This window comes from Terrabacter aerolatus (genome assembly GCF_007991735.1).
GTDB classification, from domain to species: Bacteria; Actinomycetota; Actinomycetes; order Actinomycetales; family Dermatophilaceae; genus Terrabacter; species Terrabacter aerolatus.
Map to the genome: position 1 here is coordinate 113,292 of NZ_BJYX01000008.1, position 42,287 is coordinate 155,578.

General features: G+C 73.0%; 42 protein-coding genes. 24 read left to right on the forward strand and 18 right to left on the reverse strand.

Features of this window, described 5'->3' with window-relative positions; all coding sequences use genetic code 11:
• The first annotated feature begins 54 nt into the window (after window positions 1–54).
• The 5 genes from TAE01_RS09670 (at window position 55) to TAE01_RS09690 (ending at window position 3,093) form a co-directional block, all read left to right on the forward strand.
• Complete coding sequence (locus TAE01_RS09670) at window positions 55–597, forward strand: putative universal stress family protein (RefSeq protein ID WP_186815132.1); 543 nt, start codon at window positions 55–57, stop codon at window positions 595–597.
• Window positions 588–1,124, forward strand: coding sequence for a CrcB family protein (locus tag TAE01_RS09675; protein ID WP_246111245.1), 537 nt, complete (start codon window positions 588–590; stop codon window positions 1,122–1,124). The genes TAE01_RS09670 and TAE01_RS09675 overlap by 10 nt, the downstream gene beginning before the upstream one ends.
• A complete protein-coding gene (locus TAE01_RS09680) occupies window positions 1,121–1,501 on the forward strand; it encodes a fluoride efflux transporter FluC (protein WP_147065857.1) in 381 nt (126 codons plus the stop codon). Before TAE01_RS09675 ends, TAE01_RS09680 begins: the two co-directional genes overlap by 4 nt.
• A gap of 96 nt (window positions 1,502–1,597) precedes the next feature.
• Window positions 1,598–2,611, forward strand: coding sequence for an LLM class flavin-dependent oxidoreductase (locus TAE01_RS09685; protein WP_246111246.1), 1,014 nt, complete (start codon window positions 1,598–1,600; stop codon window positions 2,609–2,611).
• 53 nt (window positions 2,612–2,664) lie between these two features.
• Complete coding sequence (locus TAE01_RS09690) at window positions 2,665–3,093, forward strand: OsmC family protein (protein ID WP_147065859.1); 429 nt, start codon at window positions 2,665–2,667, stop codon at window positions 3,091–3,093.
• Between the two features lie 102 nt (window positions 3,094–3,195).
• Here TAE01_RS09690 and TAE01_RS09695 read toward each other — a convergent pair whose 3' ends face one another.
• The 4 genes from TAE01_RS09695 to TAE01_RS09710 form a co-directional block, all read right to left on the reverse strand.
• Window positions 3,196–4,587, reverse strand: coding sequence for a L,D-transpeptidase family protein (locus tag TAE01_RS09695; RefSeq protein ID WP_147065861.1), 1,392 nt, complete (start codon window positions 4,585–4,587; stop codon window positions 3,196–3,198).
• Window positions 4,588–4,767: 180 nt separating this feature from the next.
• Window positions 4,768–5,592 (reverse strand): thioesterase family protein, encoded by an 825-nt coding sequence (locus TAE01_RS09700; RefSeq protein ID WP_147065863.1) that lies wholly within the window; start codon window positions 5,590–5,592, stop codon window positions 4,768–4,770.
• Window positions 5,593–5,621: 29 nt separating this feature from the next.
• Window positions 5,622–6,446 carry a TetR/AcrR family transcriptional regulator gene (locus TAE01_RS09705; protein ID WP_246111247.1) on the reverse strand — a complete coding sequence of 275 codons (825 nt, stop codon included), beginning with the start codon at window positions 6,444–6,446 and terminating at the stop codon, window positions 5,622–5,624.
• Window positions 6,447–6,511: 65 nt separating this feature from the next.
• Window positions 6,512–7,495: an L-lactate dehydrogenase gene (locus TAE01_RS09710; protein ID WP_147065865.1), complete on the reverse strand. Its 984-nt coding sequence runs from the start codon at window positions 7,493–7,495 to the stop codon at window positions 6,512–6,514.
• A gap of 107 nt (window positions 7,496–7,602) precedes the next feature.
• On the opposite strand from TAE01_RS09710, the gene TAE01_RS09715 reads away from it, so the two are divergent.
• Window positions 7,603–8,349 (forward strand): YqjF family protein, encoded by a 747-nt coding sequence (locus TAE01_RS09715; RefSeq protein ID WP_246111248.1) that lies wholly within the window; start codon window positions 7,603–7,605, stop codon window positions 8,347–8,349.
• Here the strand turns inward: TAE01_RS09715 and TAE01_RS09720 are convergent.
• Entirely contained in the window at window positions 8,302–8,607 is a 306-nt protein-coding gene (locus TAE01_RS09720; protein ID WP_147065870.1) for a hypothetical protein, read from the reverse strand. The genes TAE01_RS09715 and TAE01_RS09720 overlap by 48 nt on opposite strands.
• A 105-nt stretch (window positions 8,608–8,712) precedes the next feature.
• Here TAE01_RS09720 and TAE01_RS09725 point away from each other — a divergent pair, with 105 nt between their 5' ends.
• A complete protein-coding gene (locus TAE01_RS09725; RefSeq protein ID WP_147065872.1) occupies window positions 8,713–9,342 on the forward strand; it encodes a TetR/AcrR family transcriptional regulator in 630 nt (209 codons plus the stop codon).
• Window positions 9,343–9,373: 31 nt separating this feature from the next.
• Here the strand turns inward: TAE01_RS09725 and TAE01_RS09730 are convergent, their stop codons facing one another.
• Entirely contained in the window at window positions 9,374–10,735 is a 1,362-nt protein-coding gene (locus tag TAE01_RS09730; RefSeq protein ID WP_147065874.1) for an aspartate aminotransferase family protein, read from the reverse strand.
• Between the two features lie 152 nt (window positions 10,736–10,887).
• On the opposite strand from TAE01_RS09730, the gene TAE01_RS09735 reads away from it, so the two are divergent.
• Window positions 10,888–12,270 carry an NAD(P)/FAD-dependent oxidoreductase gene (locus TAE01_RS09735; protein WP_246111249.1) on the forward strand — a complete coding sequence of 461 codons (1,383 nt, stop codon included), beginning with the start codon at window positions 10,888–10,890 and terminating at the stop codon, window positions 12,268–12,270.
• A gap of 190 nt (window positions 12,271–12,460) precedes the next feature.
• The gene (locus tag TAE01_RS09740) at window positions 12,461–12,910 is read left to right on the forward strand and encodes an NUDIX hydrolase (RefSeq protein WP_147065880.1); all 450 of its coding nucleotides are present in this window, start codon (window positions 12,461–12,463) and stop codon (window positions 12,908–12,910) included.
• Here TAE01_RS09740 and TAE01_RS09745 read toward each other — a convergent pair.
• The 5 genes from TAE01_RS09745 to TAE01_RS09765 all read right to left on the reverse strand — a co-directional run bounded on the left by TAE01_RS09745 (window position 12,892) and on the right by TAE01_RS09765 (window position 16,639).
• On the reverse strand, window positions 12,892–13,719 hold the full coding sequence (locus TAE01_RS09745; protein WP_147065882.1) for a 2-phosphosulfolactate phosphatase: 828 nt from the start codon (window positions 13,717–13,719) through the stop codon (window positions 12,892–12,894). The genes TAE01_RS09740 and TAE01_RS09745 overlap by 19 nt on opposite strands.
• Window positions 13,720–13,740: 21 nt before the next feature.
• The gene (locus tag TAE01_RS09750; protein WP_147065884.1) at window positions 13,741–14,466 is read right to left on the reverse strand and encodes a CAP domain-containing protein; all 726 of its coding nucleotides are present in this window, start codon (window positions 14,464–14,466) and stop codon (window positions 13,741–13,743) included.
• Window positions 14,467–14,569: 103 nt separating this feature from the next.
• The gene (locus tag TAE01_RS09755) at window positions 14,570–14,977 is read right to left on the reverse strand and encodes an MmcQ/YjbR family DNA-binding protein (protein WP_147065886.1); all 408 of its coding nucleotides are present in this window, start codon (window positions 14,975–14,977) and stop codon (window positions 14,570–14,572) included.
• 20 nt (window positions 14,978–14,997) lie between these two features.
• Entirely contained in the window at window positions 14,998–15,714 is a 717-nt protein-coding gene (locus tag TAE01_RS09760; RefSeq protein WP_147065888.1) for a DsbA family oxidoreductase, read from the reverse strand.
• An 85-nt stretch (window positions 15,715–15,799) separates the two neighbouring features.
• Window positions 15,800–16,639: an alpha/beta fold hydrolase gene (locus TAE01_RS09765; RefSeq protein WP_147065890.1), complete on the reverse strand. Its 840-nt coding sequence runs from the start codon at window positions 16,637–16,639 to the stop codon at window positions 15,800–15,802.
• A 141-nt stretch (window positions 16,640–16,780) separates the two neighbouring features.
• Between TAE01_RS09765 and TAE01_RS09775 the strand changes: the two genes are divergently transcribed.
• Together TAE01_RS09775 and TAE01_RS09780 are read left to right on the forward strand one after the other, a co-directional pair.
• Complete coding sequence (locus TAE01_RS09775; protein WP_147065893.1) at window positions 16,781–18,481, forward strand: alpha/beta hydrolase; 1,701 nt, start codon at window positions 16,781–16,783, stop codon at window positions 18,479–18,481.
• Between the two features lie 53 nt (window positions 18,482–18,534).
• Complete coding sequence (locus tag TAE01_RS09780; protein WP_147065895.1) at window positions 18,535–19,167, forward strand: hypothetical protein; 633 nt, start codon at window positions 18,535–18,537, stop codon at window positions 19,165–19,167.
• Here the strand turns inward: TAE01_RS09780 and TAE01_RS09785 are convergent.
• Window positions 19,115–20,032: a DUF3626 domain-containing protein gene (locus TAE01_RS09785; protein ID WP_147065896.1), complete on the reverse strand. Its 918-nt coding sequence runs from the start codon at window positions 20,030–20,032 to the stop codon at window positions 19,115–19,117. The two genes, TAE01_RS09780 and TAE01_RS09785, sit on opposite strands and share 53 nt — an antisense overlap.
• A gap of 52 nt (window positions 20,033–20,084) precedes the next feature.
• Between TAE01_RS09785 and TAE01_RS09790 the strand changes: the two genes are divergently transcribed.
• Window positions 20,085–20,825 carry a dienelactone hydrolase family protein gene (locus tag TAE01_RS09790; protein WP_147065898.1) on the forward strand — a complete coding sequence of 247 codons (741 nt, stop codon included), beginning with the start codon at window positions 20,085–20,087 and terminating at the stop codon, window positions 20,823–20,825.
• A gap of 13 nt (window positions 20,826–20,838) precedes the next feature.
• On the forward strand, window positions 20,839–22,572 hold the full coding sequence (locus TAE01_RS09795) for an alkaline phosphatase D family protein (protein WP_246111250.1): 1,734 nt from the start codon (window positions 20,839–20,841) through the stop codon (window positions 22,570–22,572).
• A 54-nt stretch (window positions 22,573–22,626) separates the two neighbouring features.
• Here the strand turns inward: TAE01_RS09795 and TAE01_RS09800 are convergent, their stop codons facing one another.
• The 3 genes from TAE01_RS09800 to TAE01_RS09810 are packed head-to-tail and all read right to left on the reverse strand — an operon-like array spanning window position 22,627 to window position 25,108.
• Entirely contained in the window at window positions 22,627–23,199 is a 573-nt protein-coding gene (locus TAE01_RS09800; protein WP_147065900.1) for an isochorismatase family protein, read from the reverse strand.
• On the reverse strand, window positions 23,196–24,635 hold the full coding sequence (locus tag TAE01_RS09805) for an MFS transporter (RefSeq protein ID WP_186815134.1): 1,440 nt from the start codon (window positions 24,633–24,635) through the stop codon (window positions 23,196–23,198). Before TAE01_RS09805 ends, TAE01_RS09800 begins: the two co-directional genes overlap by 4 nt.
• Entirely contained in the window at window positions 24,632–25,108 is a 477-nt protein-coding gene (locus tag TAE01_RS09810) for a MarR family winged helix-turn-helix transcriptional regulator (RefSeq protein WP_147065904.1), read from the reverse strand. The genes TAE01_RS09805 and TAE01_RS09810 overlap by 4 nt, the downstream gene beginning before the upstream one ends.
• Before the next feature lie 216 nt (window positions 25,109–25,324).
• On the opposite strand from TAE01_RS09810, the gene dnaK reads away from it, so the two are divergent.
• From dnaK to clpB, 8 genes are all read left to right on the forward strand, one after another.
• Window positions 25,325–27,238, forward strand: a complete 1,914-nt coding sequence (gene dnaK, locus TAE01_RS09815) for a molecular chaperone DnaK (protein ID WP_147065906.1) — start codon at window positions 25,325–25,327, stop codon at window positions 27,236–27,238.
• Window positions 27,235–27,957 (forward strand): nucleotide exchange factor GrpE, encoded by a 723-nt coding sequence (locus TAE01_RS09820; protein ID WP_147065908.1) that lies wholly within the window; start codon window positions 27,235–27,237, stop codon window positions 27,955–27,957. Before dnaK ends, TAE01_RS09820 begins: the two co-directional genes overlap by 4 nt.
• Window positions 27,958–28,043: 86 nt before the next feature.
• Complete coding sequence (locus tag TAE01_RS09825) at window positions 28,044–29,063, forward strand: DnaJ C-terminal domain-containing protein (protein WP_147065910.1); 1,020 nt, start codon at window positions 28,044–28,046, stop codon at window positions 29,061–29,063.
• Between the two features lie 41 nt (window positions 29,064–29,104).
• Window positions 29,105–29,557 carry a heat shock protein transcriptional repressor HspR gene (locus TAE01_RS09830; RefSeq protein ID WP_147065959.1) on the forward strand — a complete coding sequence of 151 codons (453 nt, stop codon included), beginning with the start codon at window positions 29,105–29,107 and terminating at the stop codon, window positions 29,555–29,557.
• 204 nt (window positions 29,558–29,761) lie between these two features.
• On the forward strand, window positions 29,762–32,821 hold the full coding sequence (locus tag TAE01_RS09835; protein WP_186815135.1) for an ATP-binding protein: 3,060 nt from the start codon (window positions 29,762–29,764) through the stop codon (window positions 32,819–32,821).
• A 194-nt stretch (window positions 32,822–33,015) separates the two neighbouring features.
• On the forward strand, window positions 33,016–33,747 hold the full coding sequence (locus tag TAE01_RS20875; RefSeq protein WP_246111251.1) for an ANTAR domain-containing protein: 732 nt from the start codon (window positions 33,016–33,018) through the stop codon (window positions 33,745–33,747).
• 18 nt (window positions 33,748–33,765) lie between these two features.
• Window positions 33,766–34,029: a uroporphyrinogen-III synthase gene (locus TAE01_RS09845; protein ID WP_147065915.1), complete on the forward strand. Its 264-nt coding sequence runs from the start codon at window positions 33,766–33,768 to the stop codon at window positions 34,027–34,029.
• 366 nt (window positions 34,030–34,395) lie between these two features.
• Window positions 34,396–36,957, forward strand: a complete 2,562-nt coding sequence (gene clpB / locus TAE01_RS09850; RefSeq protein WP_147065917.1) for an ATP-dependent chaperone ClpB — start codon at window positions 34,396–34,398, stop codon at window positions 36,955–36,957.
• On the opposite strand, the gene TAE01_RS09855 is transcribed toward clpB, so the two are convergent.
• Together TAE01_RS09855 and TAE01_RS09860 are read right to left on the reverse strand one after the other, a co-directional pair.
• Window positions 36,944–37,543: an HAD family hydrolase gene (locus tag TAE01_RS09855; protein WP_147065919.1), complete on the reverse strand. Its 600-nt coding sequence runs from the start codon at window positions 37,541–37,543 to the stop codon at window positions 36,944–36,946. The two genes, clpB and TAE01_RS09855, sit on opposite strands and share 14 nt — an antisense overlap.
• The gene (locus TAE01_RS09860) at window positions 37,540–38,265 is read right to left on the reverse strand and encodes a hypothetical protein (protein WP_147065922.1); all 726 of its coding nucleotides are present in this window, start codon (window positions 38,263–38,265) and stop codon (window positions 37,540–37,542) included. Before TAE01_RS09860 ends, TAE01_RS09855 begins: the two co-directional genes overlap by 4 nt.
• Window positions 38,266–38,398: 133 nt before the next feature.
• Here TAE01_RS09860 and TAE01_RS09865 point away from each other — a divergent pair, with 133 nt between their 5' ends.
• Both TAE01_RS09865 and TAE01_RS09870 read left to right on the forward strand, forming a co-directional pair.
• On the forward strand, window positions 38,399–39,106 hold the full coding sequence (locus tag TAE01_RS09865; RefSeq protein ID WP_147065923.1) for an LppX_LprAFG lipoprotein: 708 nt from the start codon (window positions 38,399–38,401) through the stop codon (window positions 39,104–39,106).
• 7 nt (window positions 39,107–39,113) lie between these two features.
• Window positions 39,114–40,874: an MFS transporter gene (locus TAE01_RS09870; RefSeq protein WP_186815136.1), complete on the forward strand. Its 1,761-nt coding sequence runs from the start codon at window positions 39,114–39,116 to the stop codon at window positions 40,872–40,874.
• A gap of 102 nt (window positions 40,875–40,976) precedes the next feature.
• Here TAE01_RS09870 and TAE01_RS09875 read toward each other — a convergent pair whose 3' ends face one another.
• A complete protein-coding gene (locus tag TAE01_RS09875; protein WP_147065925.1) occupies window positions 40,977–41,768 on the reverse strand; it encodes an exodeoxyribonuclease III in 792 nt (263 codons plus the stop codon).
• 52 nt (window positions 41,769–41,820) lie between these two features.
• Between TAE01_RS09875 and TAE01_RS09880 the strand changes: the two genes are divergently transcribed.
• The coding region (locus tag TAE01_RS09880; protein WP_147065927.1) for an SDR family NAD(P)-dependent oxidoreductase at window positions 41,821–42,287 on the forward strand (467 nt) is incomplete at its 3' end.

Consider the following 42,287-nt stretch of genomic DNA (forward strand, 5'->3'; position numbering starts at 1 on the left):
GGCCGCCGCGATGGGCAGGCGTGCCGGCCCGTCGACGAGTTCCAGGAGTCACCGATGGGTGAGAAGGCCCCGCCCCAGCCGCACCCGTCCCGCATCACCGACTTCGCGGGCCACCCGCTCGTGGTCGCCGTGCTCCCGGAGCAGCCGGCCGTCGTCGCGCTGACCGCGGCGAACCTGGCCCGGGCCACCGGCGCGTCGGCGCTCTACTTCGCCTACGTCGACCCCTCGCGCTACGCGGACGAGGAGCATGCCGACGGCACCGTCCGCCACGTCTCCATCGACCCGGACATCGCCGACGACACCTGGCCGCGACGGGAGGAGGAGCTGACCCGCCTCGTGGCCGGCTGGATGGAGGGCCAGGACGTCCCGTGGCACTTCCGCTACCTCGCCGGTCGCGTCGACCGTGCCCTGACCCACCTGGCCCGGGCCGTCGACGCAGCCGGGTTCGTCGTCGGCAGCCACGTGGGTCGTCACCGTCGCCTCAGGGACCTCGTCGACGCCTCGACGGGCCTGCACCTCTCGCACCACCAGCACCGGCCGGTGCTCGTCGTGCCGGTCGAGGTCGTCGACTGGGAGGACCAGGTCCCGTGGGAGTGACCGACGACCCCGAGCTCGACCCCGAGCTCGACCCTGAGCTCGCCCCCCGGCTCGAGTCCGACTCTGCCGCAACGCCGCCCGCGCGACGGGTCGGGGGCGTCCTGCGGCGCTCGCCGCTGCTCGCGGTCGTCATCTTCGTCGGGGGTGCCTGCGGCACGCTCGTGCGGGCGGCGCTCGAGACCGCCGCGCCGGCCGCGCCGGCCGGGGTGCCGTGGACGACCCTGGTCATCAACGTCGTCGGCTCGCTGCTGCTGGGGCTGCTCCTCGAGTCGCTGACCCGCACCGGACCGGACGAGGGCTGGCGGCGCACGGCCCGCCTCGGGCTCGGCACCGGCGTGCTCGGCGGCTTCACCACCTACAGCACCTTCGCCGTCGAGACCGTGGGGCGCCTCACCCCGCAGACCATGGCCGTGGGCCTGTCGTACGCCGTCGGCAGCGTCGTGCTCGGGGTCGCCGCAGCCGCGGTCGGCTACCGTCTCGCGCGCCGCGTGCTCGGCCGTGCGCCCGTGAGTGGGCAGGCTGGATGACCACCGTCCTCATCGCCCTCGCGGGCGGCGCCGGGGCTCTCACGCGCTTCGTCACCGACGGCGCCATCGCGCGCCGCAACCGCCTGCGTATGCCGGTCGGCACCGTCGTCATCAACGTGACCGGCTCGTTGCTGCTCGGTCTGCTCACCGGACTCTTCGCGCTGTCCGGAGGCGACTCGTCCGGGGCCGCGCTCAAGGCCGTCATCGGCACCGGCTTCTGCGGGGGCTTCACGACCTTCAGCACGGCGTCGGTCGAGTCCATGCGGCTCTGGGCCGCCGAGGGGCGTACCGCCGGGATCGGGTACGCCGCCGCCACCCTCGTCCTGAGCGTCGCAGCAGCAGCAGCCGGCCTGGGGATCGGCCACCTGCTGGCCTGAGAGGGACGACGAGACGGAGGTCACACGACGCGGGGCACCGGGCACGCGGCATACGTCCTCGGAATACTCCGCCCCGCGAGGCCCGTTGGCACCCACGTGAGTCCTGCCCCGAAAGCCCAGCTGAACATCCTCGACCTCGTGCCCGTCCTCGACGGGGGCACCGCCGGTGAGGCGATCGCCTCGACCGTCGACATCGCCCGCCACGCGGAGAAGTGGGGCTACCAGCGCTACTGGATGGCCGAGCACCACAACATGCGCGGCGTCGCGTCGAGCTCGACGGCGGTGCTCATCGGGCACGTCGCCGACCAGACCGAGACGATCCGCGTCGGCGCCGGCGGGATCATGCTGCCCAACCACGCGCCCTACGTCGTGGCCGAGCAGTTCGGCACGCTCGCGACGATCCACCCGGGCCGCATCGACCTCGGCCTCGGGCGCGCCCCCGGCACCGACCCGTTCACGACGCGTGCCCTGCGCCGCAACGAGGCCGCCGCGATGAACTTCGCCGGCGAGGTCGAGGAGCTCATCGGCTACCTCGGCGACCCGGACCCCGACGCCAAGGTGCGCGCCATCCCCGGCGAGGGCACCCACGTGCCGATCTGGATCCTCGGCTCGAGCCACGGCGGCGCCCAGGTGGCGGCCGCCCTCGGGCTGCCCTACTCCTTCGCGTCGCACTTCGCCCCCGCCGCCCTCATGAGCGCCCTCGAGGTCTACCGCTCGCGCTTCACCCCGTCGACCGAGCCCGGGGGTCTCGACGCCCCGCGCTCGATGGCCGGTGTCAACGTCATGGTCGCCGACACGACCGCCGAGGCCGAGCGTCTCTTCACGAGCGTGCTCCAGCGCTTCCACGGGATCGTCACGGGCCGCCGGACCGGGCTGCCCGAGCCGCAGGGCGACATCGCGAGCCTCATGGGGCAGTGGTCGCCGGCGGAGCGCCAGGCAGTGAGCGAGATGACCCGCGTGTCGCTCGTCGGCACGCCGGACGAGGTCCGAGACGGTCTCGCCGGCTTCGTCGAGGCGACGGGCGTCGACGAGGTCATCGTGACCTGCGGCGCCCACGACCACGAGGACCGGCTGCGCAGCTACGAGCTGCTCGCCGACGCGTGGAGCTGAGCCCGCCCGGACCCGACGCGCCCGACACCCCGACCTCTGAGAGGCTGCAACCCATGACCGAGAGAGACCCCCACGACCTGCGCCGCGTCACCCTGACCCGCGACAGCGTCGGACGCTACACGGCCCGCAACGACCGCGGCGGCTCGATCACCCTCAGCTCCGGCACCGACGAGCTCTCACCCGTCGAGCTGCTCCTGGCCGGGATCGCCGGGTGCACCGCCGTCGACGTCGACACGGTCACGACACGGCGCGCCGAGCCCGAGCAGTTCGAGATCGAGGTGACCGCCGACAAGGTCAAGGACGAGCACGGCAACCACCTGCAGGACATCGAGGTCCGCTTCCGCGTGCGCTTCCCCGACGGTGACGCCGGCGACGCCGCCCGCGAGATGCTGCCCAAGCTCGTCAAGCGCTCGCACGACGAGTGGTGCACGGTGAGCCGCACCGTCGAGCTCGGGCAGAAGGTCACGACCACGGTCGAGTGAACCGCCCCCGTGGGGCGGTGTGACCGGCTCGGGTCCGGCGATCTGCGTCCGGTCAGGTGACAGGTCGCCCGACCGGGCGCGGAGCCATCGTGCCTGGCCGGGTCAGGGGTAGACGACGACCTTGTCGCCGACGCGCACCGTGAAGTAGAGCGCCTTGACCTGGTCGTGGTCGGCGATGTTGACGCAGCCGTGGCTCGAGCTCGCGTAGCCGAGCCGCGCGAAGTTCGATGAGTAGTGCACGGCCTGGCCGCCGGAGAAGAACATCGAGTACGGCATCGGCGTGAAGTAGAGGTTCGAGATGACGTACTCGTACTTGCGCAGGACGCTGAAGGTCCCCTCGCGCGTCTCGCGGCCCGGCCCGCCGAAGCGGGCCCACATGACCATGAGCGGCCTGCCGTTGACGACCCACGTCAGGGTGCGGGTGCCCTTGTCGACGCACATGACCCGCCCGGTGAGGCAACGCCGGTCGAGCGAGGAGGCCGCGGGCATGAGGGGCTGGAGGGCGGCGCTGAAACGGTAGGTGTCGAAGGTGCCGGGCCGGTAGGTGTCCGACACGAGGCGCGACCACGTGCGCTGGTCGAGCACGCCGGACTGCGGGAGGCTGCGGGACTGCTGGAAGCCCAGCACCGCGCGGTCGAGGGCCGACCAGTAGACGCCGCTCACGGCATACGGCCAGCGGCCGACGGCCCGCAGGCGCAGCTGCACCTCGCGGAGCTGGGCACTCGACGCGGTGCGGCTGACGGCGACCGGGCTGGCGGTGAGCCCGCGCAGGCGGTCCCACGTGCGCTGGTCGACGACACCGCTCTGCGGGAGGTTCTGGGCCTGCTGGAACGCCAGCACCGAGCGGTCGACGGCCGACCAGTAGACGCCGGTGACGGCGTAGGAGAAGCGGCCGACGAGCTTGAGCCGGGCCTGGAGGTCCTTGACCGTGGTGGCCGAGGCGTTGCGGGGGATCACTGTCGGGCTGCCGGTGAGGGCGCGGAGCCGGTCCCAGGTGCGCTGGTCGACCACTCCCGTCGTCGGAAGTGCCTGTGCCTGCTGGAAACCGAGCACCGACTGGTCGACGGCCGACCAGTAGACGCCGGTGATGGCGTAGCCGAAGCGGCCCACGAGCTTGAGCCTGACCTGGAGGTCCTTGACCACGGTCGAGGGCGAGGTGCGGCTGATGACGGCCGGGCTTGACGGCGTCGACGCGGTGGTGGTGGTGGTGGTGGTGGTGGTCGCGGACGTCGTGGTGGACGTCGTCGTCGTCGACGACGTCGAGGTGCCGGTGGCGCTCGTGGTCGTCGACGTGCCGGTGGAGGCCTCGGTCGAGGTCGTGGCGGCCGTCGTGCTGCCGGAGGAGGTGGCCGTGCTCGACGAGCCGGCCGGCGTCGGCGTGCCCGTCAGGTCGTCGGCGCGGGCGGCCGGTGCGGTGGCGGTGAGCGCGACGACAGCAAGGGCGGCGGCGACGGAGCCCGCGACGCGCTTGCTGTCCATGCGGATGGTCCTCATGGTGTTCCCCTGTGTCCGGACCGCGAGGCGGCGGGTGTGGTTCGGCGCGGTCGCGCCCCTCATTGTGGCAGTCGGCGCCCGGTTTGGCGCGGTTTGCCATCACCCTCTCGACGCGCCGGCCCGCGGAAAGGTTGTTCGCCGCCGAGGCGGGTTGCCATCGACGGGGCCGGGGGCTGTGGGTCAGGCTCGCGGCAGGGGGCGGACGGTGAGGATCTGCTCGGCCCGGCCGACGGGTCCGAGCTCGTCGTGGAGCGTCGTCGAGGTGAGCCCGAGGCCCGTCGGACCCATCGTGACGCGCGTGTCGAACCCGACCCAGCCACGCGCCGGCTCCCGGAAGAGGTGCACGCTGAGGTCGACGTTGGGGAACATCCACTCGCGGGGGGAGACGCGCACGGCGATGCCGTTCGCCGTGTCTGCCAGACGCACGAGATCGGCTGTCGGAGAGCACGTCTCGCCGTCGACGAGCGGGTTGAGCGCGCGGATCCAGGCACGGGTGCGCCCCGGGCGGCGCTCCGCGTCGACGCGGAACTCGAGGCCCTCGATGTAGCCGCCCTCCCACGTGTCCGAGCCGGTCCACGGCGCCATGGCGTCGGGCGTCGGGATCGGCTCGAGCTCCACGCCGGCCACCGGCTCGGAGTCGTGCGCCGCGAGCCGCCACGCGTGCGCGCGCACGACGGCCCGGTCGTCGACGAGCATCGTGGCCTCGACGAGCTCGATGGTGCGACCGGGGCGGGTCGTGCGCACCTCGACGCGGCTCGGCCGCGCGGGGATCATGCCGAGGATGTCGAAGGAGATGCGGGCGAGCTGCATGCCCTCGCGCGGCTCGTGCAGGTCGATCTCGTGGGCGAGGATGCCGCTGACCGGGGCCATGTGCTGCTCGTCGTCCCGCCAGGCGCCCTGGACGTGGACGGTCGGGGCGTAGCGGCCGGGGCCGAGCCGGCGGTAGAAGGCCGGCGTCTCGCGGTCGAGCTCGAAGGCGGCGCTGTCACGGGTCTCGCTGGTCACGCGCTCACCCTAGGTGCGCGTCCCGGTCGTCAGGTGAGGGGCCCGACGCCGGACCCGTCCGACAGGCCGAGGCCCAGGTCGACCATCCGGACGAGGCGCGGGGCGAGCTCGTCGACGGCTCCGCGGGGCAGGTCGCGCAGCGGGCCCTCGAGGGCGAGCATCGCCATGCCGTGCACGGCCGACCAGGCGAGCAGCTCGGCGCCGGGCCGCTCGTCGTCGGACATGGCGCCGGCCTCGACCATCGCGTCGAGGGACTCCGAGAGCAGCTGGAAGGGGGTGCGCCCCGACCCGCCGGCGGCATCGGACGACGCCGCCCGGCTGAGGTCGACCGGCACGGCGAAGGCCGTGCGGAACAGCCCCGGCTCGTCCATGGCGAAGCGGAGGTAGCCGACCCCGACGGCCCGGAAGCGCGCCCGGGCCCGCGGTGCCTCGTCGAGGCCGTCGGGCACGGCGTCCATCGTCGCGCTGATGACGTCCGCGGCGCGGGCCTGCGCCCGCGAGACGACCTCACCGAGGAGGGCGTCACGGTCGGCGAAGTGGCGGTAGGCCGCGTTGGCCGACACCCCCACGCGACGGGTCGCCTCGCGCAGCACGACCTTGTCGGGACCGCCCTCGCGGGCGAGGTCGGTGCCGGCCTCGAGCAGCGCCCGGCGAAGGTCGCCGTGGTGGTACGTCGTGCGCGCGACCGGGACGCCGGCCGTGCCACCGGCTGGGATGCCGGCCGGGCCGCCAACCGGGCCGCCGACCGGGCCGCCGACCGGGCCGCCGGCCGGGCCGCGCGCCGGTTCGGGGCCGGGCTGCTCGGGGGCAGCGCTCGCCAGGGGGTCGGCGTCGAAGGCGGCGGACGGGCTCACGGCCCCATCATGCTCCGGCTCGTCCCGGCCCGGCGTCACCCTCCACGGGTAGGGCCGAGGGCGGGTCAGAACCCGAAGCGCCTGGCCGTCCGGCGCACGGCCTCGGCGGAGGCCCGGAGCCCTGCCAGCTCCGCGTCGGTCATCGGCACCTCGACGCGGTCGCCGACGCCGCCCGCGTGCAGGATCGCCGGCACCGACAGGCAGACGTCGCTGATGCCGTAGTAGTCCTCGAGCAGCGAGGACACCGGGAGGATCCGTCGCTCGTCGTAGAGCACGGCCTCGATGATGCGGGTCGCGGCGAGACCGATCGCGTAGTTCGTGGCGCCCTTGCCCTCGATGACGCGGTAGGCCGACTGCACGACGTCGGTCGCGATGCGGGTGCGGGCCTCCTCGTCGAGCGCGAGGCGGCCGTCGGAGGTGCGCCAGCGGAGCACGGGAACCGAGCCGATCGAGGCCGACGACCACAGCGGCAGCTCCGAGTCGCCGTGCTCGCCGATGACGTAGGCGTGCACGCTCTGCGCGGCGACGCCGGTGTGCTCGGCGAGCAGGAAGCGCAGGCGCGACGAGTCGAGCACCGTGCCCGAGCCGAAGAGCCGGGCGGGCGGCAGCCCCGACACCTGGAGCGCAGCATGGGTGACGACGTCGACCGGGTTGGTGACCATGACGTGCACCGCGTCCGGCGCGACCTCGACGAGGCGCGGCAGGATCGCGCGCATGATCCCGATCGTCGACTCCGCCAGGTCGAGCCTCGACTGGCCGGGCTTCTGCTTGGCGCCGGCGGTGAAGACGACGACGTCGGAGTCGGCGAGGACCTCGACGTCGTCCGAGCCCTCGACGTGGGCCATCGGCACGAACTGGATGCCGTGGCTGAGGTCGAGCGCCTCGGCGTGCACCTTGGCGGCGTTGACGTCGAAGAGCGCGACGTTCTGGGCGACGCCACGCATCAACGCGGCATACGCCAGCGTGGCGCCGACGGCGCCCGCCCCGACGATGCCCAGCTTGGTGGTGCGGCGGCGGAGCGCACCGTCCCCGGGGGCCTGCACGGTCATGGTCGGTGCTCCTCGGCTCGGCGGCTGCTGGCACCACGCTAGCGGCGGCGGGGCGTGTCGAAGGTTGGTCCGTGACAACGTGTGACGATGGACCGGTGGACCGGTCCGTGGATGCCAGCGAAGCGCTGCGCGCCTACCCGGTGACGCCGCCACCGTTGCGACCGCCGGTCGTCTTCGACCAGGTGTGGCGGGACCTGACCTTCGTCCACTGGCCGGTCGAGCCCGACTCGGTGCGCCACCTCTTCCCCGCGGGCACCGGCCCGGACGTCTTCGCGGACGGCCTGACCTACGTCGCGCTCGTCCCCTTCGTCATGGACGGCATCCGGCTCGGTCGGGCGCCCTCGCCCCGCCTGCCGTGGGTGGGCAGCTTCCTCGAGACGAACATCCGCCTCTACTCCGTCGACGACGCCGGCCGCCACGGCGTGCTCTTCCGCTCGCTCGAGACGGAGCGCGCCCTCGTCGTGGCGGGCGCGCGGGTGGGCCTCGGCATCCCCTACACGTGGGCGCGGATGCGGCTGAGCCGCGACGGCGACCTCGTCACCTACGCGAGCCGGCGTCGGGCGCCGGAGCGCGGCCTGCGCAGCCTGCTCACCGTGCGGGTCGGCGATCCGATCGAGCCGACGCCGCTCGAGACCTGGCTGACGGCTCGCTGGGGCGCCCACACCCGCGTGGCCGGGCGCACGCTCTGGGTCCCCAACGAGCACGCGCCGTGGCCGTTGTATGCCGCCGACGTCGTCGAGCTGGCCGACGACCTCCTCGGGGCGAGCGGTGTCATCCCCGCCGGCCCGCGGTTGCGTGCCCTCTGGTCACCCGGCGTGGCCACGCGGTTCGGCCGCCCGTCCCGCGTCGCCTGACCCCGGGGTCGGGACCTCGACGACCGGCGTCAGCTCGAACCGGGTCAGGCCGTGCGCCGCGATGGGCAGGGCCACGACCGTCGCGCGCGCGGTCTCGAGGTCGGGGACCTCGAGGAGCAGCGCCGCCCCGGACCAGTCGGCCTTGACGAGGACCTGCAGGGCGATGCCCCGCCGCACCAGGTCGTCCACCTCGGCGGCCTCGTCGGCGAGCAGCGCGCTCGTGTCACCGATGTTGCTCGAAATCGCGAGGACCTTCATGGGTGCCACCCTTCGTCGCTGCGAGCCCCCTCCGCGCTCGTCTCCCAAAAGGCTACGCCTCGTAGCCTTAGCCTTTCAAGGGTCGGCGTGATTATCGTGGGCTCCGTGACGACGGCCGGCAGCAGGTCTCCGCGACGCACCCCTCGGCGGGAGAGCACCCTCGAGGCGATCCTCGACCGGGCGGTCGAGATCATGGCCGACGTCGGCGTCGCCGGACTGACCATGACCCGGCTGGCCCGCGCCCTCTCCATCCAGCCGCCCTCGCTCTACAAGTGGTTCCCCTCCGTGCTCGCCGTCCACGACGCGGTGTTCGCCCGCGGGCAGCGGGCCAACCTCGCGGCGTGGCGGGCCGGGCTCGAGGGCCGGCCGGCGGGGCTCGAGGCCGTCGTGGCGGGCATGACCGCGACGGCGCAGTGGGCCGTCACCCACCCGGTCGAGGCCCAGCTGCTCTTCTGGCGCCCGGTGCCCGGCTTCCGCCCGAGCGCCGCCGCCATGGCGCCCGCCGACGAGCTCGTGGCCGAGCTGCGCGAGCACCTCGGCACGGCCGTGTCCCGGGGGCAGCTCGCCCCCGGTGCCGACTCCGCCGACGGTCTCGTCGTGCTCGCCAGCCTCCACTTCGGCGTCGTGAGCCAGCACCTGGCCAACGAACCGGAGGCCGCGTGGGCCGACGGGGCCTACACCCGGTCCTACGGTCGGGTGACCGAGCTCTTCGTCGCCGCCTACCCTCCCGCCTGAGGCGCCACGCGCAGCGCTGCGGCAGGCGTGGTCACCCGGTCGCGAAGAGCTCGCGCAGGCACTCGCCGAACATCGTCGTGTGCGCCTCGACGTCCGCGGCCGTCGTGGCCGGGCTCATCAGCGCCATGTTGTGGAACGGCGTCAGGAGGATGCCGCGGTTGAGGGCGTAGAGGTGGAGGTACTGCTGCAGCTCGAAGTCGTCGGCGTCGTGGGCCTCCTGGCCGTCGTGCGACGGTCGGCCGGAGAAGTTGTACTCCGCCCGCGCACCGAGGCGCGTCACGTGCCAGTCGGCTCCGACCGCGTCGATGCCGGCCTGCACGCCGTCGGCCCACGCGTCGGCGAGGGGCACCATGTGCTCGAAGGCGTCGGCCGTCATGACCTGCTCGAGGGTGGCTTTCATCGCCGCCATGGACAGGCCGTTGCCGGCGAGCGTGCCGCCGATACCGCCCACGTCGATGTCCTCCAGCTCGATGGAGCGGGCGATGCGGTCTGCGATCTCCTGGCTGAACCCGAAGGTGCCGCAAGGGATTCCGCCGCCGATCGACTTGCCGATGACGAGCATGTCGGGCTCCAGGCCGTGCGCGGCGGTGTAGCCGCCGGGGCCGGCGCAGATGGTGTGCGTCTCGTCGTTGACGAGCAGCGCGCCGTAGCGGGTGGCGAGCTCGCGCACACCCTCGTTGTAGCCGGGGTCGGGCAGCACGATGCCGATGTTGGTCAGGGCCGGCTCGACGAGGATCGCGGCGACGTCACCGTGGGCGAGGGCGCGCTCGAGCGCATCGAGGTCGTTGAACTCCACGACGCGCGTCGTCTCAGCGGTGTCGACCGGGGCGCCGATGTTGCTGCGCCGGTCGACCGTCGTGCCGTCGGGACCCAGCGTGGCGAAGGCCTCGTCGACCGAGCCGTGGTAGCACCAGTTGTGCACGACGACCTTGGTGCGGCCGGTCAGGTGGCGGGCGTAGCGGATCGCGTGCCGGTTGGCGTCGGTGGCGGTCAGCGTGAACTGCCAGAAGGGGAGCCCGAAGCGCTCGGCCAGACCGCGTGAGACGGCGATGGCGTCCTCGGTCGGCAGCATGGTCGTGATCCCGCGCGAGAGCTGGCGGGTCACCGCGTCGACGGTGGGCGCGGGCGAGTGGCCCATCATGGCGCCGGTGTCACCGAGGCAGAGGTCGACGTGGTCGATGCCGTCGACGCACGTGAAGTGAGCGCCCTCGGCGTGCTCGACGAAGACCGGGAAGGCGCCCGGCCACTTGACCATCCAGCTCATCGGCACCCCGCCGGGCATGTGCGCGGCGGCCTGCTCGGCCAGGGCCCGCGACCTCGGGCGGGCGTCGGAGAAGGCGGCGCGCTCCCGGGCGTGCAGGTCGGCGAGGCGGGCGCGGTCGAGGGTGCTCATGCCCGCATCATGCCGTGCCGCGGTCGACGGCGGAAGGCATGGTCCGAGAGGCGTCGGACCACGGATTCCGAAGGTGTTGGACTCTGATTCAAACGAAAAAGCACAGGTTCGGTGTCCGTTTCGACGGCCCGGGAGGTGGCATGATCCCGGCCATGCCCTCCACCGGTTACCGCGGCCTCAGCCTGTGGCACGACACGATCGACGACATCGAGCCACGCCCCTCCCTCGACCGTGATCTCGAGGTCGACGTCGCGATCGTGGGGGCCGGGTACACGGGGCTGTGGACGGCATACCACCTCGTCACGGCCGACCCGTCGATCCGCGTGGCCGTCATCGAGAAGGAGGTGGCCGGCTACGGCGCCTCGGGCCGCAACGGCGGCTGGTGCTCGGCGCTCTTCCCCGCCTCGCTCCGGCGGATGGCGGCCGAGCGCGGGCGCGACGCAGCGGTGCGGATGCAGCACCTCCTCCACGACACGGTCGCCGACGTCGGCCGGATCGCGACCGCGGAGGGCATCGACTGCCACTTCGACCAGGGCGGCTACCTCTCCGTCGCGCGCAACCCCGCACAGCTCGAGCGGGTGCGCGAGGAGGTCGCCGAGCACCGGGAGTGGGGCTTCGGCGAGGCGGACCACCGCCTGCTCGACGCCCACGAGGTCACCGCGTTCGCCGGTGTCAGCGACGCGCTCGGTGGCTCCTTCACGCCGCACTGCGCGGCGATCCACCCGGCCCGGCTCGTGCGCGGGCTCGCGGACGCCGTCGAGCGGCGGGGGGTCGTCATCCACGAGCGGACCATGGCCGCCGACGTGCGCAGCCATCGCGTGGTCACGCCGCACGGCACCGTGCGCGCCGACCACGTCGTGCTCGCCACCGAGGGCTACACGCCCACCGTCGCCGGGCGCCGCCGGGCCATCGCGCCCATCTACTCGCTCATGACGGCGACCGAGCCGCTCCCGGAGCACCTGTGGGCGCAGATCGGCCTCGACAAGCGCACGACGTTCGCCGACAACCGGCACCTGACGATCTACGGCCAGCGCACCCGCGACGGACGGATCGCCTTCGGAGGCAGAGGCGCTCCCTACCACTACGCCTCGAAGGTGTCACCGCTCTACGACCGTGACGAGCGCGTCCACGCCGCGCTGCGCCGGATCCTCGTCGAGCTCTTCCCCGTCCTCGACGGGGTCACCTTCACCCACGCCTGGGGTGGCAACCTCGGCGTCCCGCGCGACTGGTTCCCCTCGGTGCGGCACGACCGGCACACCGGCCTGGCCTTCGCCGGCGGCTACGTCGGCGACGGGGTCGCCACCTCCGCGCTCGCGGGCCGCACCCTCGCGGCGATGATCCGCGACGACGACCCCGACGACCTCGCCTCGCTGCCCTGGGCGGGACGCACGTCCCGGGACTGGGAACCGGAGCCGCTGCGCTGGCTGGGGGTCAACGCCGTCACGGCCCTGATGACCTCGGCCGACTGGTCCGAGCGCCGCACGGGCCGTCCCTCACGGGCGGCGTCGGCCTTCTGGGCGGCGCTGGGACAGTAGCCGCCGGGGCCACTGCCCGGGGTTGCCGGACGGCCGCCACCCGATGAGGTGCCCGGTGCGACCGAGTCGACCCCTGCCCTCGTCCGCCGCGTCTTCTGGGTCGTCCCGGAGTTCGACCGGCGCAACCGAACCGGGAGCCCGGTGGGAGAGGCCGCGACGCGCCGTCCGCTGGCACCTCTAGGGTGCGGGCATGGTCGACCGCATCCCCATCGCCGTCGCGGCCCTGGTGCGCGACGGTCACGTGCTCCTCGTCCACCGCCACCCGTCACGCCGGTGGTATCCCGACTGCTGGGACCTCGTCGGCGGTCACGTCGACGCCGGCGAGTCGCCCCAGCAGGCCGTCGAGCGGGAGTGTCTCGAGGAGCTCGGTGTCCGCGTGCTCGACCCGGTGCCCTTCGACCTGACGACCAGCGACCCGACGCTCGACGTCCACGCGTTCGTCGTCACGCGCTGGGAGGGGGATCCCGTCAACGTCGCCGTCGAGGAGCACGACGACCTTCGCTGGTTCGCGCCCGGTCACCTCTCGGCGCTGGACCTGGCCCACCCGACCGGACTGCCGGACATCGTGGGCGCCGTGCAGGTGGCGGGAACGGCCCGCTCCGCCCGCGCGGTCGGTGACCCTCAGTCTCGCGCGCTGTAGGCGCCGTCCGTCAGCACCGGCACCACCCGCGACGCGTCCAGCTCCGCCGCGATCGACACGTCGTCGGGCCACCCCCGCTCCACGAGCTCGCGCCCGCTCGCGCAGGCCCGCAGCGCCTCGTCGACCCGGTCCTCCACCGCGAGCCAGGCGGCGCCGGCCGCCTCGGCCTCCGGGCTCAGCAGCAGCGGTCCACCGCGGTGCTCGAGCCTCTGGGCCAGGGCCGCGACGACGGAGCCGGCCCCCCAGAGGTCCTCGACCGCCGGGCGCAGCGACCCGTCGGGCCAGCGCTCACCGGCCGGGACCACGACGACGGCGGGCTGCGTCCGTGAGCCGGCCTGCGCCTCGAGCCAGTCGACGATCCGGGCCGCGACCGCCGTCCGGTTGCGCAGCGACGCCGCCAGGACCTCCGCACCGGCGTCGGCGAGGAGGGCGCTGATCGTGGAGCCGTTGGGGGAGGGCAGCACGAGGTCGTCGAGCCCACCGGCCGCGGCCGCCCGACGGATCGAGGTCGGCGACAGGCTGACCCCGCCGTCCGTCCGCGTCGCCGAGCGGGGGCGCGCGAGCAGGGCGCCGCGCTCGTCGGCGAAGGCCCGCGCCGACTCGTCCCCCCACCGGTAGGGGTGGACCCTGATACCGGCGTCGACGGCGACCGAGACGCACGTCGTGAAGCTGAGGACGTCGACGACGACTGCACACACCGGGGAACCGGCGGCGACGGCATACGACGTCAGGGCCCGCGCCGCGGTCGGTCCCCAGTCGAGGCGGACGACGTGACGGCCCTGGGAGTGCACCGCTGCCGCTTGGTCCATGGTCACCAACCTACGGCCGGCTCAGCCGCCGAACGTCTGGGTCCAGTACGAGCCGTAGGTCCCGCCGCTCGCATGGCCGACACCGATGTCGCGATAGGCGCAGTTGAGGATGTTGGCCCGGTGCCCGGGGCTGGCCATCCATGCGTTCATGACGGACTCCGCGCTCGGCTGGCCGGCCGCGATGTTCTCGGCGATCGCCCCGCCGAGGTAGCCCGCAGACCTGATGCGCCCCGCGAAGGTCGAGCCGTCGGGGCTCGTGTGGGAGAAGTAGTCACGCGCGGCCATGTCGTCGCTGTGCCCCTGGGCCGCGCTCCGGAGCGCCGGGTTCACGGACACCGGCGCGCAGCCCGCGCGCGACCGCGCGGCGTTGACGAGGTCGACGACCTGCCCGGCCGCCTCCGCCGGTGGCGGGGCGGACGTCGTGGCCGTCCGCAGCGGGGCCGGCGGCCGGGTGGTGAGCGAGGGGCTGGGCGACGACGCGGTGCCGGACGCGGCCGTCGAAGCGGCGGTGGACGGGCTGGTCGACCCGCCCGGCGTCCCGACCGGGCCGGGCTCCTGGACGCCGTCCACCCGACCCGTCGGCGCCACGGGGGTCGAGCCCGTCGGCGAGGGCGGCGGCACGAGGCGCAGGTCGCGGGCGGCGTCGAGGATGGCGAAGCCGCCGATCACGAGCAGGGCCGACAGCACGAGCGTCACGACCGCGGCCCGTCGGGACCCGATGATCGCGGGATCGGTGTGCCGTCCCATGTGCGCCTTTCGTCGACCCAGCGAGCGGTACCTTACGCGCCCCGCGCCCGGGTGGGGCCGATGGCGCGTCCGCGCGTCGACGACCCGGCGCCGGGGTGTCGGGTCACCCGGCGTCGAGCTCGAGCACGAGCCTGCGCGGGGCGGTGAGGCGGTACGACGCGTCGACGAGCTCGGCGACCTCCTGCCAGTCGAGCCCCTCCGGGGGGCCGCAGGCGCGCAGGTCCAGACCCACCCACCCGGCAGGCCCGAGGTAGGCCGGGTCGTAGAACCGGTCGTCACCGAGCAGCGCGGGCCGTTCGGCGGCGTCGGTGAGCACGAGCAGGGAGTGGCGGTAGGGCTCCGGGTCGTGGTCACCCTTGACGGTGCCGCCGTAGGTGGCGAAGACCTTCGTCGTGAAGAACGTCGGCCGCCCGTGCGAGACCTTCTCGTCGGCGCCGGGCAGGGCGAGGCAGATCTCGCGGACCCTCCGCAGGTAGGCGTCGCCGGGGTCGAACATCAGCGGGTGGGCCATGTCCCCACCGTAGGCGCGCGTCAGGCGCCGCAGGCCCCTCCGCAGCCACCGGCCCCGCAGCCACCCCCGCAGCCGCCGGCGGCGACCGGCTCGAGCACCTCGTGCCGGTGCTCCCACGCCGTCTCGAGCGCCTGGGTGAAGACCTCGACCGGCTGCGCCCCGGAGACGCCGTACTTGCGGTCGAGCACGAAGAAGGGCACCGACTCGATGCCGAGCATCTTGGCCGTCGCCTCGTCGCTGCGGACGTGGTTGCCGTAGTCGTCGGACTCGAGCATCTCGCGCACGGTGCCCTCGTCGAGGCCGATCTCGCCGGCGAGCCGGACGAGCACGTCGCGGTCGCCGACCGCGAGCCCGTCGGTGAAGTAGGCCTGCATGAGCCGCTCGTGGGCGGCGTCGGCGAGGCCCTGCTCGGCAGCGAGGTGCACGACGCGGTGCGCGTCGAACGTGTTGCCGTAGCGGGCCTGCTCCCAGTTGAACGTGAGCCCCAGCTCGTCCGCGGCCGCGGCCATCGACCGGTGCTGCGCGACGGCCTGCTCGCGCGTCGTGCCGTACTTGGCCGCGACGAGGTCGACGAGCGGGCGGTCCGACACGGCCGAGGCACCGCGGTCCAGCTCGAAGCTGTGCCACTGCACCTCGATCTCGTCGGCGTGCCCGAACTGCGCGAGGGCAGCCTCGAGACGACGCTTGCCGAGGTAGCAGAACGGGCACACGATGTCGGACCAGATGTCGATCTTCACGGTCGTGAAACCTACCCGGGACTGCGGGTGTTCCCCGCATCGAGCGAGGCGCTCGTCACCCTCCGGGTGAGAGGGCGTATGCCGTTCAGCCGGCTCGTGCGACCCGGTGCAGGATCGCCGCCGCTGACTCCGCGTCGCGGGTCTCGGGCAGCCAGTGCCCCGCGTCGAGCTCGACGAGCTCGTAGTCGGCGCCCACGTGCTCGCGGGTCAGCTCGGCGGCGGTGCGGCCGAGGAACGGGTCGCGCGAGCCCCACACGTAGGTCGTGGGCACCTCGACCCGGTGCGCCCCGACCCCGGAGTGCCGGGCCGCCCGGTACCAGTTGACCGGCCCGGTGAGCGCGTCCGCGCGGGCGAGGCGTGCGGCATACCTCGTCCGGTCCTCGACGGGCAGGCCGGAGCGCGCCATGAGCGAGTGGAACCCCGCCGCCAGGGCGTGCTCGGGCAGCCACGGCACCTGGAAGGCGGCCATGTACCAGGAGCGGCGCTTCTGGTCGATGCCGGTGCGCCAGGCGCGCGACATGGCCGCGGGGTGCGGGGTCGACAGGACGGTCAGGGTCGTGACGCGCGACGGGTGGTTGGCCGCGACGAGCCAGGCGAGGGCGCCGCCCCAGTCGTGGCCGACGAGGTGGACCCGCTCGCGCCCGGACGTGTCGACGAGGGCGAGGACGTCGGCGACGAGCTCGTCGAGGCGGTAGGCGTCCTCGTCGGTCGGCCGGGCGCCGGGGGAGTAGCCGCGCTGGTCGGGGGCGAGCGTGCGCAGCCCCGCCTCGTTTAGACGGGCGGCGACACGGTCCCAGCTCGTCCGGTCCGTCGGGAAGCCGTGGAGCAGCACGACGACGTCGCCGTCCAGCGGCCCCTCGTCGGTCACGTCGAAGCGCAGCCCGTCGCGGCTGAAGGTCGTGATCCGTGCGTCGGGGGGTGCCATGGCCCCATCCTGCCCCGTCGGGCCGGTGGGGGCGGTGGGGCCGGTCGGGCCGGTCGTGCCGGTCGTGCCGGTCGGGTCAGGGACCTCCCGTAGGGGGTCGCCCCGAAGCGCGGGCCCACGCGCCCGACCTACTGTGGAGCCATGCCCGACGCGTCCGACCGGCCGAGCCGCCCCGGCAGCGCCCGGCCGTGGTGGCACCTCTCGCGCACCGGCCTGTTCTTCGGCGCCGCCTACTTCCTCACGTCGATGGCGCCGAGCCTGCTGCCCCGCACGTGGTACTACCAGGGGCTCATCAGCGGGCTGTGCGCCGTCGCCGGCTACGCGCTCGGCGTCCTCGTCGCCTGGGTGGTGCGCCGGGTCGCCCGACTCATCGACCTGCACGTGACGGTGAGCGGGGAGGCCCGCCACTGGCTGCTCGCCGCCGCGCCCGTCTTCGGGGCGGTGGCCGTCCTCGGCCTGACCGTCGCCAACGTGCGAGCCCAGGCGCGCACCGCGGCCGTGGTCCGGCTGGAGCCGCTCGATCCCCTCGACTGGGCGCTGGCGCTCGCGCTCGCGGCCGTCATCGCGGTCCTCTTCCTCGCGGTCGCCCGGGGGCTGCGTGGGGCGACCCACCAGCTGGCGCTCGCGGCGGGCCACGTGCTGCCCAAGACGATCGCGACCGTCATCGCCGTCCTCGTCGTGGCGCTGACGACGGCCTGGGTCACCGACAGCGTGCTCTTCCACCGCGGCATGCAGGCGTTCGCCGGGGTGGCCGCCCAGGTCAACACGGCCCCGACCGGTCGGTCGGCGCCGACGTCGCCGCTGCGCTCGGGCGGTCCGGGGTCGCTCGAGGCCTGGGACAGCCTCGGCTACCAGGGCCAGATGTTCGTCACGAGCGCTCCGACGCCGGCGCAGATCGCGGCCGCGACCGGCCGCGGCGCCATCGAGCCGATCCGGGTCTACGCCGGTCGCACGTCGGACCGCACGGTCGACGACGTCGCCGACGCCGTGGTCGCCGAGCTCAGGCGCACCGACGCCTTCCACCGACGCGTCCTCGCCGTCTTCACGACGACGGGCACCGGCTGGGTCGACGACTGGTCGGCGCAGTCGGTCGAGTACCTGACGGACGGCGACAGCGCCATCGCGGCCATGCAGTACTCCTACCTGCCGAGCGCGATGTCGATGATGACCGACCGCGACACCCCGCGCGAGGCCGGCAAGGCGCTCTTCGACAAGGTGTATGCCGTGTGGCGCACGCTGCCGGCCGACCACCGTCCGCAGCTTGTCGTCGGGGGTGAGTCGCTCGGCTCCTACGGCGGGCAGGCCGCCTTCGCGAGCGCCGACGACATGATCGCCCGCGCCCAGGGCGGGGTGTGGGTCGGCACCCCGAGCTTCACGGACATCTGGAGGTCCCTGACCGCGCGGCGCAACGAGGGATCGCCCGAGATCGTGCCGGTCGTCGACGCCGGCCTGCACATCCGGTTCGCGGCGAGCGGGGACCAGCTGACCCACGACTACTACGGCCGCGACTACGGCACCTGGGACTTCCCGCGCTTCGTCTACGCCCAGCACGCGTCGGACCCCGTCGTGTGGTGGAACCCGGCCCTGCTCGGTGCCGAGCCCGACTGGCTGCGTGAGCCCCGAGGGCACGACGTCAACCCGGACGTGACGTGGATCCCGTTCGTCACCTTCTGGCAGCTCACCACCGACATGGCCGTGGGGCATGACCCGCCCGACGGCTACGGACACCGCTACGGTCCCGAGCTCGTCCCCGCGTGGGGGTCGGTGCTCGGCGGGTCGCCGACCGACGACTACAGCAAGGTCGTCGCCGGCATCGAGAAGACGGTCAACCGCGTGGCCTGACCCGGACCGACCCGTGCCGATCCGCGCCGCCGCGGCTCACCTACGCTCGGAGCGTGCCAGCACAGCGTTTCCACGGACAGATCGCCGGCGTCGGGTCGGCCTCCGGCGTCCGGATCGTCGTGGGCTCGTGGGAGCGCACGCCGCTCGGGTCGTTCGGCGACGCCATGGTCGAGACGGCGGACGGGCACCGGGTGCTCCTCGCGCCGACGCCCGAGGTCGCGGCCTTCATCGAGGCGACCTACGTCTTCGACGAGGTGCGACTCGAGCCGGTCACGGTGTCGTCGGGACGCTACCGGTGGCACGTCGAGTCGCCGTCGCTGGTGCTCGACCTCACGGTCGGAGCGCGTATGCCGCTCGGCCGGCTCCTGCGCACCGTTCCCGCGCGCGTCGCGTCGAGTCCCGCGTGGGCGACCGTGGTCGACCCGGTGGCGCGAGTCGCCCTGCGGGGCGTGCGAACTCGGGGGACGGCGTCGGCCGGCCGGAAGGAGTACTACGGCGCCACCGACCTGCACTCGGTGACGTCGCTGGACGGGGTCTTCGACGGCGCACCGCTCGGTGCGCTGGCGCCGGTCGACCCACCGTGCCGGTTCGGGTTCTCCTCGACCCCTACGCGGCCCTCCGTCACCACGGTCGTCACGACGGTGGTCCTGGCCGAAGACCCCGACCGGGGCGGGGCTGGGCGCTGAGGGCCCCGAAACGGGCGACGTAGTGCCACACACGTTTGAGCGCCTGCTCGTCGTGACGTCCGCTGCGAGCGGCTGCGCCGAGGACCTGCGGGGTCACGACACCGTCGATGGCGAGGGACTCGGCCAGGGCGACGAGCTCGGGCCCGCGGTAGTCCGGGTGCTCCCGCAGCGTCGCGACGTCGAGGCGATAGCCAGGGTGCCACTCGACGGGCACCCCCAGCCGTAGCGCGTCGCCCTCGACCTCGGTGCCCCGGTAGCCGGGGTCGAGCACCAGGGCCTCGACGTCGTCGACGAGGTGGAGCTCGCCGTGGACGTGGGCCTCGACGTAGTCGTCCAGCCGGTCGTGCCCCGAGGCCTCGGCCACCTCTGCGAGTGCGAAAGCCGTTGCGGTGCCGAAGTGCTCGGGCTCGAAGACGCTGTCGGGAAAGCAGAACGTCGTGCGCTCCAGGGCGTGGGCCGCGAGCCGCACGTGCGCCGACCCGAAACGTGGCGCCGCACCGTAGGGGCTCCGCCGTAGGTCGAGACCGCCGTACTTCGGCCGCAGCGGCGGCTCCGCGTCGTCGTAGGCGCACCCGAAGATCCGGCTCTCCCAGCGCCACCGGTCCCCGCCCGGGTGCGCGGTCAGCCCCCCGTTGCCGGTGCCGGTCTCGAACTGGGACCGGTAGCGACCGTCCCGCGCCATGGCCGCGAGGATCGGCTCGCCCCGCACGAGCCGGTCGGGGTGGAAGTTCAGCGTCACGCGCAGCGACGGGTCCAGCGGCGGCCCGGACGAGAGCGCGCGCACGTGCGCGAGAGCCCGGCGGACGGCATACGGCAGCCCGTGGGCACCGCGACCGGGGTCGGCTGGTGGCGGTCGGCGGCTCATGGGCACATCCTCACACCGTCGCGCAGGCGGGAGGAGGGGGTAGTAATGGGTCATGGGCACGATGATCGACTTCCCCGAGCACGACCTCACCGCATACCGCGCCGACCCGACCGGAGAGCCGCGCGGCGCGGTCGTCGTCATCCAGGAGATCTGGGGCCTGGCCGACCACATCAAGGACGTGACCGACCGCGTCGCGGCCCAGGGGTACGTCGCCGTCGCGCCCGACCTGCTCGGTCACGTCGGGCTGACGCCCGAGATCGGGGCTCGCATCTTCGAGCTGATGTTCAGCGCGTCGGAGGAGGACCGCCTCGCCGCGCAGCCGCAGATGCGGGAGGCCACCACCCCGGCCCGCCAGCCGGAGTTCGCCGCGTGGGCCGTCCCGGCCCTGCGGGCCGTCGTCGACGCGCTCGTCGACGAGCCGGGCGTCGACGGGCGGGTGGGCGTCGTCGGTTTCTGCTTCGGGGGGACCTACACCTTCGCCCTCGCCGCCGCCGACGAGCGGGTGCGCGCCGCCGTGCCCTTCTACGGCAGCTTCCCGGAGAGCGCGGACCCCGCGTCCATCGCCTGTCCGGTCCTCGCCTTCTACGGCGAGGAGGACCACGGCATCACCGACGGGGTTCCCGAGCTCGAGTCGCGCATGGAGCAGGGCGGCGTCGACTTCTCGGCCCGGGTCTACCACGGGGTCGGGCACGCCTTCTTCAACGACACCTCCCCGTCGAAGTACAACGCCGAGGTCGCGGCCGACGCCTGGGACCGCACGCTGGCGTTCTTCGACGAGCACCTGACCCGCTGATGGACACCCGCTGATGGACCCGGCCCCGGACCCCGGGCAGGACTCCCCGCCCGACGCCGTCACCCCGCTCGTCCTGGGCCCCATGCTGCGCTACGTCGGGGAGACCGAGGCGACGGTGTGGGTCGAGACGTCGGTGGGGGCCGCCGTGACCGTCCACGCCGACGCGCGCGACTGGACCGCTCCGACCTTCGTCGTCAAGGGTCACCACTACGCGCTCGTCGTCGTCGACGGGCTCGAGCCCGGCGGCGCCTGGGACTATGCCGTGAGCATCGACGGCGTGCAGGTGTGGCCCGAGCCGGACACCGCGTTCCCGCCGCCACGCATCCGCACCATCGACCGCGACCGGCCCACCAGGCTGCTCTTCGGCTCGTGCCGCACCTCGGTGCCGCACGACCGGGAGGGCCACGAGACCAACGGGGTCGACGCGCTGCGCACGCTGGCTCTGGCCCTCGCGCGTGGCGAGGAGGAGTGGCCCGACCTCGTGGCCTTCATCGGGGACCAGGTCTACGCCGACGAGACGTCCGAGGCGATGCGTGAGTTCATCGCCGCACGGCGGAGTCTCGACGAGCCACCGGGTGAGGAGATCAAGGACTACGAGGAGTACGCCCACCTCTACCAGCTCGCGTGGGGCGACGAGGCCAACCGCTGGCTGCTGTCGACCGTGCCGAGCTGCATGATCTTCGACGACCACGACATCCGTGACGACTGGAACACCTCGTGGACCTGGCACGAGGAGATCAACCGCACTCCGTGGTGGCACGAGCGGCTCATGGGAGGCCTGGCGTCGTACTGGGTCTACCAGCACATCGGCAACCTCTCGCCGGCCCAGCTCGCGGACGACGAGATCTACGCCGGGGTCCTGGCTCAGGCGCGTCCCGGGGACGGGGCCGGGCCCGTCGCGGCCGAGCTCGACCTCACCGAGGCGGTCTTCGACCTCGTGCGCCGGGCCGACCGGCATCCCGAGGTCTACCGCTGGAGCTACCGGCGCGACCTCGGCGACAGCCGGCTCGTCGTCGTCGACTCACGTGCCGCGCGCGTCCTGGAGCCGCAGCACCGCTCGATGCTCGACCCCGACGAGATGAGCTGGCTCGACGAGCAGCTGACCGGCGACGTCGAGCACCTGCTCATCGGTACGTCGCTGCCGTTCCTGCTGCCCCCGGGGCTGCACGACCTCGAGGCCATTGACGAGACCTTCGCGATGGGCACCCACGGGCGGCTCGCGTCCAGAGGGGCCGAAAAGGTGCGCCAGTCCATCGACCTCGAGCACTGGGCGGCGTTCAACGACGGCTTCGTCGAGGTCTTCGAGATGGTCATGGACGTGGCCCGCGGCCGCCGTGGGCGGGCCCCGGCGAGCGTCGTCTTCCTCTCCGGCGACGTCCACAACTCCTACGTCGCCGAGGTCGTCGACGCCCGGACGCGGCACGGGGCGAGCTCGCGCATCATCCAGGCCGTGTGCTCCCCGATCCGCAACCCGATGCCGCGGATGGTCCGCGTCATGATGTCGGCGTTCGCCCGCGGCCTGGTGCGGCCCATGCGGTTCGTCGCCCAGCACTCCAGGGACGTGCCCGACCCGCGCTACCCCTGGGTCGTCACCGACGGTCCGTGGTTCGACAACTGCCTGGCCCAGCTGACCGTCCAGGGGCGCGACCTGTCGATCGTGTGGCGCGGCGGCGAGATCCGTGACGGCGACGACGCCCACCCGGTGCTCACGACGGTGGCCAGCGTGCGGATCCCCGCGGCGACCTGACGGATTGTCGCGGGGCTTGGCGGATGGTCGCAGGGCCGCGGACTCGCGCACGGCTCACCGCAGGAGGGCGAGCACCTCGTCCGTCGTCGCCGTCTCGCCGAGACGGGGGAAGATCCGTGCCACGGACCCCTCGTGGGCCGCCGCGTCGAGGTCGGTCATCGCGTCGGTCACGAGTGTCACGTGGTAGCCGTGCTCGTGGGCGGCCCGGGCCGTCGACTCGACGCCGAGGCTCGTGGCGATCCCCGTGAGCACGATCTGGGTGACGCCGCGGCGACGCAGCTGCACGTCGAGGTCGGTGCCGTGGAAGGCGCCCCAGTTGCGCTTCGTCACGACGATGTCGCCGTCGTGCCCGGAGAGCTCGTCGACGATGACGTCCCAGTCCGACGGGCGCGGGCTCGTCGGACGCGGCTGCTCGGTGCGGCCGGGCACCGCGTCCGCGCCGTCGGCGGCGGTGGTGACCCGGACGAGCACGACCGGCAGGTCGCGATCGCGGAAGGCGTCGGCGAGGACCGCGCTGCGCCTCACGACGTCGGCGGCGGCATACGGGGCCGTCGGGCGTCCTGTGACCCCGCGCTGGAGGTCGATGACGACGAGGGCGGTCCGGGGGTCGAGGATCGTGGCGGTCATGGATGGGTGGCCTCTCGGGTCGGGGTCGGGGTCGGTGCGGACGGGGAGGTGTCGGTCCGGGCGGCAGCGGTGGGGCGCCGGCGGCCCAGCGAGCGGTCGAGCGCCGACAGGGCGACGAGCAGCACGGCGGCGACCGTGAGCCCGACGGCGAGGTCGTGCAGCCCGGTCGTGTCGGCGCGCTGGGGGAAGGCGGCTGCGTTGGCGGCCGACGCGACCATGGCGCCGAGGTACATGAAGGTGCGGAGCAGTCCCGCCGACGAGCCGAGGCGGTCGGGCTCGGCCTGCCGGTAGAGGGCGTTCTGGTTGGCCAGGCCGATGAGGCCCTGCGGGACCCCGACCACGACGACGACCGCGACGACGAGCCACAGCGGCGAGTCGTCGTGCAGCAGGAGCAGTCCGAGGCAGGCCACGACCTGCAGGGCGCCGCCGACGAGGAGCTTGCCGCGCACCTGCTCGCGCCGGCCGAACACCGTCGTCACGGTGATGGCGACGACGAACATCGGCAGCAGCGCGAGCCCGGCCCCGCTCGCGGACAGTCCCCGGGCCTGCTCGAGCCACTGGGTGAAGCCGTAGAGGAAGGCGTAGCTCACCGTGAAGGCGAGCAGCTGCCGGACGTACGTCGCGAGCAGGGGACCGTTGCCGGCGAGGACGCGCACGTCGATGAAGGGGTCGTCGACGCTCCGCTCGCGCGCCACGAGGCCCGCCCCGGCGAGGGCGACGACGAGGAGCAGGGGCCAGTGGGCCGCGGCGGGCTCCATGATGAAGAGCAGCACCGCCGTCAGGGTCACGGCGAAGAGGGCCATGCCCACGACGTCGAGGCCGTGCGGCCTCGTCGCGTCGGCGTCGCGGTGCAGCTGCTCGTCGCGGGGCAGACGCAGCGACCCGAGCACGAGGCAGGCGATCGCGAGGGGCACGTTGACGGTGAAGATGGTGCGCCAGCCGCCGAGCCCGATGAGCAGCCCGCCCAGGGTGGGGCCGACGACGGCGACCGTCTGGTTGGACACGGAGAGTGCGGCGAGCACACCGGCCGGCGAGTCCGTGCCGGTGCGCACCGACTCGCTGCGGATGAGCACCATCGAGGCGGGGTAGGCCGCGCACGTGCCGATCCCGAGGAGCACCCGGGCCAGCACGAGCACCCCGAGCGACGGCGCGAGCGCCCCGACGATGCCGGCGAGCCCGACGAGCGCCGTCCCCGCGAGGTAGAGGCGTCGGGGACCGTGCAGGTCGACGAGCCGCCCGACGACCGGCTGGCCCACCGCGGTCGCGAGGTAGAGCGCCGAGACGAGCCAGATCGTCTCGGACGGCGCCGCGCCGAGCGCCAGACCGATGGGGACGAGCGCCACGGCGAGCATCGAGGAGTTGACCGGGTTGAGCACCGACCCCAGCACCATGGGCGCGACGAGGCGCCGGTCGAAGCGTCCGGCGGTCTGCGTCATCGGCGCGAGAGACGGTCGAGGAGCACCATGGCCTCGACGACGGTCCGGCGCTCGGCCTCGGTGAAGTCGTCGGTGAGGGCGCGGGAGAGCCACTCCTCGCGAGCGGCCCGGCTCACGTCGATGCGGCTGTGGCCCGAGCTCGTGAGCGAGACGAGCTGGCGCCGGCCGTCGGTGGGGTCGGGCCGCCTCTCGACGAGCCCGCGCTCCTCGAGGACCGCGAGGGTCGCCGCCATCGACTGCGGGCGCACCTGCTCGGCGGAGGCGAGGGCGCTGGCCGTGGCGTCCCCGTCGCCGAGGAGCCGGCTGAGGACCGCGGTCTGGGAGGGGGTGAGGCCGTCGAGCTCCGCCACGTCGCGCAGCCGGCGTCGCAGCCGGCTGAACGTGACCCGCACGTCGTGGGCCGCACGCGCCGCCGTCGGCTCGATGGGCGTCGGGTCGGCCGCGGCGAGGCTGGCGGGGGTGCGTGACGGCATACGACGACCGTAGAACTCGACAGTCGAGACTGTCCAGTCGCAACTGATGGTCAGCCTGGGGAACAATCCGGCCCGCCCCAGAGTTGAGTCGGGTGAACGCAAGATTTGCGAGTCTGGTTTTGACAATCACGCCGGAGCCGGAGCAGATTGAGCGAGGACCTGTTTCACCAGACCATCAGCAACACGATCTCCACCTAGATCACCAAGGAGTCACCCATGGCACGTGCGGTCGGAATTGACCTCGGTACCACCAACTCGGCCGTCTCCGTCCTCGAGGGCGGCGAGCCGAGCATCATCGCGAACGCCGAGGGAGGGCGCACCACGCCGTCCGTCGTCGCGTTCTCCAAGAACGGCGAGGTGCTCGTCGGTGAGGTCGCCAAGCGCCAGGCCGTCACCAACGTCGACCGGACGATCCGCTCGGTCAAGCGCCACATGGGCACCGACTGGAAGTCGCCCGAGATCGACGGCAAGACCTACACGGCGCAGGAGATCAGCGCGCGCATCCTCCAGAAGCTGAAGCGCGACGCCGAGTCCTACCTCGGCGAGTCGGTGACCGACGCGGTCATCACCGTCCCCGCCTACTTCGACGACGCCGAGCGCCAGGCCACCAAGGAGGCCGGTGAGATCGCTGGCCTCAACGTCCTGCGCATCGTCAACGAGCCCACCGCCGCGGCGCTCGCCTACGGCCTCGACAAGGGCAAGGAGGACGAGCTCATCCTCGTCTTCGACCTCGGTGGCGGCACGTTCGACGTGTCCCTCCTCGAGGTCGGCAAGGACGCCGAGGACGGCTTCGCCACGATCCAGGTGCGCGCCACCAACGGCGACAACCACCTCGGTGGCGACGACTGGGACGACGTCGTCGTCCAGCACCTCATCACCCAGGTGAAGAACAAGACGGGCCAGGACCTCTCCAAGGACAAGATCGCGATGCAGCGCCTCCGTGACGAGGCCGAGCGCGCCAAGAAGGAGCTCTCCACCGCGACGAGCACCAACATCTCGGCGCAGTACATCTCGATGACGCCCGAGGGCCCGATCCACCTCGACGAGACCCTGACGCGTGCCCAGTTCGAGCAGATGACCAAGTCGCTCCTCGACCGCACCAAGGCTCCGTTCCACAAGGTCATCGAGGACGCCGGCATCAAGGTCGCCGACATCGACCACGTCGTGCTCGTCGGTGGCTCCACGCGCATGCCGGCCGTCACCGCGCTCGTCACCGAGCTCACCGGTGGCAAGGCGCCCAACAAGGGCGTCAACCCCGACGAGGTCGTCGCCATGGGCGCGAGCCTGCAGGCGGGTGTCCTCAAGGGCGAGCGCAAGGACGTCCTCCTCATCGACGTCACGCCGCTCTCGCTCGGCATCGAGACCAAGGGCGGGCTGTTCACCAAGCTCATCGAGCGCAACACCGCCATCCCGACGAAGCGCTCCGAGATCTTCAGCACCGCCGACGACAACCAGCCGTCGGTCCTCATCCAGGTCTTCCAGGGTGAGCGCGAGATCGCGCAGCACAACAAGTCGCTCGGCACCTTCGAGCTGACCGGCATCGCTCCCGCCCCGCGTGGCGTGCCGAAGATCGAGGTCACCTTCGACATCGACGCCAACGGCATCGTCAACGTCAGTGCCAAGGACCAGGGCACCGGCAAGGAGCAGAAGATGACGATCACCGGCGGCTCGGCCCTGTCGAAGGAGGAGATCGACAAGATGGTCAAGGACGCCGAGGCGCACGCCGACGAGGACCGGAAGCGTCGCGAGGAGGCCGAGGTCCGCAACCAGGCCGAGCAGCTCGTCTTCTCGACCGAGTCCTTCCTCAAGGAGTCGGGCGACAAGGTCCCCGCCGACGTCAAGACGCCGGTCGAGGAGTCGCTCGCCGACCTCAAGGCCGCCATCGCCGAGGGCTCCGAGGCCGGCGCCGACGACATCAAGGCCAAGGTCGAGGACCTCAACACGAAGTCCCAGGCCATGGGTCAGGCCGTCTACGCCTCCGAGCAGGCCTCGGCCAACGCCGCCGGTGCTGCCGGTGAGCAGGGCGGTGCGGAGTCCGGGCAGGGTGCCTCCGGTACCTCCCAGGGCGCCGAGGACGACGTCGTCGACGCCGAGGTCGTCGACGACGACGAGGCCAAGGACGCCAAGTGACCGAGTCCCCGAACCACGGCACGTCCGGCGAGCAGCCCGACGTGACCGCGACGGGCGCGACGGGTGCCGGCGGCGACGCCGCCGGCACCCCGCCCCGTGGCGGCTCGGGCGGCTCCGCCCACGGCGAGCGTCACCACACGTACTACGAGGGCGGCGCCGGCGCGTCGTCCGAGCCCGGCGGTGAGGACGAGTTCGACCACACCGCAAGCGATTCCGGTGAGGCAGTGAAGGCCGGAGAGGCCGGCGGCGCCGACGAGTCCTCGGAGACCGAGGGCACGGCCCTCGCCGAGGAGGACACCATGGCCGCGACGCTGCTCGCCGACCTGCAGCGACTGCAGGCCGAGTACGTCAACTACAAGAAGCGCGTCGACCGCGACCGCGAGGTCATCCGCCACACGGCGGTCGGCAGCGTCGTCGAGTCGCTGCTCCCGGTCCTCGACGACATCCACATGGCCCGCCAGGCCGGCGACCTCGCCGGCGGCCCCTTCGCCGCGATCGCCGACAAGCTCGAGGCGACCCTCGGCCGCTTCGGCGTCGAGCGGGTCGGCGAGGCCGGGCAGGAGTTCGACCCCAACGTGCACGAGGCCCTCATGCACGTCGAGGCCGACCTGCCCGAAGGGGCGACGGGCACGACCGTCGTCCAGGTGCTGCAGCCCGGCTACCGCATCGGTGACCGGCTCGTCCGCGCCGCGCGGGTCTCGGTTGCCGACCCCGCATGAGACGTCCGCCGCCGGGCTGCGCACGCAGCCCGGCGGCATACCCGATGATGGGAGCGAGACAGTTCCCGTGAAGGAGGAGGTGCGCCATGGCTAGTCAGGACTGGTTCGAGAAGGACTTCTACGCGATCCTCGGCGTGCCCCAGGACGCCGACGCGGCGACGATCAAGAAGACGTACCGCAAGGTCGCCCGCACCATGCACCCCGACCACAACGTCGGTGACGCCAAGGCCGAGGAGCGCTTCAAGGAGGTCGGTGAGGCGTATGCCGTCCTGTCCGACCCCGAGAAGCGACGTGAGTACGACGCCATCCGGGCCATGTCGCATGGCGGCGCCCGCTTCACCGCAGGCGGCGCCGGCGGACAGGGCGCCGGCTTCGAGGACATCTTCTCCGCGTTCGGTGGCGCCGGCGGAGCCGGCGGGCCGGGCGGGCAGCGCGTCCGCTTCAACACCGGTGGCGCCGGTGGCCAGCCGAACCTCGAGGACATCCTCGGGCAGATGTTCGGCGGTGGTGCGCCGGGCGCCGGCTACGGCGGCTACGGGGCCACGGCGGGTCCCCGTTCCGGGACCGACGTCCAGGCCAACACCCACATCGCCTTCCGCGACGCGGTCGAGGGGTCGACCGTCGCGCTCAGCTCGCCCGACCTCGGTCGCATCAACGCCCGCATCCCCGCGGGCGTCAAGGACGGCCAGCGGATCCGCCTGCGCGGCAAGGGTCGTCAGGGCGACCCGGGCGCCCCGGCCGGTGACCTCATCCTCACCGTGACGGTCGACAAGCACCCGGTCTTCGGCCGCGAGGGCGACAACCTCACCCTCGACCTGCCGATCACCTTCGCGGAGGCTGCCCTCGGCGCGACCGTCGCCGTGCCGACCCTCGACGGCGGCTCGGTCAAGGTCAAGGTCGCCCCGGGCACGCCGAGTGGCCGCGTGCTGCGGCTCAAGGGTCGTGGCGTCAAGCGCGGCGACCACGTCGGCGACCTCCTGGCCAAGGTCCAGGTCGTGGTGCCCCAGCGGCTGACCGACGAGGCCCGAGAGGCCGTCGAGAAGATGGCGGCGGCCGAGGACGGCCACGACCCGCGCGCCGAGCTGTTCCAGCGGGCCCGGGCCTGACACGCACGGCCGAGACCTGACGAGAGGAGGTGACGACGACGATGGCACGCAAGAGCGCCCGCCCCGGTGGGCACGACGACGACGCCCCCGTCTTCGTCATCTCCGTCGCCGCCGAGCTGGCCGGCATGCACGCCCAGACCCTGCGCCAGTACGACCGGCTCGGACTCGTCTCCCCGTCGCGCACGCGCGGGGGAGGACGTCGCTACAGCACCCGTGACGTCGAGCTGCTCCGCGAGGTGCAGCGCCTGTCGCAGGAGGGGGTCTCCCTCGCCGGCATCCAGCGCATCCTCGACCTCGAGAACCACGTGACGGCGCTTCGGTCGCGGGTCGAGGAGCTGGCCGCCGAGCTCGCCGCCGCCCAGGCCGCTCTCTCGTCCGGCGCCCGGGTCTTCGCGGTCGGGCCGCGGGGTGAGGTCGTCGCGGTGCGTCCGGGGCAGCGCCCGCCCCGGGCCGCGTCCTCCCAGGCCCTCGTCGTGTGGCGGCCCGAGCGGTAGCGTCCGACCTCGGGGAGTCACCCGTGTGTGTCAGACTGTGCAGGCCTCAAGCAGACGGGGCGCGCCGTTGTGGAATGCCGCCGGAGGCAGCTTCTTGACCCCAGTCCCGGAGGTCGTGTGACCCCGCACCACCCTGAGAGCGACGTGCCCGGCGCTCCCATGACGAACGCTTCGAGCTCTGGCGTACCCGCGTCGCCGAGCAGCATGCAGGAGCTGTTCGCGCGGACCGACTGGTCGGCGACCTCACTCGGTGCTGTCGAGTCGTGGCCGGCCAACCTGCGCATCCTCGTCGACGTCTGCCTGTCGTCGCGCTTCCCCATGCTCGTCTGCTGGGGTCCCGACCTGCTCATGATCTACAACGACGGCTACCGCACCCTGCTCGGCGAGAGCAAGCACCCCGGCGCATGGGGCCGGGCGGTGCGCGACGTCTGGCCCGAGGTGTGGGACGTCATCGGGCCGATGTTCGCCGGCGTCACCGGTGGTGGGCCGGCGACGTGGGTCGAGGACGAGCTGCTCGTCGTCGACCGTTCGGGCTACCTCGAGGAGGCCTACTTCACGTGGTCCTACGGCGCCGTCCACGACGACTCCGGTGCGGTCGTCGGCGTGCTCAACGTCGCCACCGAGACCACGGCGAAGGTCGTCGCCGAACGACGCGCCGACGTCGCGTCACGCCTGTTCGCCTCCCTCGCCGATGCCGAGAACGCCGAGGACGTCCGCCGTCGTGCGCTCGAGGTGCTGCGCTCGGACGTCCACGACCACCTCGAGAGCGAGGTGCGCTGGTACGCCCCCGGTGACCCTGCCCCCGAGACCCTCGACGACGAGGGGCGCACGGTGCACGTCGTGCCGGTCGTCGAGCCAGGACTGCTCGAGCCGACCGCCCACCTGCTGCTGACCGAGAACCCCCGGCGGACGTGGGACCCCCAGCTGCAGATCTACGCCGAGCTCTGCGCCTCGCACGTCGCGATGGCGCTGAGCGGCATCCGTCGGCTCCAGGAGGAGCGCCACCGGTCCGAGGCCCTGGCCGAGCTCGACGTCGCCAAGTCCGACTTCTTCGCCAACGTCAGCCACGAGCTGCGCACCCCGCTCACCCTCATCGCCGGCCCGGTGCAGGACGCCCTCGCCGCCGACGGCCTCGACCCCGAGCAGCGCCAGCGCTTCGAGCTGATCCGGCGCAACACCGACCGCCTCGCCGGACTCGTCGACCGCATCCTCGACCTCACCCGGGTCGAGGCCGGCGCGGTCGAGCCGCACTGGGTCGCGGCCGACGTCGAGGAGCTGACCACCGGCATCGCCGCCAACTTCCGCCCGGCCATCGAGCGCACGGGGCTGGAGTTCGAGGTGGTGTGCGACGAGCTCGACCACGAGGCCTACGTCGACGTCGACATGTTCGAGCGCATCGTGCTCAACCTGCTGTCCAACGCCCTGAAGTTCACCGCGCGGGGCCGCATCTCGCTGCACCTGGGTGGCACCGACACCGGGTTCGCCGTGTCCGTCGCCGACACCGGCATCGGCATCGCCGAGAAGGACCTCGACCTCGTCTTCGACCGCTTCCGGCAGCTCGACCGCGGCGACGACCGCCGCTCGCGCGAAGGGGCCGGCATCGGTCTGTCGCTCGTGCGCCAGCTCGTCGACCTGCTGGGCGGACGCGTCGCCGTGCAGTCGCGGCAGGGTCGCGGCAGCACCTTCACCGTGTCGTTCCCGTGGGGGCGCCCCGCCGAGCGGGCGGCCCTGCGTCCCTCGATCACGCCGCGGTCGGCTGAGTCCTTCATCCACGAGGCGAGCAGCTGGGTCGTGCGCGACTCCGTCGCGGCCGAGATGCAGGCCTCCACCGGGGAGACCCGGGTGCCCGGCCCGACCTCGCCGGCCACGAGGCCCGACGGGGTCCGCCCGACGCTCCTCGTCGTCGAGGACAACCACGACATGCGCGACTACATCTCCCGGCACTGCGTGGTCGACTACGACGTCGTGTCCGTCCGTGACGGGGTGGAGGCCCTCGAGCACCTGCGTGACCGGCGTCCGTCGATCGTCCTCGCCGACGTCATGATGCCGCGCATGGACGGACTCACGCTCGTGCGCGAGATCCGCGCGGACGCCAACCTGCGCGACCTGCCCGTCGTGCTCCTGTCGGCACGAGCCGGCGTCGAGGCCAGCACGACGGGACTGCTCGAAGGTGCCGACGACTACGTCGTCAAGCCTTTCCAGCCCGAGGAGCTGCGGGCGCGTCTGGCGGCCAACCTCGTGCGCGCCCGGTCGCGGTCGCGGGACGCGGCCTGGCTCCGGGCCATCCTCGGCGCCATCCAGGAGCCGTTCGTCGTCGTCGACGGCGACGGCCAGGTCGTCCAGGTCAACGACGTGTTCACGCGGACGTTCGGCTGGTCGATCGCCGACGGTCCCCTCGTGCCGCCCTACCCGTGGTGGATCCCCGAGTCGGAGTCGCCCGACGAGCACCTGCAGCACCGGCGTCGCATGGAGCTGCTCCAGTCCGGCCGTCCGGTCGAGCACGACCGCTACCGCATCCTGCGGCGCGGCGGCGGGGAGGCGTGGGTCCACGTCCGGTCGGCGAGCGTGCCCGGCACGGCCGAGCACGACGGCTTCGTCATCGTCGTCGTGCGCGACGAGACGCGAGAGCGGGAGTCGCGCATGCGTCGCGAGCTCGCTGCCCGCATCGCCGTCGACCTCGCGACGGCCGACGACCTCGACCAGGTGCTCGGCACGGCCGTCACCGGCTTCACGGTGCTCTTCGACGGCGAGGTGACGCTGAGCGTCTCGCCGACGAAGGGTGACCCGGTGGTGCTCTCACCTCGCGGGCGCGTCGGCCTCGCCGAGCTCGACGCCGTCGTCCTCCGGGGCCTGCAGTCCTCACCCCACACCCACGACGTGCTCGTGGGCGACAAGCGCGAGGGCCTGCTGCTGCTGCCCACGGCCCAGGAGTCCGACTGCCGCGCGTGGGTGCAGTTCGACGAGCCCCGCCTCGTCTCGAGCGACGAGCTCATCGTCGGTGACCTGCTCGCCCAGTCGCTGGGCCAGGCCGTCGACCGCGTCATCGCGAAGCAGGCGAGGGCCGACAAGGAGCGCCAGCTCGAGCAGGCCATCGAGAGCCACCGCCTCATCGGCCACGCCGTCGGCGTCCTCATCGAGCGCCACCGCATCACGGCCAAGGAGAGCTTCGAGATGCTGCGGCAGGCCTCGCTCAACCGCAACATCAAGCTGCGCGAGATCGCGGCCCGGGTCGTCGAGAGCGGCCAGGACCCCGACCGGGCCTGAGTCCCACCGCACGCGTTCGACCTCCGCCGTACGGCACCGGAGGTCGAGCGCGTGCTGCGTGCACCGCTGTGCCACGGGCGAATTGGCTGATCGGGCCTCGTCGCCGTGTCGCGTTTTGTCCACCGGCAGGGCAAGGTGCAAGACTGTCCTGCCTCCAAGATCGCGGGCCTTCCCACGCATACCCTGGAGGCCCTGTGAGCGACCGGCGACCGGCGACCGCTGCCGTCGATGCGAGCCTCTCGACACAGCTGGCGCTCGTCTCGGCGGCGGCGCGGCAGGTGGTGGGCGCGCAGGACCTCGAGCAGGCGCTCGCGGTGGCGGCCTCGGCTATCGGGACCGCGCTCTCGGGCGAGGCGGTGCTTCGCGTCACCGCGGCAGAGCACGACCTGATCGCCGACTCCTCGGGCGTCGTCCCGCCGTCGGCCCTGCCGCCCTGGGTGCGTGCGGCCCTGACCACGACGCAGCCGAACGGCGTCGTCGGTGCTGCCGGTCGCAAGGAGTCCCAGGCCGTCGGCGGACCCGAGGCTGCGCGCAGCTGTCGTCACGACCCCGACGAGCGCGGCCTCCTGCTGGACTCCTCGAGTGGCCTGAGCGCCTGCCGGGCCTGGGTGGCCACTGGCCGGACCATCGGCCCCGGCGTCGCCCAGCGCCTCGTGGCGGAGCTGCTCCTGCACTGCCTCGCCCAGTCGGTGGACCGCATCGTGACGGTCGAGCGGGTCCGCCACAACGAGGCCAACCTCGAGCGGGCCGTCGACAGCAACCGACTCGTCGGTCAGGCGATGGGCATCCTCATCGAGCGTCACCGGATCATGTCGGAGGAGGCCTTCGAGGTGCTCCGTCGCACGTCGCAGGACCACAACGTCAAGCTGCGCGAGGTCGCCCGGCGCGTCATCGAGACCGGAGCCGAGCCCGACGAGGTCGTCTGACCGCCCTACGCTGGAGTCGTGGAGACGACGCCTGCCGGGGACGACAGGGAGCACCTCATCGTACTGCCCGAGCGTGGGACCGCCGAGTCGCTCGCCGACGAGCTCGAGGCCGAGGGGCTGCACGACGTGCGGGTCGTCCGTGAGGCCCTCGCCGGTGAGGACGACTCCGAGGACCACGAGTGGGCGGTCTACGTGCGCACCCCGTCCGACCCTGCGTATGCCGTGCGCTTCGAAGCGCTCGCGGCCGCCCACGACGGGTGGTACGACCCGGACCCTCGCTGAGCCCTGAACCCTGAGCCCTGAACCCTGAATCCGGCTCGTCTCGACGGTGGCGACGACCTCGTGGTCGGCCACGTCCGTGCCGAGCTGGCCGGCGAGCCGGTCGACGAGGTCGTCGAGGTCGTCGAGGTCTTCGACGGCGCCCTCGTCGTGGCAGGTGCGGAACTGGGTCGTGCGGAAGTGGCGCGCAGCTCCTCGGCGAGCGTGGTCCGGTCCAGGTCGCGAGCCTCGGTGGAGCGGCGCGAGCGGTCGCGATGGCGCGCACGACGCGGCATACGTCACCTTCTCCCACCGCACGAAGTTGAGTGGAATACACTCAAGTCAGCGCCGGTTGACGCCTGTGAACCCACCCCCCGACCAGGAGCACGCATGGACCTACAGCTGACCATCAAGGCTCAGGAGGCCTTCGCCCAGGCCGCGACGACGGCGACCGGCAAGCACCACCCGAACATCGAGCCGGCACACCTGCTGCTCGCGTTGGCAGCCCAGAGCGGCACGACCACCCCGGCCCTGCTCACCGCGGGCGGCTCCACCGTCGCCGCCGCGACGGCCGCGGCGGAGCGTGCGATGGCCACGATGCCCCAGGTCACCGGTGGCACCCAGCAGCCGCAGCTCTCGCCGACGGCGGCCCGGGTGCTGCAGCAGGCCCAGCAGTACATGACGGCGATGGGCGACTCCTACGTCTCCACCGACCACCTCCTGCTCGCCCTCGCCCGCACCGGCCAGTTCGGCCTCGACGCCGACGCGATCGAGAAGGCGATCCCCGAGCTGCGCGGCGGTCGCCCCGTCACCTCGGACAACCCCGAGGGCACCTTCGAGGCGCTCGCGAAGTACGGCACCGACCTCACGGCCCGGGCCCGCGAGGGCAAGCTCGACCCCGTCATCGGACGCGACGCCGAGATCCGCCGTGTCGTGCAGGTCCTCTCCCGCCGCACGAAGAACAACCCGGTCCTCATCGGCGAGCCGGGCGTCGGCAAGACCGCCGTCGTCGAGGGCCTGGCCCAGCGCATCGTCGAGGGCGACGTGCCCGAGAGCCTGCGCGACAAGACGCTCTACTCCCTCGACCTCGGGGCCATGCTCGCCGGGGCGAAGTACCGCGGCGAGTTCGAGGAGCGGCTCAAGGCCGTCCTCGAGGAGATCAAGGGCAGCGACGGGCAGATCGTCACCTTCATCGACGAGATCCACACCGTCGTCGGGGCCGGCGCCGGCGGTGAGGGCGCCATGGACGCCGGCAACATGCTCAAGCCCATGCTCGCCCGCGGTGAGCTGCGCCTCGTCGGCGCGACGACCCTCGACGAGTACCGCAAGCACATCGAGAAGGACGCCGCCCTCGAGCGCCGCTTCCAGCAGGTCTTCGTCGGCGAGCCGTCGGTCGAGGACACCATCGCCATCCTGCGCGGGCTCAAGGAGCGCTACGAGGCCCACCACAAGGTGACGATCGCCGACTCGGCCCTCGTCGCGGCGGCCTCGCTCTCCGACCGCTACATCTCCGGACGCCAGCTGCCCGACAAGGCCATCGACCTCATCGACGAGGCGGCCTCCCGGCTGCGCATGGAGATCGACTCCAGCCCGGTCGAGATCGACGAGCTGCGCCGCTCGGTCGACCGGCTCAAGATGGAGGAGTTCGCGCTCGAGCAGGAGACCGACGCGGCCTCCCGCGACCGCCTCGAGCGGCTGCGCAAGGACCTCGCCGACCGCTCGGAGGAGCTCGCCGCGCTCAACGCCCGGTGGGAGGCCGAGAAGGCCGGCCTCAACGCCGTCGGCGACCTCAAGGCCAGGATCGACGACCTCCGCGTCCAGGCAGACCGGCTCCAGCGCGAGGGCGACCTCGCAGGGGCCTCGAAGATCGCCTACGGCGACATCCCGGCCCTCGAGAAGCAGCTGGCGACCGCCCAGGAGCGCGAGGCCGCGGCGACCGCCGTCGACGAGGAGCCCATGGTCAAGGAGGAGGTCGGGGCCGACGACATCGCCGACGTCATCTCCGCGTGGACCGGCATCCCCGCCGGGCGTCTCATGGAGGGCGAGTCCGAGAAGCTGCTGCACATGGAGCAGCACATCGGCGCCCGGCTCATCGGTCAGGCCGACGCCGTCCGCGCCGTGTCCGACGCCGTGCGCCGCACCCGCGCCGGGGTCTCGGACCCCGACCGTCCGACCGGCAGCTTCCTCTTCCTCGGCCCGACCGGTGTCGGCAAGACCGAGCTCGCCAAGAGCCTCGCCGACTTCCTCTTCGACGACGAGCGCGCCATGGTCCGCATCGACATGTCGGAGTACTCCGAGCGGCACTCGGTCGCGCGCCTCATCGGTGCTCCTCCCGGCTACGTCGGCTACGAGGAGGGCGGTCAGCTCACCGAGGCCGTCCGCCGTCGGCCCTACTCCGTCATCCTGCTCGACGAGGTGGAGAAGGCGCACCCGGAGACGTTCGACATCCTGCTCCAGGTGCTCGACGACGGCCGGTTGACCGACGGCCAGGGTCGCACCGTCGACTTCCGCAACGTCATCCTCGTGCTGACCTCCAACCTCGGGTCGCAGTTCCTCACCGACCCGCTGCTCGGACCCGATGCCCGGCGCGAGTCGGTCATGGGCGTCGTGCGCTCGGCGTTCAAGCCCGAGTTCCTCAACCGGCTCGACGAGGTCGTCGTCTTCGACGCCCTGAGCCGCGACGACCTCGCGCACATCGTCGACCTGCAGGTGCGCGCCTTCGCCGAGCGGCTCTCGGACCGGCGGATCACGCTCGAGGTCAGCGACGAGGCCCGACAGTGGCTGGCGGCGCGTGGCTACGACCCCGCCTACGGTGCTCGCCCGCTGCGCCGGCTCGTGCAGCGCGAGATCGGCGACCGCCTGGCCCGGGGACTGCTCTCCGGCGAGGTGCGCGACGGCGCCACCGTGCAGGTCGGCGTCGACGCGGCAGGGGAGAGCCTCACCCTCGGCTGAAGACCTCTGCGTCCCAACCGAAGTCACGGGCGGCCGCGACGTTCTCGTCGCGGTCGTCCGTGAACCACACCTCCGTGCGGGCGACCACGCACCCGAGGTCGGCCTCGATCGCACGGTGCGCGGCGGCATACGCCAGCGGGTCGGGCTTGACCACGCCGAAGTCGGCGCTGTTGAGCAGGCCGTCGAAGAGCCGGGTGAGCCCGAGCAGCTCCAGCTCGTGCGGCACGTGGTCGGTGCCGTTGGTGAAGACGTAGGTGCGGTGGCCTCCCGAGCGCAGGGTCTCGAGCCGCTCGACGGTCTCGTCGATGACGCAGCCGCGGTGCTCGCGCCAGCGCGTCATGTGCTCGCGCACCCGCGCCGGCTCGGGGACGACCTCCTCGAGCGCGGCGCAGATGGCGGCATACCACTCGTCGAAGGTGCGCCGACCGGTGATGGTCGGCAGGAGGAGGTCAGTGCGGAACGCCGTCGCCGCGACGTGCCCCGCCGGCAGCCCGAGGGCCGCCTCGATGGCGGGGTCGGCGTCGCCCGGTGCGAAGTCCCGGACGACGCCGTCGAGGTCGAAGACGTATGCCGCGTGGTCCCTCACACCGACCCGTCGCGCGGCGAGCGCTCGCCGGAGGGGACCGCGTCGGCGTGCGTGGAGTCGGCGTGGGTGGAGCTGGCGTAGTCCGTGCTCGCCGAGTCGGTGCTCGTCGAGTCGGTGCCTGCGTAGTCCGTGCTCGTGGGGTCGACGTGGTCCGCACCCGGGTGGCCCGAACCGGTGTGGCTCGACCCGTGGCCGGCGTCGGTCGCGGACGACTCGTCGGCCCACGACGCCGTGCCCTCGTGGACGCTGCCCTCGGCGCGGCCGGTCACGACGTCGGCGACCGACGGGCCCTCGCGCTCGCGCCACTCGGCCTCGCGGCGGGAGAGCTCGGCCTCGCGGGTGTCCAGTCCCTCGTGGCGCGCGGACAGCTCGCTCTCGCGGCGGCGCAGGTCCTCGTCGCGCAGGCCGGCCTCGCGGAGGCGGAGCTCGTGGTCGCGGCGGGCGGCCTCGGCGGTCTCCTCGACCTCGGTGAGGCGGGCGGCCTCCTTCTCCTCGCGGCGCAGGCGCGCGCGGCGGCGGGCCGCGGCGGCGACCATCGCCCAGCCGAGCGCGAAGAGCAGGACCGCGACGGCGCCGTAGAGCACGAGCTCGAAGGGCGTCGCGTTGCGCGTGAAGCCGAAGGCCGAGACGGCGACCGTCCCGGTGGCCGCGTGGGTCGCCAGGTAGGTGACGACGCCGGCCCCGGCGCCGATCAGCAGCAGGATCAGTCCGAGCAGGGCCATGGTTCGTGCTCCTTCGTCAGGTGGCGGGGTGGTCCCGCCGTGATCGTCCCCGACCCTAGCCATACCCACATCGCGCCGGACGTCCGAGCGCGGCCGACCGGAGCGGGGTCGCGCCTCGGTTAGCCTGACCACCATGCGCATCCAGGCAAAGCTCGCCGCGGCCGCCCTCTCGGCGCTCAGCGTCGTCACGGTGGCGTCCTGCTCGAGCGACGCGGGGACCACCACGGGAGCGACGCAGCAGTCGCCGGCGCAGCAGCTCGCCGCCGCCAAGGCCAAGGTCGACGCCGCGCCCTCGGTGCACCTCGCGCTCGCGAGCAGCAACGTCCCGCAGGGTTCGAGCGGTGTCGTGTCGGCCGACGGCTGGGGCAAGCACCCGCCGGCATTCAAGGGCACCTTCAAGGTGACGCTCAAGGGCATCCAGGCCGACGCCGAGATCACCTCGCTCGACGGAGACGTCTACGCCAAGCTGCCGCTGATCCCGGGCACCAACAAGATCGACCCGAAGACCTTCGGCCTGCCCGACCCGGCCGTCCTCTTCTCGCCCGACAAAGGCCTGACGACGCTCCTCACGGCCACGACCTCCCCGGTCGCGGGTGACAAGGTGCGGCAGGGCTCCGAGGTGCTGACGACGATCAAGGGCAGCGTGCCGGGCAAGGCCGTCACCGACCTCTTCCTCATCGGCGACCCCACCGGCACGTTCCGGGCGACCTACGGCCTGACCGACTCCCAGGAGCTGCGCCAGGTCGTCATCACCGGGCCGTTCTTCGGCGCCGGGACGACGTCGACCTACACGCTGACGCTCGACCAGTACGGCCAGCCCGTCACGATCACCAAGCCCTGACCCGCCGGTGACCCCACCCGTCCCGGCGTCCGCCGGAGCCCCGACGAGCTCCGGCTCCCGCCGCCTCGCGCTGCTGTCGGCGGCGTCCGCGGCCGTGGCCCTCGCCGCCGCCGACACCTATGTCGTCGTGCTCGCCCTGACCGACATGATGGCCGGGGTGGGGATCGGCATCGACGCGCTCCAGCGGGCAACGCCGATCATCTCGGGCTTCCTCCTCGGCTACATCGCGGTGCTGCCGCTCATCGGCCGCCTGTCCGACCTGCTCGACCGCCGCCGCATCCTGCTCGCGTGCCTCCTCGTCTTCGCCGTGGGGTCGGCGGGCACGGCGCTCGCCGTCGAGATGCCGGTGCTCGTGACCGGGCGGGTGCTGCAGGGCATCGGTGGCGGCGGCCTCGTGCCGGCGACGCTCGCGCTCGTCGCGGACCTGTGGCCGGCGCACCGTCGTGGCACGCCGCTGGGCGTCGTCGGCGCCGTGCAGGAGCTCGGGTCGGTGCTCGGGCCGGTTCTCGGCGCGGTCGTCCTCGCCTGGTCGGGATGGCGGGCGATCTTCTGGCTCAACGTCGCTGCCGCGCTCGTGCTGTATGCCGTCATCCACCTCCTCGGGGCCCGTGGTCTCCCGTCGGGCTCGGGTCGGGAAGGGGCGCCGCCTCGCCGCGGCCGCGCCCGGACGGTCGTCGCAGGCCTGCTCGCGGTCCTCGGCCTGGCGACCACCGGACTCGCGCTCGCCGCACCCGACTCGCTCGTCACCGACGTCGTGCTGGGCGCGCCCTTCGTCCCCTTCGCCGGCACCTCGCGGGTACTGACGCCGATCGGCACGGTCGGGCTCGGACTGCTGCTCGTCGTCGCCGTCCTGACGGCGCCGCGCTGGTGGTCGGTGCTGCGTCGCGTCGACCTCGTCGGCGCCGCGCTCGTCGCGGTCGCCCTGGGCAGCCTCGTGCTGACCTTCGCGTCGTCCGACCCGGAGAAGGAGGTCGTCGGCCCGCTCGGCTACAGCCTGCTGCCGGTCGGGGCCGTCGCCCTCGCTGCGCTCGCGTGGTGGCACCGGCGCGCCGCCGACCCGCTCGTCCCGCGGGGTGTGGTCGGGGCCCGCGGCCTGAGGGCTCTCGTCGTCAGCCTGCTCGTGGGGGCGGCGCTCGTGGCGGTCGTCGTCGACGTGCCGCTGCTCGCGCGCCTCACCGACTCCTACGACGAGACCGGCGCGGCGCTGGTCCTCGTCCGGTTCCTGCTCGCCGTGCCCGTCGGTGCCCTCGTCGGTGGATGGTCGCTGCGCCGGCTCGGGGACGGTGCGGTGGCGGGCGTCGGGCTGCTCCTCGCCGGCGGCGGGATGCTCGTCATGTCGCACTGGACGCTCGACTCGGTCAGCCGGACGCTGCCGGCCACCGTCGTGCTCGTCCTCGTCGGCCTCGGCATGGGACTCGCGCTGGCCCCGGTCAACAACGCCGCCCTGGCCGACTCGCCGGCCGACGCCCACGGGGTGGCGAGCTCCCTCGTCGTCGTCGCCCGCATGGTCGGCATGGTCGTCGGGCTGGCCCTGCTCACCTCGATCGGGCTGGGCCGCTACTTCGAGGCGGTGCGCCGGCTGCCCGACCAACTCGACACCGGCGCCCTCATCGGTGCGGGCGTGGTCCAGGTGCAGACGGTCTTCCTCGGCGGTGCGATCGCCGCGCTGGCCGGGGCGGCGGTCGCGTTCACGCTGGGCGTCACCGGACGGCGCGCGAGCGAGGTCGAGGCGGACGACGCCGACGCCCCCCGCTTCGTCCCCCTCTGACTTCCAACACACCGAGCAGTCGCCAACCCCTGCGGTTGTAGCCGTGCGGAGCTGCCGACTGCTCGGTGTGTTGCGGGGAAAGGTCGGGGGTCGGCGCGGCGGTCAGTCGCCGACCTGGAAGACGACGGGCGCGTGGTCCGACGCGCCCTTGCCCTTGCGCTCCTCGCGGTCGATCGCCGCACCGACGACGCGGTGCGCGAGCGCGGGCGAGCAGAGCGCGAAGTCGATGCGCATGCCTTGGCGCTTGGGGAAGCGCAGCTGCGTGTAGTCCCAGTACGTGAAGGTGCCGGGCTCGTCGGTATGGGGGCGCACGACGTCGCTGTAGCCCGCCTCGACGACGGCTTGGAAGGCGGCGCGCTCACCGGGTGAGGTGTGGGTGCGCCCCTCGTAGTACTCGACGCTCCACACGTCGGCGTCGGTCGGCGCGATGTTCCAGTCGCCGAGGAGCGCGATCTGCGCGCCCGGGTCTTCGGCGAGCCACTGTCGCCCGGCGCCCGCCAGGGCGTCTAGCCAGTCGAGCTTGTAGCCGAGGTGCGGGTCGTCGAGCGCCCGGCCGTTCGGGACGTAGAGCGACCAGACGCGCACCCCGTTGCAGAGCGCCCCGATGGCCCGGGCTTCGGGCACGGCCGTTTCGCCCCAGCCGGGCATGCCGTCGAAGCCGACCTGCACGTCGTCGAGGCCGACACGCGAGACGACGGCGACACCGTTCCACTGGCTCAGCCCGTGGTGGGCGACCTCGTAGCCGAGCGCCTCGAACCGGTCGAGCGGGAACTGGTCCGCCCGGGCCTTGGTCTCCTGGATGGCGAGCACGTCGACGTCGGTGCGCTCCAGCCAGGCAGCGACACGGTCGATGCGGGACCGGATGGAGTTGACGTTCCAGGTGGCGATGCGCACAGTCGGCCACCCTAGACCGCCTGACCGGCGGTGGGTGCCTAGGGTGAGCCGCATGACTGCACAGCGGACGACGCGACCCACGGCCCTCGTCACCGGAGCGAGCGCCGGCATCGGCCACGAGTTCGCGCGGCAGCTCGCGGCGCGGGGGCACGACCTCGTCGTCGTCGCCCGCGATCGGGCCCGCCTCGACGCGGTGGCCGCCGAGCTGACGAGCACGTATGCCGTGCGCGTCGAGGTGCTCGTCGCCGACCTCTCGGACCGGTCGGCCCTCCAGGCGGTCGCCGACCGCGTCGCCGACCCGGGGCGCCCCGTCGACGTGCTCGTCAACAACGCGGGCTACGGCCAGCGTCGCAGCTTCCTGCGCAACGACGTCGCCGTGGAGGAGGCGGCGTTCGACGTGCTGACGCGGGCCGTGCTCGTGCTGTCCCACGCGGCCGGGGTCGCGATGCGGGAGCGTGGCCACGGCCGGATCGTCAACGTGTCGTCGGTGGCCGGTTTCATCGCGTCGGGCTCCTACTT

What these genes read in the sequence shown, in the direction of transcription:
- TAE01_RS09670 (WP_186815132.1), top strand. Translation starts at nt 55, where the DNA reads ATGGGTGAGAAGGCCCCGCCCCAGCCGCACCCGTCCCGCATCACCGAC.
- TAE01_RS09680 (WP_147065857.1), top strand. Translation starts at nt 1,121, where the DNA reads ATGACCACCGTCCTCATCGCCCTCGCGGGCGGCGCCGGGGCTCTCACG.
- TAE01_RS09690 (WP_147065859.1), top strand. Translation starts at nt 2,665, where the DNA reads ATGACCGAGAGAGACCCCCACGACCTGCGCCGCGTCACCCTGACCCGC.
- TAE01_RS09695 (WP_147065861.1), bottom strand. Translation starts at nt 4,587, where the DNA reads ATGAGGACCATCCGCATGGACAGCAAGCGCGTCGCGGGCTCCGTCGCC.
- TAE01_RS09710 (WP_147065865.1), bottom strand. Translation starts at nt 7,495, where the DNA reads ATGACCGTGCAGGCCCCCGGGGACGGTGCGCTCCGCCGCCGCACCACC.
- TAE01_RS09720 (WP_147065870.1), bottom strand. Translation starts at nt 8,607, where the DNA reads ATGAAGGTCCTCGCGATTTCGAGCAACATCGGTGACACGAGCGCGCTG.
- TAE01_RS09730 (WP_147065874.1), bottom strand. Translation starts at nt 10,735, where the DNA reads ATGAGCACCCTCGACCGCGCCCGCCTCGCCGACCTGCACGCCCGGGAG.
- TAE01_RS09735 (WP_246111249.1), top strand. Translation starts at nt 10,888, where the DNA reads ATGCCCTCCACCGGTTACCGCGGCCTCAGCCTGTGGCACGACACGATC.
- TAE01_RS09740 (WP_147065880.1), top strand. Translation starts at nt 12,461, where the DNA reads ATGGTCGACCGCATCCCCATCGCCGTCGCGGCCCTGGTGCGCGACGGT.
- TAE01_RS09745 (WP_147065882.1), bottom strand. Translation starts at nt 13,719, where the DNA reads ATGGACCAAGCGGCAGCGGTGCACTCCCAGGGCCGTCACGTCGTCCGC.
- TAE01_RS09750 (WP_147065884.1), bottom strand. Translation starts at nt 14,466, where the DNA reads ATGGGACGGCACACCGATCCCGCGATCATCGGGTCCCGACGGGCCGCG.
- TAE01_RS09755 (WP_147065886.1), bottom strand. Translation starts at nt 14,977, where the DNA reads ATGGCCCACCCGCTGATGTTCGACCCCGGCGACGCCTACCTGCGGAGG.
- TAE01_RS09765 (WP_147065890.1), bottom strand. Translation starts at nt 16,639, where the DNA reads ATGGCACCCCCCGACGCACGGATCACGACCTTCAGCCGCGACGGGCTG.
- TAE01_RS09775 (WP_147065893.1), top strand. Translation starts at nt 16,781, where the DNA reads ATGCCCGACGCGTCCGACCGGCCGAGCCGCCCCGGCAGCGCCCGGCCG.
- TAE01_RS09785 (WP_147065896.1), bottom strand. Translation starts at nt 20,032, where the DNA reads ATGAGCCGCCGACCGCCACCAGCCGACCCCGGTCGCGGTGCCCACGGG.
- TAE01_RS09790 (WP_147065898.1), top strand. Translation starts at nt 20,085, where the DNA reads ATGGGCACGATGATCGACTTCCCCGAGCACGACCTCACCGCATACCGC.
- TAE01_RS09795 (WP_246111250.1), top strand. Translation starts at nt 20,839, where the DNA reads ATGGACCCGGCCCCGGACCCCGGGCAGGACTCCCCGCCCGACGCCGTC.
- TAE01_RS09800 (WP_147065900.1), bottom strand. Translation starts at nt 23,199, where the DNA reads ATGACCGCCACGATCCTCGACCCCCGGACCGCCCTCGTCGTCATCGAC.
- TAE01_RS09805 (WP_186815134.1), bottom strand. Translation starts at nt 24,635, where the DNA reads ATGACGCAGACCGCCGGACGCTTCGACCGGCGCCTCGTCGCGCCCATG.
- TAE01_RS09810 (WP_147065904.1), bottom strand. Translation starts at nt 25,108, where the DNA reads ATGCCGTCACGCACCCCCGCCAGCCTCGCCGCGGCCGACCCGACGCCC.
- dnaK (WP_147065906.1), top strand. Translation starts at nt 25,325, where the DNA reads ATGGCACGTGCGGTCGGAATTGACCTCGGTACCACCAACTCGGCCGTC.
- TAE01_RS09825 (WP_147065910.1), top strand. Translation starts at nt 28,044, where the DNA reads ATGGCTAGTCAGGACTGGTTCGAGAAGGACTTCTACGCGATCCTCGGC.
- TAE01_RS09830 (WP_147065959.1), top strand. Translation starts at nt 29,105, where the DNA reads ATGGCACGCAAGAGCGCCCGCCCCGGTGGGCACGACGACGACGCCCCC.
- TAE01_RS09835 (WP_186815135.1), top strand. Translation starts at nt 29,762, where the DNA reads ATGCAGGAGCTGTTCGCGCGGACCGACTGGTCGGCGACCTCACTCGGT.
- clpB (WP_147065917.1), top strand. Translation starts at nt 34,396, where the DNA reads ATGGACCTACAGCTGACCATCAAGGCTCAGGAGGCCTTCGCCCAGGCC.
- TAE01_RS09860 (WP_147065922.1), bottom strand. Translation starts at nt 38,265, where the DNA reads ATGGCCCTGCTCGGACTGATCCTGCTGCTGATCGGCGCCGGGGCCGGC.
- TAE01_RS09865 (WP_147065923.1), top strand. Translation starts at nt 38,399, where the DNA reads ATGCGCATCCAGGCAAAGCTCGCCGCGGCCGCCCTCTCGGCGCTCAGC.